Raw genomic sequence first — 52,941 nt, forward strand, 5'->3', positions numbered from 1 at the left:
CGTGATGTGGGCCTGCTGGCGCAACGGCGCCTGTTACGACCCCGTCATCCATCAAGCCAACAGCAAGATCAACACGCCCGCCGACACGCCTCTGGCGGCATAGAGGTTGACTCAGGAAACTCATGCGGCCTCCTTCGTACGGTCCGTACGGTCGTCGCGTCCGGTGAGGTGCAGGAACACCTCGTCCAGGGTCGGGCGGCGCAGGGCGACGTCCGCCGCCTCGATGCCGGACGCCTCCAGGGCCCGTACGACCCCGGAGAGCGCCGCCATGCGGTCGGTGACCGGGGCGCTGAGCAGACGGCGGTCGGGGTCGACGGAGACATCCGCGGCGGGCAGGGGCAACAGAGCGACCGCAGCGCCCAGTTGGCCCGCGTCGCGCAGGACGACGTCGATCCGGTCGCCGCCGGTGAGCGCCTTCAGTTCGCCCGGCGTGCCGTCGGCGACGACCCGGCCGCGGTCGACGACCGAGATACGGTCGGCGAGCTGGTCGGCCTCTTCCAGGTACTGGGTGGTGAGCAGGACCGTCGTACCGCCGTCGACCAGGGAGCGGACCGACGCCCACACCTCGGCGCGGCCGCGCGGGTCGAGGCCGGTGGTCGGCTCGTCGAGGAAGAGCACCTCCGGGTCGGCGATCAGGGAGGCGGCGAGGTCGAGCCGGCGGCGCATGCCTCCGCTGTAGGCGCGGACCGGTCTGCGGCCGGCGTCGGTGAGGTCGAAGCGCTCCAGGAGTTCGTCGGCGCGCACGCGCGCGTGGGGGGCGCCGAGGTGGTGGAGGCGGGCGAACATCTCCAGGTTCTGCCGGCCACCCAGCTCCTCGTCCAGGGCCGCGTGCTGGCCGAGCAGGCCGATGCGCCGGCGGACCGCGCGGGCCTCGGTCACCACGTCGTGTCCGGCCACCTCGATCCGGCCGCCGTCCGGCCGCAGCAGGGTGGACAGGATCCGGACCAGGGTCGTCTTGCCCGCCCCGTTGGGGCCGAGCACCCCGTGCACCGTGCCCTCGGCGACTTGGAGGTCGAGTCCGTCCAGCGCCTGTTTTCCGCCATGTCCGCGGTATGCCTTGCGTGCTCCTACGACGGTGATCGCCGTGCCGGCCACTGACCACTCTCCCTATTAATCAAACTTGACTACTTGGCCGACGATAACGCGGCCGCCTCGATTGGTCAAACTTGATTAGTGATCGTCCCCCGGATGCCGCTCCCCCGTCGCGTACGGGTTCTCCTGGCCCTCTGCGAGGACGCCCACGAAGGGCTCGCCCTCGCCGGCGAAGGTGTAGGCGCCGCGCTCGAGGCGTGCGACGAGCCCATGGGTCCACGCGGCGTCGGAGTCGGCCGTGTGGACCCACAGGTTCATGATCTCGCCGATGTGGCCCAGCTGTTCGGGGCCGTCCTCGGGGATGTAGTGCTCGGTGACGGCGGCCCGCCACTGCTCGATCCGCCGGATCCGCTCCTTGAGCAGGGCCACCGCCTCGTCCCGCGGCAGCTCGACGAGGAAGCCGATGGCCGCCGACTGGATGTCCATCTTCTGGTCGTAGGCGACCAGGGACTCCCGCAGCAGCCGGAGGAACTCCTCGGTCCCGCGGTCCGTGATCTCGTACTCGGTGCGCGGCGGGCCCCCGGCCGTGGACGGCGCGATCTCGTGCGCGTGCAGCAGCCCCTGCTTGGCCATCTGCTTCAGGGCGTGGTAGATCGAGCCGGGCTTGGCGTTGGACCACTCGTGCGCGCCCCAGTACTCCAGGTCGTTGCGTACCTGGTAGCCATGGGCCCGCCCGTGCTGGCGCACCGCGCCCAGCACGAGGAGACGGATCGCTGACATGCGGTCCAGCGTATGACCCGCGGGGTCAGCCCCAGGACGTGCCCTGCTCCTGGGCCACCAGCTCGAACGCCGTCTTCCCGTCCAGCGACTCGCGGATGATGTCGGCGTGGCCGGCGTGCCGTGCCGTCTCGCGGATCAGATGGAGCACCAGCCAGCGCATGGAGACGGCCTCGTCCGGCGGGAACCAGGGGTCGTTCGGCAGCGGGAAGGTGTCGTCCAGGCTGGGGACCGAGCGGACGAACCGCTCCGTCTCCGCGGCGACCTCCTCCCAGTACGCCAACTGCTGGTCGAGCGTCTCGCCCTCGGCGAGCGCGAAACACTCGTGCCAGTTCGACTCGTCCCGCTTGACCGCCGGCGGCTCGCCCTTGGCACGGGCGGTCCAGCCCTGCTCGACCTCGGCGACATGCTTGACCAGCCCGGCCAGGGTCAGCTCACTCGCGCTGGGCCTGCTGGTGGCCTGCTCGTCCGTCAGCCCCAGCACCGCGCGCCGGATGCCCCCTCGCTGCTCCGCGAGGAAGGAGAGCAGCGCCCCGCGCTCGTCGCCCTGCGCCTCGGCTCGCACATGACTGACCATGACCGGCCCCTTTCATCGGGTCCAACGGCTTTCCCTTGCCTGACACCGATGACGTTACGGACCCTTGCGGTCAGCTTCTGTCCTCAATGGCAGAACCGGGTCGGAATGCTCGATGTACTCGAACACGAGGCATTGCGGCCGCCACCCGGAGCGGGGCGAGTTCCGTCGCGCTCCCCGCGACGACCAGGAAGCCGCCGATGCTCGCGACCTCCACCCCGGCACAGGGGAACCGCGACCGGACGTTCTCGCCGGTCAGCTCACGCAGGGCGGGCAGGGCCCGGCCCATGTCGTCCACGTACAGGCGCGCCGGCGTCGCCGGCACCTTCATGTCCGTACTCCCGCACTCCCGCGGCCGGCGCTAGAACGGGAACTCGCTGCGCCCGTGCTGCACCGAGATCCACTTCAGGGTGGTGAAGGCGTCCAGGGTCGTCTCGCCGTTGAGCCGGCCGATGCCGGAGTGCTTCTCGCCGCCGAAGGGGACCAGCGGCTCGTCGTGGATGGTGCCGTCGTTCACATGGAACATGCCGGTGTCGACCCGCTTGGCGAACGCCACGCCCCGCTCGATGTCGGCGGTGTGGACGGCGCCGCTCAGGCCGTACGGGGTGTCGTTGACGATGCGGACCGCGTCCTCCTCGCCGTCGAACGGGACCAGCAGGGCGACGGGGCCGAAAATCTCCTTGTGCAGGAGGGAGGAGTCGGTCGGCACATCCGTCAGGACGGAGGGCTCCACCAGGTTGTCCGTCGTCGCGCCGCGCACCAGGACCGTGGCGCCCTCGGCGACGGCCTGCTCGATCGCGGCCGAGATGGCGTTCGCCTGGAGGGAGTTGATGACCGGCCCGATGACCGTCTGCGGGTCGCTCGGATCGCCCGTCTTCAGCGTCTTGACCTTGGCGACGAACTTCTCGGTGAACTCGTCCGCGACCGAGCGGTCCACCAGGACGCGGTTCGCCGCCATACAGACCTGGCCCTGGTCGACGTACCGGCTGAAGACGGCCGCGTCGACCGCGTAGTCGATGTCCGCATCGTCGAGGACCACCAGCGCGCTGTTGCCGCCCAGTTCCAGGACCGAGCGCTTGAGCTGCGAGGCGCAGACGGTGGCGATGTGCCGGCCGACCTTGTCGGAGCCGGTGAAGGAGATCAGCTTGGGGACCGGGTGCTCTATGAAGGCGTCGCCTATCTCCGCTATGTCGGTGAGCACCACGTTCAGCAGGCCGGACGGCAGCCCCGCGTCCTCGAAGAGCTTGGCGATCAGCGTGCCACCGCAGATCGGGGTGTCCTGGTGGGGCTTGAGGACGACGGCGTTGCCGAGCGCGAGGGCCGAGGCGACGGGCTTGATCGACAGCAGAAAGGGAAAGTTGAAGGGGCTGATGACGCCCACCACGCCGACCGGGACGCGGTAGAGGCGGTTCTCCTTGCCGTCGATCGGCGAGGGCAGGAATCTGCCCTCGCAGCGCAGCGCCAGCTGGGCCGCCTCGCGCAGGAACTCCTTGGCGAGATGCAGCTCGAACCCGGCCTTCATGTGTGTGCCACCGAGCTCGGCGATGATCATCTCGGTGATCTCCCGCTCCCGCTCCTCGACGAGGCGCAGGACCTTCTCGAAGAAGACACGGCGGCGGTAGGGGTTGGTCTCGGCCCATTCCTGCTGGGCTCGCGCGGCCGCCCGGTAGGCCTCGTCGACCTCGTCGATGGTGGCTATCGTGATCGAGGCCAGCTTCTCGCCGTCGTACGGGTTGAAGTCGATGATGTCCCAGGAGCCGGTACCCGGACGCCATTCACCGTCGATGTACTGCTGGGCCAGGTCGGTGAAGCAGGACGACATGTGATCCCTCGATCCCCTTACTGCCGAAGCAGTCGAGACGGACACCCGATCGACTTCACGATCCGATCGGTCTGATAAGACTGATCACATGTCATCGTACTTGTGTTTGCCGTGAGTTGAGCTGACACCTGAGCAAACGAACGCGTGAAGTCAAGAGGGCGTGGATCAGGACAACTGCAAGAGTCCCCGCAGCAGGTCCCGGCTCTCGTCCGGCCCCGGGCTGTCCTGCTGGAGCTCCTTGAGCGCCTGCTCGTACTGGGTCACGTCCTCGCGTTTGTCCAAATACAGCGCACTGGTGAGCTGTTCCAGGTACACCACATCGGACAGATCGGACTCCGGGAAACTGAGGATGGTGAACGCCCCGCTCTCACCGGAGTGCCCGCCGAAGCTGAACGGCATGATCTGAAGCCGCACGTTGGGCCGTTCGGAGAACTCGATCAGATGCTGGAGCTGGCCGCGCATCACCTCGCGGTCGCCGTACGGTCGGCGCAGGGCCGCCTCGTCGAGGACGATGTGGAAGTCCGGGGCGTTCTCGGAGACGAGGTACTTCTGCCGCTCCAGGCGCAGTGCCACGCGCCGCTCGACGTCCGCGACGCTCGCGCCCTTCATACCGCGCCGGACGACCGCGCGCGCGTACTCCTCGGTCTGCAGCAGGCCGTGCACGAACTGCACCTCGTACGCCCGGATCAAGGAGGCCGCGCCCTCCAGGCCCACATAGGTGGGGAACCAGCTCGGCAGCACGTCGGAGTAACTGTGCCACCAGCCCGCGACATTGGCCTCCCGGGCGAGGGAGAGCAGCGACTCGCGCTCCGCCTCGTCGGAGATGCCGTACAGCGTCAGCAGGTCTTCGACGTCCCGTGTCTTGAAGCTCACCCGGCCCAACTCCATCCGGCTGATCTTCGATTCGGAGGCGCGGATCGAGTAACCCGCCGCCTCGCGCGTGATCCCCCGCGCCTCACGCAGTCGCCTGAGTTGTGATCCGAGCAGCATGCGCCGCACCACCGATCCCGGCTCTCCCGCGCTCACGTTCGCCAGCCTCCCCAACCGTCTTCAGGGGCCGAAGTCTGCCACTAAAACACTTCGAGCAGTACTCGTCTGGTTACGGAAACGGAAAGAGGCCAAAGTTTCCGCACAGGATGAAGCAAGCAACAGGTGAGCCAAGTGCATGAGGTTGGCGGAAAAAATGGCCAACAAGCGGTACGGGAGTGCTCAATTCGGTCTCGTGCACGTGCATCTGCCCTTGCATCTGCTGTGCGCATCCGAAACCATGGTCCCGCGCCACCGCTGCATCGCAACGACCGCGAATTCCCGGGAGTGCCTCGCATGGGGACGAATGGATCGACCATGCTCGAGCCGTTACGGCAGGGCCTTCCGCCGCTGGATCCCGCGGCCGTGTCCAACGCTGCCTCCTGTGCACTGCCCGCCCGCTACGAAGCGGTGCGCGAAGCCCGGCTGTTCACGCGCAGAACACTCGACCAATGGGACGTGGGAGACCGCTTCGACGACATATGTCTGGTCGTCTCGGAGCTGGTCACCAACGCCCTGCGGCATGCGCTGCCGGCCGACGCCGCGTGCTGCGCGGAGCAGACCCCGGCCGTGCGGCTGCATCTGATGCGGTGGACCGAGCGACTGGTGTGCGCGGTGCGCGACCCCAGCCACGACACCCCGGTGGCCCGCCCCTCGGACGACTTCTCGGCCGAGTCCGGCCGCGGGCTGTTCCTGGTCGACTCCTTCAGCGACAGCTGGGGCTGGCATCCGCTCGCCGGCACGCTCAACGGCAAGGTCGTCTGGGCGCTGTTCCGGCTCCCGTCGGCCCAATGACGAAGCGCGGCGTCACCTGACGTCGCGCTTCTACGCGCGTTCCCGGGCATGATGCCGCGATTGCCCCGACACGTCCGTGGACCGAACGGCCGGTGTCAGCTCGCTATCAGATGGTCGAACTCGCCGTCCTTGACGCCGAGGAGCATCGCCTCGATCTCGGCGCGCGTATATACAAGGGCGGGGCCGTCCGGGAAGCGCGAGTTGCGCACGGCCACCTCCCCACCCGGCAGGCGGGCGAACTCCACGCAGGAACCCTGCGAGTTGCTGTGCCTGCTCTTCTGCCAGGCCACTCCGTCCAGCTGCGTGGCAGCCATGCCGTTGTACACGTCGTACCCCCCGTACACGCTGTCAACGTCGCGGTCCACAGGTCGCTCCCCGGTGGTGCACTGGCTGATGTGGCCATGGATGCTGTAGTCAACTGACCCGGATCATAACCCCCTTCACGTGCAGATGCATGGGCAGATGCACGTGCACGGGGGGTGGCCCTATGGTTACAGCTTTGACGTCCGCTTTACCGAAGCCGTTCCAGCGTCTGCCCCAGAGCCCGCAGGACATGCGAACGCCAGCCCCCGTCCATGATCTTCCGCGCCATCATCTGTGCCGGGTCGTCCGGATCGAATCCCTCATGTACTAGGAAGAGACGCGTACCGCGCCCTTCGTGTTCCAGCGTCCACGTGATGGTCCAGTCCGCGGGATTGGCTCGATCGGCATCGGCCCACCGGACGGACAGCATCCGCTCGCTGTCGTAGGCGAGAACCTGCACGTCGATGACGCCGGAGAAGCGGGTGTTGGGACGTGGGACCGAGGTGAGCCGGTATCTGTGTCCGACCTCGAGACGGAAATTCTCCGACCCGGGCATCTGCCACTGAACGAGCAGTTCCGGCTCCGTGAGAGCGCGCCAGACCTTCGCCGGCGGGTGCGGGAGGTACTGGTCGACGCGGATCGTGGTGAGGTCGTCCTCGGGCGGGGTGTCGCTCATGACCGGTCATCGTCGGGCATACGGTCGAGCAGTTCGCCGAGCCCGTTCAGTTGCCCGCGCCAGAACCGCTCGTACGGGTGGAGCCAGTCCTGCAGGTCGGCGAGCGGGGCCGCCTCCAGACGGTAGATGCGCTGCCGGCCGGAACGGTGCTCGGAGACGAGGCAGGCCTCCCGGAGCACCTTGAGGTGTTCCGAGAGGCTGGGGCGGCGCATGTCGAAGTGGTCGGCCAGGGCCTGGACGGGCTGGGGCCCCCGCTCGCGCAGCAGGCGCAGCACCTCGCGGCGGGTGGCGTTGGCCAGCGCCGCGAAGATCCGGTCCTCGACGGCCCCTGTCGTCGTCATGCCCCGTCCTTTCCTAGCGCCGAGCCTCCGTGAGCAGCATCAGACCGTTGCCGTCCGGGTCCTGGAAGGAGGCCATACGGCCCCAGGGGAACTCGTCCGGACCCTGCACGTCGACGCCCGCACCGGCGAGCCGGGCGCAGTCGGCGTCCACGTCGGTCGTCACCAACATGATCCCCCGGCTCGAACCGGGCTCGAAATCCCCCATCCCCGGCCCCGAGAGAGTGAACACGGTCTGCGCCCCGCGCGGCGCGACCTGCAGCCACCGGCCCTGCGGCACGTCCAGATCGGCGGTGACCTCAAACCCGAGCACGTCCCGGTAGAAGCGCAGGGCACGGTCCTGATCGGTGACGGGGAGAGTGACGAAGGAGGCGTGAGTGATGTTCATGGGCAGGACGATAGGTAGGAATTTCCCTACGAGTCAAGCGTAGGGAAATTCCTACCTATCCGGGGAGGTTCAGCGGCAGGCGTACGGTGGCAGCGCCATCTCCCGCGCGTTCGCCCTGTGCCGGGTGAATCCGGCACCACGCACACAGCGGATACCCGCCCGGCGCCCGGAAGCCCCACTGGCAAGTCCTGGTAGCTTGCTGCGGTCGTTCCGGCCAACCGGGCGTCCGACCGGCTACAGCTTGGGAGCTTCCAGTGACTTCGGCGACTACGAGGGTGCGGATCGCGGCCACGGCCGCGGGCATGATGGGTGCGCTCGCGCTGACCGCGTGCAGCGGTGGCGGCGGCTCCGACGACGATTCCTCCTCCACCCCGAGCGCGACCGCGGCCCCGACGTCCACGGCGGGCACCGGCGGCAAGACCTCCTCGTCCGGCAAGCTGCAGGGCAGTTGGCTCGCCACGACCGACGGCAAGGCCGTCGCCCTGGTCGTCACCGGCAAGCAGGCCGGGCTCTTCGCGACCGGCGGGACCGTGTGCACCGGCACCGCGGGCGAGGAGGCGGGCATGCAGATGATCCACCTGACCTGCACCGACGGCAGCAAGGACCGCGGCACCGGCATGGTCGACTCGCTGTCGAAGACCTCCATGCAGGTGACCTGGTCGGGCAAGGCCGGCAAGGAGACCTACACCAAGGCCGAGGGCGGAAAGCTGCCGTCCGGGCTGCCGACCGGCAACCTGGGCTCGTGAACGACGGCCGTACGGGTGGGGCGCGCAAGCGGTTCTCAGGTGCACGCGTGATGATGCTGGGGCACCGTCACGACCTCGACAGGGACCCACTCATGCGCGTCATTCCGCTCACCGTCACCGCCCTCGCCGCCGCCCTCCTGCTGACCGCCTGCGACGACGGAGGAAGCGGCAACAAGGGCAGGAGCAGCTCGGCCTGCCAGATCGGCACGGTCTCGGTGCAGATCGGCACCGCGAGCGTGGCCCCGGCGGCCGGTGACACGGGCGAGGTGCCGGTCAGCATCACCAACCAGAGCGCCCCGTGCACCCTGGACGGCTTCGCCGGCGTGGAGCTGAACGCGGCCAGCACTTCGGCCAAGGTCCCCGCGCTCCAGGGCGCCAAGGCGCAGAAGCTGAAGCTCGCCAAGGGCGACTCCGCTTCCTTCACGATCAGCTATGTGCGCGGCAAGGCGGGTGACGCGACGAGCCTGGAGGCCAAGAACGTGAAGATCACCCTGCCCGGCTCCGGCACCTCCCAGAACTTCCCCTGGTCGTACGGCCCCGTCGCCGGCAAGGGCGGCGCGGGCAACCCGAACGCCTCGGTGAGCGCCTTCCAGCAGGCCGGAGACTGAGTCCCGACGAACGGCGGACGACGGACGACGGACGGCCAAGAGTCAGTCCAGCCGCGGACGGGCCCTGACCTGGGCCCGGTCCGCCGCCTGCGCCCCTTCCGTCCAGCCGGCCTCGTCGCTCACACCGCGCAGCCGGGTCGTGGTGGTCTCCGGGAACATGCGCTCCATGCGGTCGGTGACGGCTGCCTCCCGGGTGGCCAGGACCGGCAGGAGGTCCTGGGTGACCTGGGTGTCGGCGGCGGCCGCGAGACGGTCGCCGACGCGATGGGCGTAGGCCGCGAGGAAGGACTGCCTGAAGGTCTTGGTCCGCTTGCGCCCACCCGCTCGCTGGGCGGCCTCCGCCTTCGTCATCGCGTGCGTGGCCTGGACGAGGAGCGAGGTGTAGAGGAGTTCGACGGCCTCCAGATCGGGTTCGAAGCCGACGACCGTGGAGAAGCCGAGGGGCTCGTTCCACACGGCATGGCAGTGATTGGCGGTGGCGACGGCGTGCAGCAGCACCGCCTTGGCCTGCTCGTACGGCGGCTCGACACCGATCCGGCAGGCGCCGGGCGCGTCCGCCGCGGGAGCGTCCGCCGCCAGCAGCGCCTCGTCGATGCTGTGCCGGGCCATCAGCTCCTGCGCCTTGGCGCTCAGCGCCTCCGCCTCCTCCGGGAACCCGGTCGCCTCGGCCTTGGCGAGCAGCGCACGGATGCGGGTGAGCACGCGGGAGGCCGGCCGGTGCTCACGGCGCGGCTCCTCCAGGGTTTCCAGGGCGGGCAGGCGCAGCAGCAGGCGGTACAGCTCCAGGACGAGGGTCGCGTGCGAGAAGCGGTCGGCCCCGCGCGCGGGGGCCTCCGGCAGGGCCTCGAGCTGGGCGGTCCAGCGCGGGCCGCGCGGGCGGTCGTGCGGGACCTGCGCTCTGATCAGCGCCGCCGCCAGGTGTACGTGCTCGTCGTCCAGCTCGCGCCGTACGAGCCGTACGACGTCGGCGGGCTGCCAGCCGCGCCGCCACGCGGTAGCGACGAACTCCTCGCCCCGCCGCGCGAGTTCGGTGTCGGCGGCGGGGTCGGCCGCGAGGAGGGACGCGCCGGTGTCGAGGCCGGAGCCGGTGTCGTCGTAGAGGGCGGCCCGCAAGGCCCGCTCGACGGTGCTGGTCGTGCTGCTGCTCACCCGTCGATCCTGCCATGCGCCACCGACAGCGGGCCGCCGTCATCCACAGCCTGTGGACAATGCCCGAACACTGTCAGGAGCGCGCCAGCTCCCGCAGGGCCCGGTCGAGGGCGTCCGCGGCCGCGCACGGGATGTCCGGGCGGACACCCGTACCCTCCCAGTTGGTGCCGGACACCGGGTTGATCGACCGGCCGACCGGAACGGTGGCCTCCAGGTGGGGGTGGACCGTCCAGCCCTCACGGGGGTGCGCCCCGCCCCCGGTCGCCTCCCCCACGATCACCGCGCGGCCCAACTGCTGCAGGTTGTAGGCGAGTTCCTCGGCGCCGGAGAAGGTGCGGCCGCTGGTGAGCACATACACCGGCTTGGTCCCGCCGAAGCGGGCACCCGGGACGTAGGGCAGGCTCCAGGACTGGTCGTAGCGCTCCCCCACGCGCGCGTACTGGGTGTTCAGATGGGTGCGCTCGTCGAGCAGGTAGCTGCAGACGAAGGCCACGGTCTCCGGGTCGCCGCCGCCGTTCCCCCTGAGGTCGAGGATCAGCGCGTCCGCACGCGCGACCAGGGTGAGCGCGGCCGACAGCGGTTCGGCGGACCAGGCGAGCGGGAAGAGCGCAGGGGCCAGTTCGAGGAGCGCGGCCCCGCCGGTCAGCAGCTCCACGCGCGGGACACCACCCAGCGACACGTCGAAATGGCGGCGCATGGCGGCCAGCGTTGCCTCGCCCTGCTCCTGGGGGACAGGCTCGGGGTGGTACTTGAGGCGCAGATGCAGATCGCCGTTGTCCGACTGGAGGTCCGTGGTGACCCGGGCGCCGAGTTCCTCGGCGCGGTCGACGTCGTACGCCCCCTCCTCCAGGCGGCGGCGCAGCAGCGCGGCCAGCCGGTCGGCGACCTCCGGGAAGACGTAGTGCTCGGTGACGAGCCGGGCGGTCTCCTCGACGACGGCGGCGACGTCGGTGACGGGGGCGGGGACCGGGGTGTGGGGCGTGTCGGGCCTGCCGGACGGGCTCGGTGTACTGGGCGTCAGGGTGGTCATGGCCGGGAGTACAGCATCGGACTTGCAAAAGCGTCAAGAGAATTGGACGCTTGACGTATGACCGAGCACGAGCCGGAGAACGGCACCGGCATCGAGGACGTACTGGAGATCTCCGCACCCGACCAGTTCGCCGCACTCGCCCACCCCTTGCGGCAGCGGCTGCTCTTCGCCCTGACCCATCGGTCCGCCACGATCAGCCAGTTGGCGGTGCGGCTGGGGGTGGCCAAGGGCAGCGTCGGGCACCACCTCAAGGTCCTGCGCGAGGCAGGGCTCGTGCGGATCGTGGAGACGCGGCGGGTGCGGGGCGGGACCGAGCAGTACTACCGGCGGGTCGGCCTGCGCCTGCGGGTCGCCGAGCCGCAGGCGGCGGGCACGGCGGCGCTGCTCGGCGCGGTCGCCCAGGAACTGGACCGCGCCCCCGGGGACCCGCTGCTCTCGCTCCGGCATCTGCGCCTCACGCCCGAGCGGGCACAACAGCTCCAGGAAACCCTCGCCGAACTGGTCGACACGGCCGAGGAGGACGGGGACGAGGAGACGGTGCACTCGGTACTGGTGGTGATGTACGAGCACACCAAGTCGCCGTAGGACCAGGGCGGACGGGACCGCACCCGACTGTCAACTTCAGGTTGACGACTCGAGAACGTCAACCTATGGTTGACGCATGACGACGAACTCTCCCGGAACGGCATCCGTACGGCTCGACGACCTCATCGAGGCCATCAAGAAGGTCCACGCCGAACCGCTCGACCAGCTCCAGGACGCTGTCATCGCCGCCGACCACCTGGGCGACGTGGCCGACCACCTGATCGGCCACTTCGTCGACCAGGCGCGGCGCTCGGGCGCGTCCTGGACGGACATCGGCAAGAGCATGGGCGTCACCCGGCAGGCGGCGCAGAAGCGCTTCGTACCGAAGGAGTCGGCCGACCTCGACCCGAGCCAGGGCTTCAGCCGCTACACCCCGCGCGCGCAGAACGTGGTCATGGCCGCCCACAACGAGGCCAAGGCCGCGCGCAACGCCGAGGTCCTGCCCGAGCACCTCGTCCTCGGCCTGCTCGCCGAGCCCGAAGGCCTTGCCGGCAAGGCACTCGCCGAGCAGGGCGTCTCCCTGGACGCGGTCCGCGAGGCGGCGTCCGCCGCGCTGCCGCCGGCGGCCGAGGAGGTGCCCGAGCTGGTCCCCTACAGCGCCGCGGCCAAGAAGCCGCTGGAGCTCACCTTCCGCGAGGCCCTGCGCCTCGGCCACAACTACATCGGCACCGAGCACCTCCTGCTGGCGCTGCTGGAGTACGAGAACGGCGAAGGCGTCCTCAGCGGCCTCGGCGTCAGCAAGCAGAAGACCGAGCAGTACGTCGCCAAGGTGCTCTCGCAGCTGGTGCAGACGCGGGAAACGGACCGATCGGAGGACTGAAACCGCAGGTCACGACGGATTGTCAGTGCCGCCTGCCACACTCGCGACCATGACCGACCGCTGGGCGCTCGCTCCGGCCGAGGACGGTGGCGTGGAGCTCGCCCCCCTCGGTCCGGACGGGCTGCCCGTCGGTCCGGTGCGGCGGGAGGACGATCTCGCCGAGGCGGTGCGGGGCCGACCGGAGGTGACGCGCTGGGTGTGGCGGTCGACCCCCGAGGTCTATCCGCGTCTGCTCGCCACGGGGGTGCGAGTGGAGCGGTGCTACGACATCGAGGACGCCGAGACACTCCTGCTGGGCCACGAAGGGCGCTCCGGCGAGCCACGCTCGGCCGCCGCCGCCCTGGCCCGGCTGCGCGGCGGCCCCGTACCGCCCGATCCACCGCTGCGCGCCGCCGAACCGGGCGCGCAGTCCCCGCTGTTCGAGCCGCAGGGCGCACGCCTGCCGCTCGACGACCTCCTCGCGGTCTACGCCGACCAGCAGCGGCGGCACGACCGGGCCGAGCACCCCGACCGGATGCGGCTGCTGACGGCCGCCGAGTCGGCGGGCATGCTCGTGGCCGCCGAGATGAACCGCGCGGGCCTGCCCTGGAGCGCGGACGTCCACCGCGAGCTGCTGCGCGAACTGCTCGGCGAGCGGTACGCGGGCGGCGGCGAGCCCCGTCGGCTGGCCGAGCTCGCGGACGAGGTGTCGGCCGCGTTCGGCCACCGGGTGCGGCCCGACCTGCCCGCCGATGTGATCAAGGCCTTCGCGCAGGCCGGGATCAAGGTGAAGTCGACGCGCCGCTGGGAGATCGAGTCCATCGACCACCCGGCCGTGAAGCCGCTGCTGGAGTACAAGAAGCTGTACCGGATCTGGGTGGCGCACGGCTGGTCCTGGCTGCAGGACTGGGTGCGGGACGGGCGGTTCCGGCCGGAGTTCCTCGCGGGCGGGACGGTGACCGGGCGCTGGGTGACCAATGGCGGGGGCGCGCTGCAGATCCCCAAGGTGATCCGGCGGGCCGTGGTCGCCGACCCGGGCTGGCGGCTGGTCGTGGCGGATGCCGACCAGATGGAGCCGCGCGTGCTGGCCGCGGTCTCCCGCGACCCCGGTCTGATGGAGGTGGCGGGGCGGGAGACCGACCTGTATCAGTCCGTCTCCGACCGGGCCTTCTCCGGCGACCGCGCCCAGGCCAAGCTCGCCGTGCTCGGCGCGGTCTACGGCCAGACCTCCGGCGACGGCCTGAAGAACCTCGCCGCGCTCAGACGCCGCTTCCCCAAGGCGGTGGCCTACGTCGACGAGGCGGCACGGGCCGGCGAGGAGGGGCGGCTCGTTCGGACCTGGCTGGGCCGGACCTGCCCGCCCGCGGCAGGGGCGGACGAGGACGCGGCGACGGAGGAGGCGGGCATCCCCGCCGGGGAGGCCGAGCCCGACGGGCAGCAGTGGGTGCCCGGCCGTGCCTCCACCAACGCGCGCGCCCGCGGCCGCTTCGCCCGCAACTTCGTCGTCCAGGGCAGCGCCGCCGACTGGGCCCTGCTGCTGCTCGCCGCGCTGCGCCGGACCTGCGCCGGCATGGCGGCCGAGCTGGTCTTCTTCCAGCACGACGAGGTCATCGTGCACTGCCCGAAGGAGGAGGCGGACACAGTGGCGGCGGCGATCCGCGAGGCGGCCGACCTGGCGGGGCGGCTGACCTTCGGGGAGACGCCGGTGCGCTTTCCGTTCACCACGGCGGTGGTGGAGTGCTATGCGGACGCCAAGTGATCCCGCCGCCCGCGGGAGGGGCGAGGAGATGACCGGCGGTCAGCAGGTTCCGCCGAGCAGCTCCCGCAGCTCCGCCACGACCGCCTTCCCGTCCGTCCCGTCCAGTGCGGCCAGCGAGGCACGCCACTGCTCGTTCGCCTCCTCGACGCGCCCCCGGCCGCGCAGCAGGAGCCCGTACTGGTGGCGGGCGAGACCGCCCATATAGCGGTCGGCGCGGTCGTCCGCCCGGCGCAGCAGTTCCGCGCACTCGTGCCAGGCGCGTTCGGCACGGCCCAGCCGCCGCAGTGCGCGGACCAGGCCGAGCCGGGTCTGGGACTCGCCGTGCCAGTCGCCGTGGCCGCCGAGGATGCGCAGGCTCTCCTCGAAGTGCACGGCGGCCGCGGCCGGTTCGCCGAGGGTGAGATGGGCGTAGCCCATGTTGCAGTGCGCCGAGTGCTGCACGATGACGGCACCGATCGCGTCCCCGATCGCCAGCGAGCGCTGGTGCTGCTCGATGGCGGCCCGGGGGTCGGTGTGCTCGTACAGGTTGCCCAGATGGCTGAGGGTGACCGCCTCGCCGTAGGGGTCCTTCAGCTGCCGTGAGTACTCCAGGCTCTGCCGCAGCGCGTCCTCGGACTCGGCGTACCGCCCGATCCCCTCCAGCAGCAGCCCCCGGTTGTTGAGGCAGCGGCGGATCCAGGACCTCGTGTCGAGCCGCCGCCAGATCTCCAGGGCCTGGTCGTTGAGGCAGAGGGCGTCGTTCTGCCGGCCGGTCAGGAAGTGCAGCCCCGCGAGATCGCCCAGCGCATACGCCTCGGCCGCCTCGTCCCCGAGCCTTCGGGCCGTAATGAGGGCGGCCCGGCCGAGCACCTCCATCTCGGCGACACGGCCGCGGCGCTGGACGTACGGGAAGACGAGGCGGATGAGGGTGGACAGGTGGGCGGCCGTGCGGTCGTCGGGCGCGCCGACTGCGGTGAGGTCGGCCGGCTGCGCGTCCGGGGCTACGTTCCGGGCCATGTCCGGGGATGTGTCCCGGGCCATGTCCGGGGATGTGTCCGCGTATCGCTCCACCAGCGCGACGATGTTCTCCAGCTCCACATCGCCCCAGGCGAAGGCCTGTTCGGCGGAGTCGAAGGGCGGTACGGCCGCCACGTCCGCCGCGTGCCCGGGCGACTGCGCGGCGGTCGGGCGACGGCGGTCCTCCTGGTCGAGGCCGGGTTCGACGATCGCGGTCAGGGCGCGCTCGGCGACGGCGGCGTACCAGCGCAGGGCCGCCACGGCGGCGTCGGTGCCGTCACGGGTGGCGGCGTCGGCCCCCGCCAGTTCGCGGGCGAAGTCGCGGACCAGGTCGTGCGGTGCGTAGCGGCCGTACGCCGTCTCCTCCAGGAGGGCCACGTCGAGCAGGCGGTCCAGGGCAGCCTCGGCCCGGCGCTCGTCGGTGCCGGTGAGGCGGGCGAGCAGGGGTGCGCCGTACGCCGGGAGATCGAGCGCGCCGAGGCGGCGCAGGGCGAGGGCCGCGTCCCGGTCGGCCTGGCGCTCGGAGGCGGCGAGCGCGTCGTGGGCGACGGCCAGGGAGCGACGGACGCTCAGGTCGTCGTACTCAAGGTGGTGCAAGCGACCTTCGGTGGCCGCCAGTTGGACGGCCAGGACGTCGGGGGTGAGCGCGCTGCGGGCGGCGAGCCGGGCGGCAACCACCCGCAGGGCCAGCGGCAGGCGGCCGGTGAGGCCGACGAGCGGATGCCCGGCGTGGAGCCCGTCGCGGCCGCTCACCGCGCGTAGCAGCGCGGCGCTGTCCTCGCCCGTCAGGGGCCCGAGCGGGAAGCGGCGGGCACCGTCGAGGGCGGTCAGGGGCGAGCGGCTGGTGACGATCACGGCGCAACCGGGGCCGGCCGGGAGCAGGGGACGTACCTGGGCGGCGTTCGCGGCGTCGTCCAGGACCATCAGGGTGCGGGTCGGCGCGAGGATGGAGCGGAGCAACGCGGCGGCTGCATCCGGGTGTTCGGGGATGCTCCGGGACTCCGCACCGAGGTCGCGGAGCAGCGCGGCAAGCGCCTGGGAGGGCGCGAGCGGGGACACTCCGGGAGTCGCGCCATGCAGGTTGACGTACAACTGACCATCGGGGAAACGATCCCTGAGCCGATGCGCCGCGTGCAGCGCCAGGGCGCTCTTGCCCACGCCGGCCATGCCGGTGATGACGGCGACGGTGGGGTTGTGCGGATCGACGAGCATGGCGCGCAGATCCTGCAGTTCAGGGGTGCGACCGGTGAAGTGTGCGGGCGGCGGCGGCAGTTGGGCGGGCGCCGGCTGTCTGTCGCCAGGCATCCGGCCTGCCGCCGGTTCCAGGTCCCCGACCTCGTCATCTGTCCGGCTCTGGTCGTCGGACGCGGACGGCCGGGGCCCCTGAGGGGCGTTCTCACCCTCGGCGGGCGCGGGTGACACCTCAGCGGGCGCGGGTGACACCTCGGCGGCACCGGCCTCGAGGGCCACGGCTCTCGGACGGCCGTCGTACGACGGCTCCGCCACGCCCCCTCCCCCGTCGACCGGCGCCGAGAACCCCCGGAGCACCTCGATATGGGCGGCACGGATCGTCGGGCCGGGCTCGATGCCGAGTTCCTCGACCAGCCGGGTGCGCAGATCGCGGTGGACGGCGAGGGCCTCGGCCTGGCGGCCGGTGCGGTGCAGGGCCAGCATCAGCTGGCGGTGGTACGCCTCGCGCAGCGGATGCTCGGCGACCAGGGCGGCCAACTCCGGTACCAGGCCGGACAGTCGCGTGCCGCCGACGGCGAGCTCGGCGTCGTACCTCCACTCGATCAGAAGCAGTCGCGCCTCCTCCAGACGCTGCGCGAAGGCGTATCCGCCGAGTTCGGAGGAGACGCCGCTCAGCGGCGTGCCTCGCCACAGCGCGAGCGCCGCCGCACAGGCCCGCAGCACCCCGGCCCAGTCCCGGCGGGCGTGCGCGGCCCGTGCCTCGGCCACCCGCGCATCGAAGACATGGACGTCCAACTCGCCCTCGTCGACCCGCAGCAGATAACCCGGCGCCACGGCCCGCAGCCGCTCGGGTTCGTCGAGGAGCCGACGCAGTCGGGTGACGTGGTTGTGCAGCGAGGCCTGCGCGGACGCCGGGGGCGCACCGCCCCACAGCGCGTCCTTGAGCGACTCGACCGAGACGACACGGCCGGCCTCCAGCAGCAGCGCGGCGAGCAGGGCACGCACCTTGGGACTGCCGATCGCCCGGACCGCGGGCCCGGAGCCGCTGCGGTCGCCGGTGTCGTGGGTGAGGGCGGTGTCGTACACGACCCGGTCGTTCCCGCCGCCGTCGGCGGGGCCGTCGGCGCCGCACTCACCGCTGTACGAAATCCCGTACAACGCTCGGTCATACAGAACGGGTGGTCCCAGCAGCCCGAACCGCAGCCCGCACCGCCGCATCACGCCGTTCCACTGCCTTCCCGCCCGGCCCCGTCGGCCGTGCTCCGCGGCGGGCATGCCCACCGTCCCTGGCGGATTTCCGCCCTGTCTGAGGCGGTTTCCCGCCACCCTCTCTCTGTCGGTCCGGGCCGGAATCCGCTACGGTTCCGGCTTACTCCCGTCGCTCTGCGTCGACTTCGCGCCAACCCCTTCGCGACCTGCGGGAGAACCGTTGGCCACATGTTAGCGATCCGTTGGTGCGCCCTGATGTGATCACTGCATCGGATCCGGCCCGCCGGCGCGCGCGTGAGACGCGTAACTCGGGGGAGTGTCGCCGTAGGCCTGATCCGGGGACACAAGAGGGCCCCGGTCGGCGGAGGTGAACGACCGGGGCCCTCGTCCCCACTTTCTCTTCCCCGCGTCAGACGACGGGCGGGCGCCCCAGCCGGGTCAGCCGCCACACCGTCCGCCAGCGCATGGGCCGCCGCTCACCGGCCGGTGCCCGCAGCCCTTCGACGAATCCGCCGAACCAGGCCCGCAGCCCGCCCACCGAGCGGGTGCGCAGCAGGGTGAGCAGCGTCCAGACCCCGAGGTGGACCGGGATCAGCGGCAGCGGCAGCCGGCGCCGGACCAGCCAGACGCGGTTGCGGGCGGTCACCCGGTAGTAGATGGCGTGCCGCGCGGGCGAGGTCTTCGGGTGCTGAAGGAGCAGCTCGGGGGCATAGAGGATCTTCCATCCGGCGTCAGCGGCCCGCCAGGCCAGGTCCGTCTCCTCGTGTGCGAAGAAGAACTCGGCGGGCCAGTCCCCGGTCTCCGCCAGCATCGCCATGCGCAGGGCGTGTCCGCCGCCGAGGAAGCCGGTGACATAACCGCCCCGCATCGGGTCGGAGTTGCCGATCCGGGGCACGTGCCGCTGCTGGGTCTCCCCGTGCTCGTCGGCGATGCGGAAGCCGACGATGCCCAGGCGCGGATCGGCGGCGTACAGATCCCGTACGCGGCGCAGCACATCGGCGTCGACCAGCAGCCCGTCGTCGTCCAGCTCGACGACGGCATCGACGTCGCCGAACTCCCGCAGCCGGGCCAGGGCGACATTGCGTCCGCCGGGACAGCCGAGGTTCTCCTCCACGTCGATGGTGGTGACCTCACCGGGAAGCGACAGCCGGCGGGCGAACTCGGGCAGCCGGCACCCGTTGCCGACGATCACGATCCGGGCCGGGGGCACGTCCTGCTTGGCCACGGACTCCAGCAGGGCATCGACTTCGGCGGGCCGGTTCCCCATGGTCACCACGGCGACGGCGATCCTCGGCTCCACCACATCCCTCACCCCATCCGGCCCTGGGCGGCGTCCGCGTCCTGACCGCGCGGCGCTCGCCGTTCACCAAGATGTTGCCTCAAGGGGGGTAGTTGTCCCGGAGCCGGTTTAGTTTGCGCCCTTTTTACGGCGGTTTTCCTTGCGCCGCACGAACTTCAGCCCCGACCAGTCGTCCCCGAGCGCGGCGACCTTCACATCCACGACGCCGAGCGGCAGGAAGATGTCGCGGAGATCGTTCTCGGTGATGTCGCTGAGATGTCCGGCGGCCTTGCGGGGCCAGGCGATCCAGAGCATGGCATCGTCGGCCAGATCTGCGACGAGCCCGTCCGCCTCGGCCCGCAGGGCCACCCGCTCCCGGTAGAAGGCCACGGTGACGTCCGCTCCGGCCGGACTCCCCTCGGCGACCTCGGCGTCGTCCGGCAGCCCCGGGATGTCCCACCGCGCCGGGGCATGACACAGCCGCACCTGCTGCGCCTGCTTGATGCCGATCTTCCGGGCGAGAGGTGTTCCCGAGTATCCGCCTCCGACTGCGGGGGATCCGCCCATGTGCCGCCTCCGGTATCTGCATGTGCCGTGACAATGATCTACGCACTCCGACGGCCCGCGACCGTACGCCGCCCCAGCCGAGCGCGGCCGAAGGACCATGCGCCCAGGCCCACCAGCAGTGCCGCCCCGACACCGTAGACCGGCAGCCACAGGGTGGTCGTGGATGCCAGGCAGTCGGCGATGGCGTCATGCCGGTGGATGTTCTGCGCGTAGGCCATGGCGGTGCCGTCGCGGCCCGCGAGGTTCGCCAATGAGGCCTCCGTGCGGGCGGTGACCCGGCCGCCCCGGCCCATGGACGCGACGGCGTCGGGGCCACTGGTCGACGAGGCACAGCGCCAGCTGCGCGAACTGCACGGCCCCGACGCCCGGATCCCCGAGCCGACGGCCGTCCATTTCCAGAACTGGGTGCAGGACCCGTACGGCGCGGCCTACCACTTCTGGCAGGTGGGGGTGAAGAGTTGGGAGGTCATGCCGCGGATGCGCCGCCCGCTCCGCGACGCCAACCTGTACGTCTGCGGAGATTCCTGGTCGACCGGGCAGGGATGGGTCTACGGCGCACTCACCCAGGCCGAGCTGGTACTTGAGGAACACTTCGGCCTGCCCCGCCCACCGTGGCTCCCGGCGAGCGTCTGTCTCGCGCCGTAGGGCTGATGCACCGGCTCCACCCGATCCACCCGATCCACCCGAACTCAGCAGATCGCCGCCTCCACGGAGGGGGTGGCGGTCGGTCATGCTGACCAGATCTCCTACGTCCACCGTTGATGGTGATCTTGCTGGTGATGGCACCTACCGCGCCAGAGGCACCCACCGGGCGCGCTCGACCAGCGGGGCGGTCCGTCTTTGCACACGTCATCGACGTGGGCTGCCGGAAGTCAGCGCGGGTGAAGCAAAAAACCCAGCTCAGATACTGTCTGAGCTGGGCTTCAATGGAGCCGCCTTCGGGATTCGAACCCGAGACCTACGCATTACGAGTGCGTTGCTCTGGCCATCTGAGCTAAGGCGGCACGCCGTCCGCACTATGGTGCGATCAGCAACGTCGGTAAGTCTACACAGTTTCCGGGGGTGCTCCGACCACGCCCCGGGAGCGGGGCTCCCGGGACCTGGCGGGGTGGCTACGAGCAGCGTTTTCCCTGTGTGGGAGGCGTTCCGTGGAGAAGGTAGGCGTTGATCGTGGAATCGATGCAGGTGCTGCCGCGGCCGTAGGCGGTGTGGCCATCACCCACGTAGGTGAGGAGTCGGCCGGAGGTGAGCTGACGGGCGAGGGACTGGGCCCAGCCGTACGGGGTCGCGGGGTCCCGGGTGGTGCCGACGACCACGATCGGCGCCGCGCCTCTGGCCTCGATGCGGTGCGGTGCGCCGCTGGGCCGCACCGGCCAGTAGGTGCAGTTCAGGGAGGCCCAGGCCAGGCCGTCACCGAAGACCGGGGACGCCTTCTCGAAGGCGGGGAGGGACTTCTTCACCTGGTCGGGGCCGGTGAAGGCTGCCGGGAGGTCCAGGCAGTTCACGGCGGCGTTGGCGGACATCAGGTTCGTGTAGTGGCCGTTGCCGCCGCGCTCGTAGTAGCTGTCGGAGAGGGACAGCAGTCCGGCGCCGTCGTTCTCGTTCATCGCCGCGTCGAGCGCGTCACGCAGCTGCGGCCAGGCCCCCTCGTCGTACATCGCCGCGATCACCCCCGTGGTGGCGAGCGCTTCGCCGAGCTTGCGTCCGTCGGGGTCGCCCGTGGGGACGGGGTGGGCGTCGAGCTTGCGGAAGAAGGCCTTGAGGTGGTCGCCGACCTGTGCGGGTGTCGTGCCCTTGCCGCCGAGCGGGCAGTCGGACTGCCGTACGCAGTCCTTCGCGAACGCCTGGAACGCGGTCTCGAAGCCCGCCGTCTGGTCGAGGTTCAGTTTGCGTGCGTTCAGGGAGGGGTCCATCGCGCCGTCGAGGACCAGGCGGCCCACCCGTTCCGGGAACAGCCCCGCGTATGTCGCCCCGAGGAACGTCCCGTACGACGCGCCCACGTAGTTCAGCTTCGGGTCCCCGAGCGCCGACCGCAGGATGTCCATGTCCCGGGCCGCCTCGACGGTGGAGACATGGCGGAGCAGACCGGCCGAGTGGGCCCCGCACCCCTCCGCGAACTTCTTGTACTCCCCGACCAGCGCGTTCGTCTCCTTCTGGTCGTCGGGGGTGACGTCCGTCTGCGTGTATGTGTCCATCTGGCGCCCGTCGAGACACTCGACGGGCTCGCTGCGGGCGACGCCGCGCGGGTCCATCGCCACCATGTCGTAGCGGGAGCGGACCTCCTCCGGGTAGCCCAGGCCGGCGTACTGCTGCAGGTACGCAATCGCCGAACCCCCTGGCCCGCCCGGATTGACCAGCAGCGAACCGAGCGGCTTGCCCTTGCCGGTGGCCTTCTTGCGGGCGACGGCGAGATCGATGTCACCCGCGCCGGGCTTGGCGTAGTCCGTCGGGGCCTTCAGCGTCGCGCACTCGAAGTCGGGAACGCCGCAGCTGTGCCAGGCGAGCTTCTGTCCGTAGTACGGCTCCAGCGCGGACGGCGTCGAGCGGGGCAGCGCGGCCAGTGCCGCCTCCGCCTGCGCCGGTGCCTCGCCGGTCGACGCGGGCGGGTTCCCGGAGGAACACGCGGAGACCAGCAGGGCGGCTGCCGCGAGGAAGGCGCCCGCGGCCCGGGCCGAAGCCCCACCATGAGTCCGGGGTCGAGTTCGGGGTCGGGGCCGGCGGGAGCTTCGCCTGGTGTGCATCATCTGAGCGTAACCCTGAGCGACGGTACAAGTGCTGTGCGTCCGCAATGCGGCTCGTACGGATGACGTCGTCAACCGCGGGTGATGAATTCAGCCCGCTCTCAGTGCCATTGTCATCGCCTCCACCGCCAGCAGGGGAGCCACGTTGCGGTCGAGGGCTTCGCGGCAGGCCGAGATCGCCTCGATGCGGCGCAGGGTCGACTCCGGGGAGCTGCCGCGGGCCAGCCGCTCCAGGGCCTCCTCGGCGTCCGCGTTGGCGATGGCCACCCGGGAGCCGATCTGGAGGGCGAGGACATCGCGGTAGAACGCCGTGAGGTCGGTCAGGGCGAGGTCCAGGCTGTCGCGCTGCGTGCGGGTTCTGCGGCGCTTCTGCATGTCCTCCAGGTCCTTCATCACGCCCGCCGTGCCGCGCGGCAGACGTCCGCCCTGAGCCGCGCCCAGCGCCGCCTTCAGCTCCTCGGTCTCCTTGCCGTCCATCTCCTCGGCGAGCTGCTTGGCGTCCTCCGCGGCCGCGTCGACCAGCTCCTGGGCGGCCCTGAGGCAGGAGCCGACCTCGTCGAGGCGCAGCGGCAGCTTCAGCACGGCGGCGCGGCGCTCGCGGGCGGCCGGGTCGGTGGCCAGGCGGCGGGCCCGGTCGACATGACCCTGCGTGGCGCGGGCCGCGGCGGCCGCCACGTCGGGCTCGATGCCCTCGCGCCGTACGAGCATGTCGGCGACGGCGCCGACCGAGGGCGTGCGCAGGTTGAGGTGGCGGCAGCGGGAGCGGATGGTGGGCAGCACGTCCTCCAGCGAGGGGGCGCACAGGAGCCAGACCGTGCGGGGGGCCGGCTCCTCCACAGCCTTGAGGACGGCGTTGGCGGACTTCTCGTTCAGCCGTTCCGCGTCCTCGACGAGGATGATCTGCCAGCGGCCGTTCGCCGGTGACGTGAACGACTTGCGGACTGTGTCCCGCATGTCCTTGACCAGGATCTCGGCGCCGACTGCGGCGACCGTGGTGACGTCCGCGTGGGTGCCGATCAGCGCCGTGTGACAGCCGTCGCAGAAGCCGCAGCCGGGGGCCCCGCCGAGGGCGCGGTCGGGACTCACGCACTGCAGGGCCGCGGCGAAGGCCCGCGCCGTCTGGTTCCGGCCGGCGCCGGGCGGGCCCGTGAACAGCCAGGCGTGCGTCATCTTCGACGCCTCCGGCGGCGGCGCGTCCGTGGCGGCCGCGGTGACGAGCGCGTCGGCGTCCCGAGCGGCCGCCTCGAGCAGCTCGCTCACCTTCTCCTGCCCGACGAGGTCGTCCCACACCGTCATGGGTCACGCCGCCCTTCCGTCGCAATTCGCGTTCCGGTGTCCATTGTGCGGGCGCCCACTGACACCCGGGGGCGGTGGTGGTGTTCCCGGTCGGCCGCTTCCCTGTCAGCCCCGGCGTCCCCGCCCGCGGCCCCGGCCGCCCTTGTCCTCGTCGGACCCGTCGTCCTCGTACGACCCCAGCAGCTCGTCAGCCAGCGTCGGCAGATCGTCGAGCGGCGTCTCCTCGGCCCAGTCGGACCGCGGCCGCCGTCGCGCGGCACCGTCCTCGTCGACCTGAGGGAGCGGCCGGGTACGGTCATCGGGGCCGGGGTCCGGCCGCTCGTCCCGGAAGAACCCCTGCGGCATCCGGTCCGCCGGACCACCGCCCCGCACGGGAGGCAGCACAGCGGTCTCGTCCGCCGCACCGGGAGCGACCGGAGGCAGCACAGCGGTCTCGTCCGCCGCGCCCGGAGCCACGGGAGGCAGCACGGCCGTCTCGTCCGCCGCCCCCGGAGGCGTGGGCGGCTGCGGCAGCTTCGCCGTCACCTCGGACTCGGACTCCCCGGACGGCTTGCGGGACCGGCGACCGCGGCCCTGCTCGCCCTTGGGCTCTTCCTCGTCCGCCCGAACCGGCCGCAGCACCGCCGTCTCGTCCGCCGCGCCCGGCTTCACCACGGGCGTCGGCACGGTCGCCGCCTCCTGCCCGGCGGCGGGAGCCGCCGGCCGGGGTGTCGCGGTGACCGTCGGCCGGGGTGCCGCGGGCTGCTGTGCGGCCACGTCGGCCGCGGCCGACGCAGCTGCCGCCTGGCGCCGGGCCTCCTCGGCGCGCAGCAGCGCCTCCTCGGCCTTGCGCTGCTTCTCCAGGCGCCGGGCCTCGGCCTCGGCGTGCAGCCTGGCCTCCTCCTCGGCCTGCTTGCGCCGCCGGTCCTCCTCGGCCCTGCGCCGGGCATCCTCGGCGACACGGGCCTCTTCCTCGGCCAGCAGCCGGGCCCGCTCCTCCTCGGCACGCCTACGTGCTTCCTCGGCCCGCAGCCGGGCCTCCTCCGCCTGCCGTTCGGCCTCGCGCCGCTGCGCCTCCTCCAGCTCGCGCCGCTTGCGCTCCTCCTCCTCGGCGCGCAGCTTGGCGAGCTGTTCCTGGCGCTCACGCTCCAGGCGCTCCTCCTCGGCCTTGCGCGCGGCCTCTTCCTCGGCCTTGCGGCGGGCCTCCTCCTCGGCGGCCTTGCGGGCCTCCTCGGCGGCCTTCACCTCGGCCTCGGACAGCGGCAGCACGGTGTCGAGCCGGTGCCGGATCACGGTCGTGACGGCCTCGGGCTCCTGGCCCGCGTCCACGACCAGATAGCGGCCGGGGTCGGCGGCGGCCAGCGTCAGGAAGCCGGCCCGCACGCGCGCGTGGAACTCGGCCGGCTCAGACTCCAGCCGGTCCGGCGCCTCGGTGAACCGCTCGCGGGCGGCCTCGGGCGCGACGTCCAGCAGGACGGTCAGATGGGGGACGAGTCCATTGGTCGCCCAGCGGTTGATCCGGGCGATCTCGGTCGGGGACAGGTCCCGGCCCGCCCCCTGGTAGGCCACCGACGAGTCGATGTACCGGTCGGAGATGACGACGGCCCCCCGCTCCAGCGCGGGCCGTACGACCGTGTCGACGTGTTCGGCGCGGTCCGCCGCGTACAGCAGTGCCTCCGCCCGGTGTGAGAGCCCCGCCGACGACACGTCCAGCAGGATCGAGCGCAGCCGCTTGCCCACCGGAGTCGCCCCCGGCTCGCGGGTGAGCACGACCTCGTGGCCCTTGGCCCGGATCCACTCCGCGAGGGCCTCGGCCTGGGTCGACTTCCCGGCGCCGTCGCCGCCCTCCAGGGCGATGAAGAATCCGTTCGCGGCCGGCGTCTGCGCCGGGTCGTCGCCGCCGAGCAGCGCGTCCCGCAGGTCGTGCCGCAGCGGCACGCCGGAGCGGTCGTCGACCTTGGCCAGCACCAGCGCGGCCACCGGCAGCAGCAGCGCGCCGACGAGCATCAGGGTGAAGGCGGCGCCGCCGTGGGCGAACACGAACTTGCCGTTCTCCAGCCGGTGCGGGCCGATGAGGGCCGCCACCAGGGGCGCGATCAGCGCGCCGAGCGCCACGAAGACCCGTACGACCGCGTGCAGGTGTTCGGTGGTGCGCGGCCTGCGGTAGTCCTCGGTCTCCTGGTCGAGCAGCGTGTGCCCGGTGTTGGCGGCCACGCCCGCGCCGACCCCGGCGAGCGCGACGATCAGCAGCACGCTGGTGACGTCCGGGACGAGCCCGGCGGCAAGGAGCGCCACGCCGGTGAAGGCGATCGCCAGCGACAGGAGCCGACGGCGGGAGAGCGACGGGAGCACGGCGGGGGCCGTACGGATGCCGACGACGACTCCGCCGGTCAGCGCGAGCACCAGCAGCCCGTACAGCACCGGGCCGCCGCCCAGGTCCTTGGCCTGTAGCACCGACACGGCGACGGCGGCTGAGGCCGCCCCGGCGACGGCGGCGCAGGCGAGGACGAGCAGCGGAACGGCCCCCGTGCGGCCGTTGTCCACGCCCGTGCCCGTCCGGGGGCGGCGCAGTCCCTCCAGCGGGGACCGCGGGCGCGGGGTGCGCGCGTCGGGCAGCTCCAGGTACGTCAGCACGGACAGGGACGCGGCGAACAGACCGGCCGCCACATACGAGCCGAGGGCCGCCTGGTGCTGGGCGAACCAGACGCTCACGGTACCGAGGAGGTTGTTGAGCAGCGCCGCGACGACGAGGGCGGCGGCCGCCAGGGGAACCGCCACGAAGCCCGTGCGCAGCGACAGGCGGCGCAGGGCGTCCATGTGGTCGGGCAGCGGCCGTACCGTCGCGCCCTCCGGGGGCGGGGCGGGCAGCAGGGCGGGGGCCGCGCTCTCCCGGCACACCGTCCAGAAGCGCTCGGCGACACCGGTCACGAAAGCGGTCACCAGCAGGACCGCCAGCGCGTTCGCCGGCGTCCAGTCGATCCACAGGGGCGCGATGATCAGCAGCACGGCGCGCAGACCGTCGGCGCCGACCATGGTCCAGCGGCGGTCGAGCGGGCCGTCCTGCGAGGTCAGAGAGGTGAGCGGGCCGAGGAGCACGGCGCCGAAGAGCAGCGTGGCCAGGATGCGCGCCCCGAAGACGGTCGCCACTGCGAACGCCACGCCTCGATAGCCGCCGCCGAACGAGCCCTCGGCGATCGCCGCCTGGAGGGCGAGCAGGACCAGCACCAGGAGCGCGAGGGCGTCGCCCACGCCGCTCACGAGCTGTGCGCTCCACAACCGCTTCAGTTGCGGCTGGCGCAGCAGTGCGCGGACCGCACGTTCGCGGGAGTCCGCCACCAGGGTGTCGTCGGGTGTTGTGGTGAGGGCCGTTGGCTGCTCGGCTCGCGTCATGCTTTCAGCCTATCGGCAGCGACCGACAGCCCGCCGCGCCCGTCCGAACGTGCGCACGCCCCGACACCAAAGTGATGCCGGGGCGTTCGTTTCGCGAACAGGATGTGAAGACCGGCGGTCTCAGTCCTCCGCCGACGCCTTGGAAGCAGCGGCCTTCGAGGCCGTCGTCGCCTTCTTGGCGGCGGTCTTCTTGGCCGTCGTCGTCTTCTTCGCAGCGGTCGTCTTCTTGGCGGCCGTCTTGGTGGCGGTCGCCTTCTTGGCCGGAGCCTTCTTCGCGGGCGCCTTCTTCGCCGTCTTCTTGGCGGGGCTCTTGGCCCTCTTCTCGGCGAGCAGTTCGAAGCCGCGCTCCGGGGTGATCGCCTCGACGCTGTCGCCCGAACGCAGGGTCGCGTTGGTCTCGCCGTCGGTGACGTACGGCCCGAAGCGACCGTCCTTCACCACGACCGGCTTTCCGCTGACCGGGTCCTCGCCGAGCTCCTTCAGCGGCGGCTTGGCGGCCGCACGGCCACGCTGCTTCGGCTGGGCGTAGATCGCCTGGGCCTCCTCCAGCGTGATCGTGAAGATCTGGTCCTCGGACTGCAGGGACCGCGAGTCCGTGCCCTTCTTCAGGTACGGGCCGTAGCGGCCGTTCTGCGCGGTGATCTCCACGCCGTCCGCGTCCGTGCCGACGGAACGCGGCAGCGACATCAGCCGGAGGGCGTCCTCCAGGGTCACCGTGTCCAGCGACATCGACTTGAACAGCGAGGCCGTACGCGGCTTGACGGCGTTCTTGCCGGTCTTCGGGGTGCCCTCGGGGAGCACCTCGGTGACGTACGGGCCGTAGCGGCCGTCCTTGGCGATGATCTGGTGGCCGCTCTGCGGGTCCGTGCCCAGCTCGAAGTCGCCGCTCGGCTTGGCGAGCAGTTCCTCGGCGAGCTCGACGGACAGCTCGTCCGGGGCGAGGTCGTCGGGGATGTCCGCGCGCTGGTGCCGCTCGGTGTCCTTCTCGCCGCGCTCGATGTAGGGGCCGTAGCGGCCGACCCGCAGCACGATGTCGTTGCCCACGGGGAACGACGACACCTCGCGCGCGTCGATCGCGCCCAGGTCGGTCACCAGCTCCTTGAGGCCGCCGAGGTGGTCACCGTCACCGTTGCCGGCCTCGGCGGCGCCGCCCGCACCGGTGCCCTCGCCGAAATAGAAGCGCTTCAGCCACGGCACGGCCTGGGCCTCGCCGCGGGCGATGCGGTCGAGGTCGTCCTCCATCTTGGCGGTGAAGTCGTAGTCGACGAGCCGCCCGAAGTGCTTCTCCAGGAGGTTGACCACGGCGAAGGACAGGAAGGACGGCACCAGGGCCGTGCCCTTCTTGAACACATAGCCGCGGTCGAGGATCGTGCCGATGATCGACGCGTACGTCGACGGGCGGCCGATCTCGCGCTCTTCGAGCTCCTTGACCAGGCTGGCCTCGGTGTAACGGGCAGGGGGCTTGGTGGCGTGCCCGTCGACCGTGATCTCCTCGGCCGAGAGCGCGTCGCCCTCGTTGACCTGGGGAAGCCGGCGCTCGCGGTCGTCGAGCTCGGCGTTCGGGTCGTCGGCGCCCTCGACGTAGGCCTTCAGGAAGCCGTGGAAGGTGATCGTCTTGCCGGACGCGCTGAACTCGACGTCCCGGCCGTCGGCGGCGGTGCCACCGATCTTGACGGTCACGCTGTTGCCGGTCGCGTCCTTCATCTGGGAGGCGACGGTCCGCTTCCAGATCAGCTCGTAGAGCTTGAACTGGTCGCCGGTCAGACCGGTCTCCGCCGGGGTGCGGAAACGATCACCCGAGGGACGGATCGCCTCGTGCGCCTCCTGGGCGTTCTTGACCTTCCCGGCGTACGTGCGCGGCTGCGCCGGCAGGTAGTCGGCGCCGTACAGCTGCGTGACCTGGGCGCGGGCGGCCGTGATCGCGGTGTCGCTCAGCGTCGTGGAGTCCGTACGCATGTACGTGATGTAGCCGTTCTCGTACAGCTTCTGCGCAATCTGCATCGTGGCCTTCGCGCCGAAGCCGAGCTTGCGGCTGGCCTCCTGCTGCAGCGTCGTCGTACGGAACGGGGCGTACGGCGAGCGGCGGTACGGCTTGGACTCGACGGACCGCACGGAGAACCGGGTGTTCTCCAGGGCGGCGGCGAGGGCGCGGGCGTTCGCCTCGTCGAGGTGGAGCGTGTTCGCGCTCTTGAGCTGACCGAGCGAGTCGAAGTCGCGGCCCTGGGCCACGCGCCTGCCGTCGACGGACTGAAGACGGGCGACCAGGGTCGACGGGTCGCTGGAGTCGCCCGCACGGCCGGTCCCGAAGGTGCCCGTCAGGTCCCAGTACTCGGCGGAACGGAAGGCGATGCGCTCGCGTTCCCGCTCCACCACGAGCCGGGTCGCGACCGACTGGACACGGCCGGCCGACAGGCGCGGCATGACCTTCTTCCACAGGACCGGCGAGACCTCGTAGCCGTAGAGGCGGTCGAGGATGCGGCGGGTCTCCTGGGCGTCGACCATGCGCTGGTTCAGGTCGCGCGGGTTGGCGACGGCCTCGCGGATCGCTTCCTTGGTGATCTCGTGGAAGACCATCCGCTTGACCGGGACCTTGGGCTTGAGGACCTCCAGGAGGTGCCAAGCGATGGCCTCGCCCTCGCGGTCCTCATCGGTGGCGAGGAAGAGCTCGTCGGAGTCCTTCAGCAGATCCTTGAGCTTCTTGACCTGGGCCTTCTTGTCGGCGTTGACGACATAGATCGGCTCGAAGTCGTGCTCGACGTCCACGCCGAGGCGGCGGACCTCGCCGGTGTACTTCTCCGGCACCTCCGCGGCGCCGTTGGGAAGGTCGCGGATGTGCCCGACGCTCGCTTCGACTACGTAGCCGGGGCCCAGGTAGCCCTTGATCGTCTTCGCCTTGGCAGGCGACTCGACGATGACGAGTCGGCGGCCGCCCTGTGCGGTCTCGCTGGTCGGGGACAACTTCGCTCTTCTCTCCGGTCGACGCTGGGGCCTCCCCGGGCCGGTGTCCCGGGGTCGTGTCGTGGTGACGCTGCGGAGTGTGACGGTACATCCCGCCCCCGTGTCAAACGGGAAAAGCCCACAACGGCCACTCGAACGGTAACCCGACTACCGGCATTCCTGCCGCCCGGAGTGTCAGGCCGCCTTTGCACCCCTGTCCGGAGCGTGACGCTCCAATTACGCGCACGAGAGCACGCGGGCCGCCGTCAGAGGCGGGTGAGGCAGTACGCGCCGAGGCCCAGGGCGACCACTCCGGCCAGGCCCGCGAGGGTGGCCGATGCGACCTGATTCACGCCGTGGGCGACCGGTTCACGGTGCCGGACCCGGGCTCCGGTCCACACCAGCAATGCGCCTCCGAACAGGGCGAACACCACTCCCGCGAAGATCGCCGGTCCGCTCTCCATGGCTCCCCTGCCCCTTTTCCGCCGTCCATGAGTGCCCAGGGGCCGGAGACTGGCACGCACGGGCGGCATGCGGGCGAACTCGAGGTGAACGGCGAGCCGACAGCTTTTCGAATGTATATTCGAATAATCCCGATACGAGACCGAGCACAGATATTTTTCCGGCCGTTTTCTTGTCGTCGGCGCGTCCCGGGTCTCGCCGCGCCCCGTCCGGGCCCGGTGCGACGCCGGTCACCCGACCGGTGTGCCGTACGGCACGGGCGGTGTGCGCGTGTCGCGCAGCCGGCGTGTGCGACGGACGTCCGTACGCCGGCTGACCCGCACCCGGGTCGGCCCGACGCCGTAGCCGCCCGCCCGGAGCCGGCCGCGGACCGCGGACTCAGCCGGCCGGTTCGAGGAAGCCCTGTTCCACCAGCAGCCGGATCTGCGCGGGCGTGCTGTCGCGCAGCACCACCGGGTCCTCGCCCATCAGCTGCGCGATGGCGTCGAGGATGCGGCCCGCGCTCAGCGTGCCGTCACAGACGCCCGCGAAGCCGGCACCGACCGTGTCCACCCTGGTGGCGCGGCGCATACCGCGGTTCTGCCGCAGCACCACATGCTCCGGGTCCTCGGCGCCGGGCAGCCCGACCTGCTCCTGGACGACCTCGGCGACGAGCCTGAAGTGGCCCTCGAGCAGAGCGGCGTCGTCATGCCCACGGAGATAGTCGAGGCGGGCGAAGTGCGCCCGGACCGTCTCGCCGAGCGGCTGTTCGATCGGGTGCGGCCATTCCTCCACGACGACCGAGGGTTCGGCGGCCGAGGTCTTGCGCAGCGTGATCCAGCCGAAGCCCACCGCCTTGACCTTGCGCGCCTCGAACTCGTCGAGCCAGGCGTCGTATCGCGCCTGGTACTCCGCCGGGTCACCGCGGTGGTCACCGGCGTCCCTCAGCCACAACTCGGCGTACTGCGTGACGTCCTGCACCTCGCGCTGCACGACCCAGGCGTCGCACCCGCGAGGCACCCACGACCTGATCCTGTCCTGCCAGTCCTCCCCTTCCACGTGCTGCCAGTTGGCGAGGAACTGCGCGAACCCGCCCTCGTTCAGGCGGGCGCTCGCACCTTGGACGAGCGAGCGGCACAGATCGTCCCCGGCCATCCCGCCGTCGCGATAGGTGAGACGGGCACCGGGGGAGATCACGAACGGCGGGTTCGACACGATCAGGTCGTACGTCTCGTCGTCCTTGAGCGGCTCGAAGAGCGAGCCCTCGCGCAGATCGGCCGCCGGGGCGCCGGACAGGGCGAGTGTCAGCGCGGTGATGTGCAGCGCGCGGGGGTTGAGGTCGGTCGCCGTCACGCGGGTGGCGTGCTGGGCGGCGTGCAGCGCCTGGATGCCGGAGCCGGTGCCGAGGTCGAGCGCGGCGGCGACGGGTGTGCGCACGGTGATGCCGGCCAGGGTCGTGGAGGCTCCACCGACGCCGAGGACCACGGCCGGGTCCGTCTGACGGCTCTGGCCGCCGATGCCGCCCGCGCCGCCGACCGCGCATCCGAGGTCCGACACGATGAACCAGTCCTCGCCGTCCGGCCCGCCATAGGGCCGGATGTCCACGGTGGCGGCGACCTCGTCGTCGCCGACGCGCGTCAGCCACCGGCCCTGAAGGCACTGCTCGACGGGCAGCACGTCCGCCACGCGCGCGTGCGGCACGGGCTGCTGGAGCAGGAACAGCCGTACGAGGGTCTCCAGCGGCGTGTCCCCGCGGGTGGCCCGGAGGGCAGGCACGGTCTCGCTGCGGGCCAGGGCCGCATACGCGGGGGCACCGAGCAGTTCGAGCAGCCCGTCGGCGGTGAAAGCGGCGCCGAGCAGGGCGGCCCGGAGCCGGGCGGCCACGTCGGGACGGTCGGAGGACGGCAGGGGGGACAGGGTGGCGTTACTCACGCCCCCCATTGTGTCCGCTCGGACCGACATCGCACGTACCCGAACCGGCCCGCGTCAGCCGCCCGCCCCGGTGCTCAGCCTGCCGACGCCGAGGCCGGCGAGGACGCCGACTTGCAGCTCTCCTGCTTGGCCATCGCCTTGCCGACGTCGCCCTCCTCGAGGTTCTTCAGCGCGTCGTTCCCGGTCGTGCTCAGCTTGTCGAGCTGGGTGGCGATGTCCTTGAGGCCGTCGGCGAACTTCGACTGGTCCTTGGTGTCGAGCTCGTCGACCTGCTTCTTCAAAGAGGCGTACGACGCGCCGATCTGGTTGAGCTCCTTGACCGCGTCCTGCTGCTTCTTCTTGCCGTTGTCCACATCCGGCGCCCCGGCCGAGTTCACGGCGGCGCCGATCGCCTTGTAGGCGTCGGACATGTCCTGGAAGGCCTTCGCGTCGGTCTTCTGGACGTCCGCGGGCGCGCTGTTGTCCGAGGTCTCCTTCTGGATCGCGGCGTTGGCGGCCGCGATCTTCTTGGCCTGCGGCTGGACCGCGTCGCAGACCTGCTTGGCCCAGGCATCCAGCTTGTCGTTGTTTTCGCTTCCGCCGCTGCTGCATCCCGTCAGCGCCGCCACGAGTACCGCGCCGCCGGACAGTGCGGCCGCGAGCTTCTTGTTCACCGGATCGGTCCCTTCCCTGGCTCTCGGCCCCCGGACCCTACACGCCGGATGGGTGACAGTCGCATGCCGAACAGCCACTAAGGACCATTTTGCTCCTATTTGCACCAAGCGAGAGAAGGCTCACCATGAGGGCGCGCGCACACACGAACGGGCGGGCGGCGCATCAATGCGCGCCGCCCGCCCGTCCGTTGAACGGATCGCCGTAAGACCGCCTACGAAACCACCGCAGGATCGGCCGACTTGCTCACCCGTTCGGCGTTGTCCTCGTCGCCCACGGCGATGCCGCGCCGCTTGGAGACGTACACGGCGCCGACGATCACGAGCAGCGCGAGGACCGCGATCGCGATCCGTACGCCCAGGTTCTTGTCGTTGCCGTACGAGAACTTGATGACCGCGGGCGCGATGAGCAGCGACACCAGGTTCATCACCTTCAGCAGCGGGTTGATCGCGGGACCGGCGGTGTCCTTGAAGGGGTCGCCGACCGTGTCACCGATCACCGTGGCCGCGTGGGCCTCGCTGCCCTTGCCGCCGTGGTGGCCGTCCTCGACCAGTTTCTTGGCGTTGTCCCAGGCACCACCGGAGTTGGCCAGGAACACCGCCATCAGTGTGCCCGCGCCGATCGCGCCCGCGAGATAGGAGCCGAGGGCGCCGACACCGAGTGTGAACCCGATGAAGATCGGTGCCATGACCGCGAGGAGGCCGGGCGTGGCCAGCTCCCTCAGGGCGTCCTTGGTGCAGATGTCGACGACCTTGCCGTACTCGGGCTTCTCCGTGAAGTCCATGATCCCGGGCTTCTCGCGGAACTGCCGTCGTACCTCGTACACCACGGAACCCGCCGACCGCGACACCGCGCTGATGGCCAGTCCGGAGAAGAGGAACACGACCGCCGCACCCGCGATCAGGCCGACCAGGTTGTTCGGCTGCGAGATGTCCAGCGACAGGCTCATCGGCGCGCCCGGGCCGGTCAGTTTCGCACCCACGTCCTGCACGCTGGTGGTGATCGCGTCACGGTACGACCCGAAGAGCGCCGATGCCGCGAGGACGGCGGTGGCGATGGCGATGCCCTTGGTGATGGCCTTGGTCGTGTTGCCGACCGCGTCCAGGTTGGTGAGCACCTGCGCGCCCGCGCCCTCGACGTCCCCGGACATCTCGGCGATGCCCTGGGCGTTGTCGGAAACCGGACCGAAGGTGTCCATGGCGACGATCACGCCCACCGTGGTGAGCAGACCGGTGCCGGCCAGCGCGACCGCGAACAGGGCCAGCATGATGGACGTACCGCCGAGCAGGAACGCCCCGTAGACGCTGAGGCCGATCAACAGGGCGGTGTAGACGGCCGATTCGAGACCGATCGAGATACCGGCCAGGACGACGGTGGCCGGACCGGTGAGCGAGGTCTTGCCGATGTCCATCACCGGACGGCGGTTGGTCTCGGTGAAGTAGCCGGTGAGTTGCTGGATCACGGCGGCGAGCAGGATGCCGATGGCCACCGCGACCACCGCGAGGATCCGCGGGTCGCCGTCCTTGCTCCTGATCGCGGCGTCGGTGACGCCGTCGAGGTCCGCGTACTTTCCGGGCAGATAGATGAAGACCGCCACCGCCACGAGCACGAGCGAGATCACCGCGGAGATGAAGAAGCCACGGTTGATCGCGGTCATGCCGCTGCGGTCGCTGCGGCGCGGGGCGACCGCGAAGATGCCGATCATCGCGGTGATCACGCCGATCGCGGGCACCAGCAGTGGGAAGGCGAGCCCGGAGTCGCCGAAGGCCACCTTGCCGAGGATGAGCGCCGCGACCAGGGTCACGGCGTACGACTCGAACAGGTCCGCCGCCATACCGGCACAGTCGCCGACGTTGTCGCCCACGTTGTCGGCGATGGTCGCGGCATTGCGCGGGTCGTCCTCCGGAATGCCCTGCTCGACCTTGCCGACCAGGTCGGCGCCGACGTCGGCGGCCTTGGTGAAGATGCCGCCGCCCACACGCATGAACATGGCGATCAGGGCGGCCCCGAGGCCGAAGCCCTCGAGCACCTTCGGCGCGTCGGCCGCGTACACCAGCACCACACAGGAGGCGCCCAGCAGGCCGAGACCCACTGTGAACATGCCGACTACGCCGCCCGTGCGGAAAGCGATCTTCATAGCTTTGTGCGAGACGGCGGTGAGATCCTTTTCCGGCTCGCCTTCCGCCGGGGTGGCCTCCCGGGCCGCCGCGGCGACGCGCACATTGCTGCGCACGGCGAGCCACATGCCGATATAGCCGGTGACCGCCGAGAACGCCGCGCCGATCAGGAAGAACACCGACCGTCCGGCGCGCTGATTCCAGTCGTCCGCGGGCAGCAGCATGAGCAGGAAGAACACCACGACGGCGAATACGCCGAGCGTGCGCAGTTGCCGGGCCAGATAGGCATTGGCGCCTTCCTGGACCGCCCCTGCGATCTGCTTCATGCTGTCGGTGCCCTCGCCGGCCGCGAGCACCTGGCGCACCAGGATTCCCGCGACGACCAGGGCCGCGACCGCGACGACCGCGATGATCGCCACGAGGACACGGTTGTCGTCGGTCAGGACTGCGGCTGCGAAGGTTGTGGGTTGGCCCAACTGATGAGGGGTAGAAAGCCCCGCCATTCGTCCTCCTTGACGCTTGGGCTGAGCTCAAGATGTGGACGGATTGTAGGTACCGGAACCTGATCAAAACAGAGCGCGGTAAACGGAATTAGCCTTCACATGCTCTTCAGCAAATGATCGACGTCACGCCATAGAACCCGAAAGTGGTAACGCCCCAAAGGCATTGACGCACGCATTGGCTCTTGATCAAATAATCAGGTGATTGATCGTGAATTTCTTCACGAATTCCGATGGCCACAGGAAAACAACACGAAGGGCCCTGCTGAGCAGGGCCCTTGTGAGTGAGCGGGGTTGCGCCGAACGGATGCGGCGGGGGTGGTTCAGGCGAGCGCGACCGCCGGCGGGGTGGTCGGCCAGGTCATGCGGATCAACCCGCCGCGCTCCCCGGCACTGACCTCCACGTCGTCGACGAGGCCGCTGATGACCGCGAGGCCCATCTCGTCCTCCTCGGTCTCCGCGTCGCCTCCCTCGGCGGCACCGCCGGGCGCCCGGTCACCTGGGGCCGAACGCGGCGCCTCGTCGCCGACCTCGATGGAGAACTGCTTCTCCTCCTCGATCAGCGCCACCTTCACCGGCGCCGCGATGCCGGCGCTCTGGTGCAGCCCGACGGCGCGGGAGCAGGCCTCGCCGACGGCGAGCCGCACTTCGTCCAGTACGGCCTCGTCCACTCCGGCCCTGCGCGCCACCGCTGCCGCCACCAGTCGAGCGGTCCTGACGTGCTCGGGCAGCGCGCTGAAGCGGAGTTCAACGGTGGCCATGCATCCCCCTCGCAACTTCGGGCGTGCGGTCGGGGGCCGGGCCGCCGAAAGCCCGGACCCCCTGATGAAACTTCTTCCGCCCCGGACACTGCGGCCCGGGGCCGGGCGCGCCGACGATTCGGGCCGATCGGCGGCCCGGGATCGGTCGGCAGCAGCCCGGGGTCAGTCGGTAGCCGCCACCGCTTCCTCGACCGAGGTGTGGATCGGGAACACCTTGGTGAGGCCGGTGATGCGGAAGATCTTGAGAATGCGCTCCTGGTTGCAGACCAGGCGCAGGGAGCCCTCATGGGCACGCACACGCTTCAGCCCGCCGACCAGCACGCCGAGACCGGTGGAGTCGAGGAAGTCCACGCCCTCCATGTCGACGACGAGGTGGAAATTCCCGTCGTTCACCAGCTCGACCAGCTGCTCGCGCAGCTTGGGCGCGGTATATACGTCGATTTCGCCACCGACCTCGACGACCGTACGATCGCCGACGGTACGGGTCGACAGGGACAGGTCCACGGATCCTCCAGCACCTTGCTATCGAGCGGTCGCCCCTCGGGACACCTCGGCTTGCGGCCCCCGGGACGTTCGCCAGCCGCGATGGCATTCAATCACTTACCGGCAGGCGTGCACGACGCCTTGGCCCCATTGTCCGTCACACCAGTGACACACTCGGTGCCGATGGCCAAGAATCACCGATCCGATCGATCCCCGACGGACACCGCGACCCGCCTTGCTCCGGGCACGGTCCTGGACCGGCTCGCCTCGGGACCGAGCCGGTCCTCGCGCATCACTCATACGGAGCACTTGCCCCCGCGCGCGGGTCGCCATGCCGTCTGGCCGGACCGGATTCGCCCGGAAGTGATCGCGGCGGTGCAGTCGGCCGGTATCGAGCACCCCTGGGCGCACCAGGCGCTGGCCGCCGAGCACGCCCTGGACGGCGACTCGGTGGTGGTCGCCACGGGCACGGCGTCGGGCAAGTCCCTGGCGTATCTCGTGCCCGTCCTGTCGACGCTCCTGGACGGCTCCGAGGCCCCGAACGGCCGCGGCGCCACCGCCCTGTACCTGGCTCCCACCAAGGCTCTCGCGGCCGATCAGTGCCGATCGGTGAAGGAACTTTCACATCCGCTGGGCACCGCTGTCCGGGCCGCCGTGTACGACGGCGACACGCCGGTGGAAGAACGCGAATGGGTCCGTCAGTACGCCAATTACGTCCTCACCAACCCCGACATGCTCCACCGCGGCATACTGCCCTCGCACCCGCGCTGGTCCTCCTTCCTGAAGGCGCTCAAGTACGTCGTGATCGACGAGTGCCACACCTATCGGGGCGTCTTCGGCTCGCACGTGGCACAAGTTCTGCGCCGACTACGCCGTCTGTGTACCCGCTACGGCGCGTCGCCCGTCTTCCTGCTCGCCTCCGCGACCGCCGCGGAGCCCTCCGTGGCGGCGCGCCGCCTCACCGGCCTTCCGGTGATCGAGGTCGCCGACGACGCCTCCCCACGCGGGGAACTGGTGTTCGCCCTGTGGGAGCCCCCGCTCACCGAACTCCACGGCGAGAAGGGCGCGCCGGTCCGCCGCACGGCCACCGCCGAGACGGCCGACCTGCTGACCGACCTCACCGTGCAGGGCGTGCGCTCGGTCGCCTTCGTACGCTCCCGACGCGGCGCCGAGCTGATCTCCGTCATCGCCCAGGAACGGCTGGCCGAGGTCGACCGCTCCCTGGCCCGGCGTGTCGCGGCCTACCGCGGCGGCTACCTCCCCGAGGAGCGCCGCGCCCTGGAACACGCCCTGCACTCCGGCGAGCTCCTCGGCCTGGCCGCGACAACGGCCCTGGAGCTCGGTGTGGACGTCTCCGGGCTCGACGCCGTACTGATCGCCGGGTACCCGGGCACTCGCGCCTCCCTGTGGCAGCAGGCGGGCCGCGCGGGCCGCTCCGGGCAGGGTGCCCTGGCGGTGCTGGTCGCCCGCGACGACCCGCTGGACACCTTCCTCGTCCACCATCCCGAGGCCCTGTTCGACCGACCGGTGGAATCCACGGTCCTCGACCCCGACAACCCGTACGTCCTGGCCCCGCACCTGTGCGCGGCCGCCGCGGAGCTTCCGCTGACCGAGGACGACCTGGAGCTGTTCGGTCCCGCCTGCGCGGACCTGCTGCCGCAGCTGGAGGCCGCGAAGCTGCTGCGCCGCCGCACGAGGGCCTGGCACTGGACGCGCCGGGAGCGGGCCGCCGACCTGACCGACATCCGCGGCGGGGGCGGCCGGCCGGTGCAGGTCGTCGAGGAGGGCACAGGACGCCTCCTGGGCACGGTGGACGCGGGCGCCGCGCACTCCACGGTCCACGAGGGCGCGGTGCACCTGCACCAGGGCCGTACGTACCTGGTGCGCTCCCTCGACCTGGAGGACTCGGTCGCCCTGGTCGAACAGGCGGACCCGTCCTATTCGACGGTCGCCCGCGACACGACGTCGATCTCCGTCCTGGAGACGGACGTCGAGGTCCCCTGGGGCGCGGGACGCCTGTGCTACGGCTCGGTCGAGGTCACCAACCAGGTCGTCTCCTTCCTGCGCCGGCGTGTCATCACGGGCGAGGTGCTGGGCGAGACCAAGCTCGACCTCCCGCCGCGCACCCTCCGCACCCGCGCCGTGTGGTGGACGGTCACCGAGGACCAGCTGGACGAGGCCCGGATCAACCCGGAGATCCTCGGCGGCTCCCTGCACGCCGCCGAGCACGCCTCCATCGGCATGCTGCCCCTCTTCGCCACCTGCGACCGCTGGGACATCGGCGGCGTGTCGGTGCCGCTGCATCCCGACACCCTCCTCCCGACGGTCTTCGTGTACGACGGCCACCCCGGCGGCGCGGGCTTCGCCGAGCGTGCCTTCCACACCGCCCGCGACTGGCTCACCGCCACCCGCCAGGCCATCGCCTCCTGCGAGTGCGACGCCGGCTGTCCGTCCTGCATCCAGTCCCCCAAGTGCGGCAACGGCAACGATCCGTTGCACAAGCGGGGGGCCGTGCGACTGCTCACGGTGCTGTTGCGGGGGGCGCCGGAGGAGAAGGCCGGGGAGGAGCCGGCGGCAGGGCCGCAGAAGGAGCGGGAGGAAGGGCCGCAGAAGGGGCCGGCCCCGCAGGTCCCGCCCGCGATCTGACCTCCGCCGTGAACGGCCCGCGCCCCGAGGAGGCCGTCACGTCCGACGTGTCGCCCACGACGGCGCAGCGCACCAGCCGCGTGCCCTGGGCCGTCGCCACCCGCTCGGCGCAGACGCAGGCCGCCGTGGTGCCCTCGGCCCAGTGGTCCGCCGCCGCGAGGGCCGCGAGATCGGCACCGCCCGCCGCTCGGTGCCGGGCCACCACGGCCTGCCCCAGGGCGAGCACCACGCCGAACACGACGCACAGAACGGCGATCGCACCGATGCTCCAGACGGTGGCGGACCCGCGGTCCGAGAAGCGGCGCGAGTGACGATCGGAGCAGCGGCGCGCGCAACGGCCCCGGAAGCAGCCCGCGGCCCGCTTCCAGAAGCTGCGGCTCATCGCCCGGCCTCCGCCTTGGAGCGCGCTCCCGCCGCTCCCGTCCCGCCGCCCGTCGACCCCGCGGTCACCGCGTCCTCCGCCGACGCCACGGCCTCCTCCCGCACTTCGAAGGGCAGGCCGGGCAGCAGCGGCGGTTCGGCCACGACCGTCACCCGGACCTGGTCCCCCTCGCGGGCCACCGTGACCTTCGCGCCGTGCGGTGCCGCCTCACGGGCGACCGCCACGACCGCGTCGGCCGGATCCTGGCGGGCGGCCGCCCGGGCGCCCGTGCGCGCCGCGTCCACGCACTGGATCTGCGCCGCCACCACGAGCAGCCCGCAGACCAGCGCCATCGTGAAGGCCACCAGCACGGGCAGCACCACGGCCGCCTCCGCGGTCACGAACCCCGCGTCCCGGCGCTCGACTCGGTCACATCCGGGCACTGAGGGCTCGTTTCACGATGGCCTGCAGCTCCGCCCTGACCTGTCCACTCGTCACGACCTCGTAGAGCAGCAGCGCGAACCCGACCGCCGCGACGATCCCCATCGCGTACTCGGACGTGACCATGCCCGCGTCCCGGCAGCGCCGCGCCTGCCACCACGCCCGGACCTTCCTGACCTTCTCGCTCATCTGAACTCCTTTGCATTGCAGCTTGTCTGACTTCGCCTGTGCGGCTATCGGCCCGGTCATCGACCACCCCCTCCCACCACTCCGCCCGCCAGCCCGATCACCACGGGCAGCACACCGACCGCGATGAAGGCGGGCAGAAAGCACAGCCCGACCGGCGCGGTGACCATGACGGCCGCCCGGCGGGCCCGTGCCGTCGCCGTGCGTGCCCAGTCCGCGCGGGCATCCGCGGCGAGCCGGGCGACGGGACCGGCCGCAGGGAGCCCCGACTCGTCGGCGCGCTCCAGGAGCCGCGCCAGGGCCCCGGCGCCGGGCAGCGAGGCCAACCGCCGCCAGGCGTCCGCCGGTTCCCCGCCGAGCCGTACCTCCGCGGCGCCCCTCGCCAGCCCTTGTCCGACGGGCCCAGCCAGGGCGTCTCCGACGGCCTGGGCGGCGATCACCGGACCGGCACCGGCCGCGATGCAGGCCGCCAGCAGGTCGGCGGCAAGCGGGAGTTGGCGCGCGGCGTGAGCGGCATCGAACTCCTCCGCCCGGCCGGCTTCCTCCTGCAGACGCCGCCAACGCCACAGCCCCACGGCTGCCCCCAGCCCCACCGCGACCCCGACGGGCCCACCGACCAGCACCCACCCGACGCCCACCACCCCGGCCACGGGCAGCCACCGCCGTACGACGCCCCGCACTTCGAAAGGAGTCCCGGTGTCCGGCGCCTCCGAGGCCACCAGCTCGGCCAGCCGTCGCCGCACCCGGCGCCCACGCCGCGCTGCCCCGAACCGCCGTGCCGGCCAGCCGAGGAGCAGCACCGCGACGACGGCCGTCCCCAGGCTGTGGACAAGCTGCGCGCTCATGCCGCCTCCGCTCCACGCACGATCCGCGCCGCCCACCACAGGCCGGCGGCTTCGAGCAGCCCGCCGAGCACCAGGCAGCCCAGGCCCGCCCCGGTGTGCAGCAGCACGTGCAGCGGGTCGGCGCCCATGGCCGTGCCGAGGAGCAGGCCCAGTACGGGCAGTGCCGCGAGCATCACCGCCGTCGCCCGGGCTCCCGCCAACTGGGCTCGCAAGTCGGCGCGTTGGTCCCGTTCGGCGCGCAGGGCCCCGTCGAGCCGGTCGAGGCCGGCCGCGAGCCCGGCGCCCTGGTCCACGGCCACCCGCCAGCACGCGGCGAGCCCCAGCAGCCCCTCGGCGCCCGGCTGGCGGGCCGCCGTGGCGAGGGCGCCCGGCACGTCCCCGCCGAACCGGGCCGCCGCGAGCACCGCCGCCTGCGCGTCCGCGAGCCCGCCGGAGTCCCGTGCGGCCCGCAGCAGCGCCTCCCCCGGCTGCCGCCCGGCACGCACCTCCCCGGCGAGCGTCGCGCACAGCGCGATCACCGCGTCCCCGCGCCGCTCCCGGGCCCGCCTCGCCTCTCCGGCCAGCCGCAGCCGCCGGAGCACCGGCACCCCGGCCGCCCCCGCGACGACCGGAATCACCGAGGCGCCCAGCAGCGCCAGCACCAGTCCCGCGGCCAGCGACCACCACTCGCCCCGCAACCGGCCGCGAAGCCGCCGCAGTTCACCCATGGCCTGCTCCCACGGGGGCGGTCCGGTCCCCACCATCCCGCCACCGGCGAGCAGCAGCCGCGCCCGCCGGGCTTCCCGGTGCCGCCCGCCCATCACCCAGACGGCCGCACCGGCGCACGCCACGGCAGCACTCATCGACATCTCGCCCATCGCTTCCACCACTTCCGTTGCTTCTCTCGCTGCCGATCCATCCGTCGACAGGGCCGTCGGCCTAGCTGCCGCCGTCGTCCCCCAGCAGCCCCCGCAGCCGCTCCCAGCCCCGCTCCCGCTCGAACGCCCGCGTGTCCCAGCGCAGCGCCGGCACCGTCCGCACCAGACCCGTGGGTTCCCGCTCCAGCACATGCACCTCGGCGATCCGCCGTCGGCCGGTCCGGTCCCGTACGAGGTGCAGCACCACCGACAGCGCGGCCGCCAACTGGCTGTGCAGGGCGGCCCGGTCGAGCCCGGCGGCCGTGCCGAGGGCCTCCAGGCGGGCCGGCACATCCGCGGCGGCGTTGGCGTGCACCGTGCCGCAGCCGCCTTCGTGGCCGGTGTTGAGCGCGGCCAGGAGATGGACGACCTCGGCTCCGCGCACCTCCCCCACGACCAGCCGGTCCGGTCGCATCCGCAGTGCCTGCCGCACCAGGTCCTCAAGGGTGACCAGGCCCGCGCCCTCCTGGTTGGCGGGTCTGGTCTCCAGCCGTACGACGTGCGGGTGATCCGGCCGCAGCTCCGCCGAGTCCTCGGCGAGTACGATGCGTTCGCCCGCTCCGACGAGCCCGAGCAGCGCGCTCAGCAGGGTCGTCTTGCCGCTGCCGGTGCCGCCGCTGATCAGGAAGGACAGCCGCGCCCGCAGCAGGGCGCCGAGGACGCGGTCCCCGCCGGGCGGCACCGTGCCCGCCGTCACCAGTTCGTCGAGCGTGAACGCCCGCGGCCGTACGACCCGCAGGGACAGGCAGGTGCAGCCGACGGCCACCGGGGGCAGCACCGCGTGCAGCCGGGTCCCGTCGGGCAGCCTGGCATCCGCCCAGGGGCGCGCGTCGTCCAGCCGGCGTCCGGCCACCGCGGCCAGGCGCTGCGCGAGGCGTCGTACCGCCGCCGCGTCGGGGAAGGTCACCGTGGTCAGCTCCAGGCCGCCGCCGCGGTCCACCCACACCCGGTCCGGGGCCGACACCAGGACGTCGGTGACCGACGGGTCGGCGAGCAACGGCTCCAGCGGCCCGCTGCCGACCAGTTCGGACCGCAATCGGGCAGCAGCGCCGAGGACTTCGGCGTCGCCGAGCACCCGTCCCTGTTCGCGCAGCGCCTGGGCCACGCGCGCGGGTGTCGGTTCGGCGCCGCTCTCGGCCAGCCACCGCCGCACGCCGTCGAGCAGTTCCGGGCCGTGCGGCGGGTCGAGGCCGGGTCCGGGAAGCGTCCTCATGTGACGCCACCCGCCTCCACCAGCGTCCGTTCCCAGAAGCTCCTGCAGAACCGCGCCAGCGGCCCACGGCCGGAGGCACCGGGCGGTTTCCCGGTCTCGTAGGGGCGCAGCAGTCCCGATTCGACGGGTACCTCTCCGGCCAGCGGCAGCCCGAGCAGTCTGGCCACCTCGCGGTCGTCCAGACCGGGTGCGTACGGTCCCCGTACCGCCACCCGCAGGTCGCGCAGGACCATGCCGACGGCGGACGCCACCCGTCCGGCCGCCACGACGGCGCGCAGCTCGGCGGGGACGACGAGGAGCGCGAGGTCGAGTTGGGCGAGGGCTTCGGCGACCCCGTCGTCCAGGCGCCTCGGCAGATCGACGACCACCGTGCCGCCACGCCGTCTGGCGGCCGCGAGGACCGCCCGCACCGCCGGGGGTGGGATGGCGACACAGTCGCCGCGGTCCCAGCTGAGCACCCTCAGGGAGTGGAGCCGCGGCAGTGACTCCTCCAGGGCGCCGCCGCCGACCCGGCCGCGCGAGGCGGCGAAGGCGGGCCAGCGCAGCCCCTCGGCCGTCTCACCGCCGAGGAGTACATCGAGTCCGCCGCCCAGCGGATCCGCGTCCACGAGCAGGGTGCGCAGTCCCTCGCGCGCCGAGGTGACGGCGAGCGCGCAGGCGAGCGTGGAAGCACCGGCCCCGCCGCTGCCCCCGATGACGCCCACGGTGAGCGCCGGGCGGCCGACGCCCTCGGCGACGTCGGCGATGCGGTCGACCAGCCACTGCTCGCCGTCGGGGAGCATCAGGACGTGGTCGGCGCCGATCTCGACGGCCCGCTTCCAGACCCCCGAGTCGTCCTGGTCGCGGCCGACCAGGACGACTCCTCGTCGGCGTGCGGCTCCGCGCACGCGGCGCGCCGCGTCGTCGCCGACCAGGACGAGCGGCGCCGCCTCCCAGGTGCCTCTGGGCTCCGGGACCCCGTGGTGGACCTCGGGTGTCGCGCCTGCCGCCGCGCACAGGCGCAGCAGATCGTCGAGGAGCCCGGCGTCCTCGGTGATGATCAGCGGCCGTCGCGGCCGCCCCGCGGTGTCGGGCGGCGGATCGTGGGTGACGGTTCCGGCCACGTGTGCTCCCCCTTCGCTGCATCTTCCGCGCAGCCCCCTGCGGCCACGCGATTCCCAAAGGTGTGAAGAACCGGCATCCGGCCTCCATATGAACGGCCGATACGAACCGTCCATACGCGCCCCGACAAACGGAACCGGCCATGAACTCGCCGCGAGCGTTGCGCGTTGGAATCACGGTGCAGCGATCCCGGAAATCGTGTGGATCTTGGTCAAAAACTGTGGACAACTCAGCGGTTGTGAATATCGCGGTCACCCATACCGGTGACCCCTGCACGGTTCCCTGTGCGACTTCCGCAGAGCAGCGCCATGACTACCCTCAGTGACGGATCATGTGGCAGGCTCGAGAGGCGGCCGAAGCCGCATTGCCGCGGTCTCGCGGTCGCCTGGAGAAGGGGAAAAACCCACCCGGACATGCGACGACCCCCGCCGGGGGGGAGAGCGGGGGTCGTCCCCACGGCCGACTCGGGGGGGGAGGAGTCGGGCCGGGTTAGCACGGTCGCGAACGATCCGTGACTTCCATGGTGTACCCGAGAGCCCTCTCAGGCAAACCCACGCGCCCCACCTTACGCCGAATGGTGGGCCCCTATGCTCTGGGTCGTGGAAAACCACTCCTTGCCCCGCACAGCAGCCTTCTTTGACCTGGACAAGACGGTCATTGCGAAGTCGAGCACGCTCACGTTCAGCAAGTCGTTCTACCAAGGCGGACTGATCAACCGCCGGGCCGCCTTGCGTACCGCCTATGCCCAGTTCGTCTTCCTGGTCGGTGGCATGGACCACGATCAGATGGAGCGCACCCGCGAGTACCTGTCCGCGCTGTGCCGCGGCTGGAACGTCCAGCAAGTGAAGGAAATCGTCGCCGAGACCCTGCACGACCTGATCGACCCGATCATCTACGACGAGGCCGCCTCCCTCATCGAGGAGCACCACAAGGCCGGCCGCGACGTCGTGATCGTGTCCACGTCGGGCGCCGAGGTGGTCGAGCCGATCGGCGACCTGCTCGGCGCCGACCGGGTGGTGGCCACCCGCATGGTCGTCGGCGACGACGGCTGCTTCACCGGAGAAGTGGAGTACTACGCCTACGGCCCGACCAAGGCCGAGGCGGTCCAGGAGCTCGCCGAGTCCGAGGGCTACGACCTCGAGCGCTGCTACGCCTACAGCGACTCGGCGACCGACCTGCCGATGCTCAAGACGGTCGGGTATCCGCATGCGGTGAACCCGGACCGGGCCCTGCGCCGTGAGGCGCTCTCGCGCGGGTGGCCGATTCTGGACTTCCACCGCCCCGTCCGGCTCAAGCAGCGGCTCCCCGTGCTCTCCGTACCGCCGCGGCCGGCCCTGGTCGCGGCGGCCGCCATAGGTGCCGCGGCCGCCACCGCGGGCCTCGTCTGGTACGCCAGCCGACGCCGGAGCTCGGTCGCCTGACCTGGGCTTTCACCGACGCTCCGCATTGGTTTCGGCGTATCGGCGTCCGTTTAACGCATGTTTGATCCCAAAAGTAAAGAACTGCAGCCAGGGGTTCCGCTTGCTCCGAGCTTGCAGTACAAAGGATTTAACGGCCCGCGAGACCAAAGGACATCCGAAAGGATCACCTTTAAAACGCATTTGGCCCACGGACCGACGCATGAACATCGGGCACCCACGCGACGTCGACCCGTCGATTACGGGCCAGCCACACCAGGTGACGGGCAAAGTACCCGACCTGATGGGCGACATATCGAGGACGCTTGGTAACTCGGTGCGCATGCCAGCGGCGGTACGAAAAATCGTACCGCCGCAACCCTTTTCCGGACCTTGCTCAGGCGGCGCCGCGCTGCAGTGCCTCACACACCGCCGTGGACTCGCGCGCACCCAGTTCGACCGCCCGGCCGCAGTGCGCGATCCAGGCAGTCATGCCCTCCGGAGTACCGGAGACATAGCCGTCGAGCGCCGCCAGATACGCCGCGCGGCCCAGTTCCGCGTGCCCGACCTCGGCCGGGCAGACCGACTTCGGGTCCAGACCGCTGCCGATGAGGACGATCCGCTCGGCGGTACGCGCCACCAGGCCGTTGTGGGAGGCGAAGGGGCGCAGCGCGAGCAGCTCGCCGTGCACGACGGCCGCCGTCACCAGCGCGGCCGTCGAACTCCCCGCGATGATCAGCTGTGAGAGCCCCTCCAGCCGCCCGGACACCTCGTCCGCGTCCGGCAGCGCGAGCTCGACCAGGGGCTCGTCGACCGGCTCGCCGTTGCTGCGGGGCCGGCCGACCTCGTCGCCGCTGTCCGCGGCGGCCACCATGTGCAGCCGGGCCAGCACCCGCAGGGGCGACTGCCGCCAGATGGACAGCAGCTGGCCCGCCTCGGCGGTCAGTCGCAGGGCCGCGCCCAGGACACGCGCCTCGTCGTCGCCACTGAAGTCGGTGCGCCGCCGAACCTCCTCCAGGGCCCAGTCGGCACCGGACAGCGCCGCGGAGCCCCGGGCGCCGCGCAGGGCCGCCTCGGAGGTGATCTCGTTGCTGCGGCGTCGCATGATCCGGTGCCCGTAGACCCGGTCCACGGCCTTGCGCACGGACTCCACGGACTCGGCCACACCGGGCAGCGAGCCCAGGGCGGCAAGGGGGTCCCCCCTGTCCGAGCTCTTTCGGGAGCTTGGGGGAGGCTCGGCGGTCGCGCCTGTCGTACTCATGAGTACGACACTACGCACCCCGTGGTCCCACCCCACGAAGGAGTGGTCTTCTTCACTCGGCCTGCCACACAGAGCAATCGGACGACTACCCTTTGTGAACATGAAAATTGCTTTCGTCGGGAAGGGCGGCAGCGGCAAGACCACGCTCTCCTCCCTCTTCATCCGCCACCTGACGGCCGCCGGCGCGCCCGTCGTCGCCATCGACGCCGACATCAACCAGCACCTGGGCCCCGCGCTCGGTCTCGACGACGCGCAGACGGCCGCACTGCCCGCGATGGGCCAGCGACTGACGCTGATCAAGGAGTACCTGCGCGGTTCCAACCCGCGCATCGCCTCCACCGCGACGATGATCAAGACGACCCCGCCCGGCGAGGGCTCGCGACTGGTCCGGGTCCGGGAGCCCAATGCGGTGTACGACGCCTGCGCGCGGCCGGTGGAACTCGACGGCGGCGCCGTCCGTTTGATGGTCACCGGCTCCTTCACCGACGCCGACCTGGGCGTCGCCTGCTACCACTCCAAGACGGGAGCGGTGGAGCTGTTCCTGAATCACCTGGTCGACGGCCCCGACGAGTACGTCGTCGTCGACATGACGGCGGGCTCGGACTCCTTCGCCTCCGGCATGTTCACCCGCTTCGACATCACGTTCCTCGTGGCCGAGCCGACCCGGAAGGGAGTCTCCGTCTATCGCCAGTACAAGGAGTACGCCCAGGACTTCGGTGTGGTCCTGAAGGTCGTCGGCAACAAGGTGCAGGGGCAGGACGACGTCGACTTCCTGCGCGCGGAGGTCGGGGACGACCTGCTCGTGACAGTGGGGCACTCCGACTGGGTGCGCGCCATGGAGAAGGGCCGGCCGCCGCGGTTCGAGTTCCTGGAGGACGCCAACAGCCGTGCCCTGCGCACCCTTCGGGTCGCCGCCGACGCGACCTACGACCTGCGGGACTGGGAGCGGTACACACGCCAGATGGTGCACTTCCATCTGAAGAACGCCCAGTCGTGGGGCAATGAGCGCACCGGGGCCGACCTGGCGGCCCAGATCGACCCCGGGTTCGTGCTCAGCGAGGGTGTGGCCGCTCCCGTCTGACGGCTACCGCCCGATCGCCGGTGCCCCCGGCGCCCCCTTCGGGGCCGGGGCGGAGCGGTTCGACAGCAAGGACGCCCAGCCCTGCTTGGGGGCCTCGCCGACCTCCAGGGTGCGCAGCTTCGACAGGATCTGCGGATCCTGGGCGTCCAGCCAGTCGGCGAGCTGCCGGAAGGAGACACAGCGCACCTCGGGCTTGTTGCAGACCTCCTCGACGACCTCGTCGACGGCACGCATATAGGTGCCGCCGTTCCAGTGCTCGAAGTGGTTGCCGATGACCAGGGGTGCGCGGTTGCCGTCGTAGGCCCGGTAGAAGCCCTTCAGCAGACCGTCGCGCATCTGGTCGCCCCAGTAGTCGTACTTGTCGGGGTCACCCTGGGTCGAGGTGCCGGACTGGTTGATCATGAAGTTGTAGTCCATGGTCAACTGCTCGTAGGTGTGCCCGGGGAAGGGCACGAGCTGCATCGACAGATCCCACAGCCCATATCTCTTCTTCGGCCAGACCTGGTTGTTGACACCGCTGGTGTCGTAGCGGAAGCCCAGCTCGCTCGCCGCCTTCATGAAGTTCTTCTGGCCTTCCAGGCACGGAGTGCGGGCGCCGATGAGCTCCTTGTCGTAGTCGAAGGGCAGCGGCGGCGCCTTGGTCTGGCCCGAGTTGGTCTTCCAGTTCTTCACGAACTGCTTGGCCTGGGAGATCTCGTCCTTCCACTCGTCCACCGACCACTGGCCGACGCCGCCGTCATTGCCGCAGAAGTGGCCGTTGAAGTGGGTGCCGATCTCGTTGCCCTCCAGCCAGGCGAGGCGTAGCTGCCGGACTGTGTCGGTGATGCCCTTCTCGTCGTTGAACCCGATGTCGGAGCGGCCCGGCGAGTGCTGCGGGGGCCGGTAGAGGTCGCGCTTCTCCTCCGGCAGCAGATACACACCGCTGAGGAAGTACGTCATGGTCGCGTGGTTGGCCTTGGCGACCTTGCGAAAATGGGAGAACAGCCTCTGGCTGTCCTCGCCCGCTCCGTCCCAGGAGAACACCACGAACTGCGGTGGCTTCTCACCGGGCTTGAGCCGCTCGGGTCTGGGCAGGTGCGGCTGCGCCCCGGTGTACGCGGTGGAGCCGTCGCCGATCAGGCGGACCATGCTCTGGGGCGCGGCCGCGCCCTGCTGAGGTCCGGATGCCCCTTCCTTGGAGCCGTCGGCGTCGCTCGCGCAACCGGCGAGCGACGCCGCACAGGCCGCGGCGACCATGGCGCCCGCGGCGATCCTCTGGTTGGCGGCCATGTTCCGCCCACCTTCTTCCTTCTCTCAGGCCAACGCCGACAAGGGCGTTGTCTGGTGATCTGCCGGGATGTGCCGACAGCGCCGCCAAGGTCCCACGGGACCGAGAAGGAATTAGTACGACAAGCCGATGAAATGCTCGGTTCATTCCAGAGGGTGAAACTATGAACCATTTGCACCGAAAGTCCATGCATGACCTTTACTCTGCATTACGATCTGTTTACCGAGCGTTGATTCATCCCGCCGCTGCACGCCGTGACCCCTGGCCGCGACCCACCCCCGCCAACTCGACGGGGCCACCCCTTTCGCGACCGCGCCGCCCCGGAGGAGACGGGAAACATGTCAGTCTGCGCATCCACCCGGCCCAAGGCCCTCGGCCTCGCCCGATCGGCCGGCATCCGCACCGCCGCCCCGACCGGAACCAAACACCCTCACCAACCGCACAGCCCGCCACCGGCCCCGCCCCGCCGCTTCCACCTCGCTGGCGCGGATCTGTCGGCATCGATCGCGGTCTTCCTGATCGCCCTGCCCCTGTCACTGGGCATCGCCCTCGCCACCGGCGCCCCGCTCCAGGCGGGACTCGTCGCCGCCGCCGTCGGCGGACTCGTCGCCGGACGGCTGGGCGGCTGCCCGCTCCAGGTGAGCGGCCCCGCTGCCGGACTCACCGTCGTCACCGCCGACCTGATCCACCGTTACGGATGGCGGACGACGTGCGGCATCACCGTCCTCGCCGGTCTCGCCCAACTCGGCCTAGGCTGCCTGCGCGTGGCCCGCGGCGCCCTCGCCGTCAGCCCCGCCGTCGTGCACGGCATGCTCGCCGGCATCGGCGTCACCATCGCCGTCGCTCAGCTGCACATCGTCCTGGGCGGCACTCCGCAGAGCTCCGTCCTCGACAACATCCTCGCGCTGCCCGCCCAGTTGGCGGCCCTGCAGCCCGCCGCCGTGTCGATGAGTGCGCTGACCCTGACCCTGCTGCTGGTCTGGCCGCGGCTGCCCGGCCGTCCCGGCCGTCTGCTGCGCAAGATCCCGGCCGCCCTCGTCGCGGTCGCCGGCGCCACCGCGACGGCCTCGGTCGCCGGGCTCACCCTGCCCAAGGTCGACCTGCCGTCCTGGCGCAGCCACGCACTGGCGGCACTGCCCGAGGGGCCGGTGCTCGGCATCGCCGCCGCCGTGTTCACCACCACGTTGGTGTGCAGCGTGCAGTCGCTGCTCGGCGCGGTCGCCGTGGACAAGCTGGTCGCCCGCCGCCCCGGGCTGCGGGCCCACGTCGGACGTTCCGACCTGGACCGGGAGCTGCTCGGGCAGGGCGCCGCCAACATCGTCTCCGGAGCACTGGGCGGACTGCCGGTCGCGGGGGTGGCCGTGCGGAGTTCGGCGAATGTGCAATCCGGTGCCGTGAGCCGGAACTCCACGATGCTGCACGGCGTTTTCGTTGTGGTCGCCGCGCTGCTGATGGTCCCGGTCCTCGACCTCATCCCGCTCGCCTCGCTCGCCGCCTTGGTGATGGCCGTCGGCATCCAGATGGTGTCCCTGCACCACATCCGCACGGTGACCCGCCACCGCGAAGTGCCGGTGTACGCCGTCACCACACTCGGCGTGGTCTTCCTGGGCGTCCTGGAGGGCGTGACGCTCGGTGTCGCCGTGGCCGTCGCCGTCGCCCTGAACCGCCTCGCCCGCACCCGCATCACGCACGAAGAGAAGGAAGGGGTCCATCACGTACATGTACGAGGACAGCTGACGTTCCTCGCGGTGCCAAGGCTCAGCCGGGCCCTGCATCTCGTACCCCATGGCGCCCACGCCGTCGTGGAGTTGGACGGTTCGTTCATGGACCACGCGGCGTACGAGTCACTGCAGGACTGGCAGAACGCACACACCGCGCAGGGTGGCACGGCCGAGCTGACCGGCCGCCGCACCGGGCTCCGGACCACCGAGCCGACAGGGTCCGCCGGATGTCGCTGCCGGCCCTGGACGCCCTGGCGTAACCACCAGTGCGACATGCCGTCCGGCGGTGGGCCGGGCGGCGGCGCGGGCGGACGGCTGGAGGCCGGCGGGACCGACCGGCCGGAGGGAGCGGCCCGAGCCGGCGTCGGCACCGACGCCGAGGCCACCGACGGCGACGGCTCCGGCTCCACGTCGGCTTCCGGATCCGCCCCCACCTCGGGCTCCGGATCCGCTTCCGACACGGCCTCCGACACCGGCCCCGACTCCACGTCCAGCGCGCATGAACTGGCCCGCGGTATCAGCGCGTTCCAGCGAAACACCGCCCCGCTGGTGCGCAGCGAGCTGGCGCGGTTGGCCCGGGAGGGGCAGCGGCCCTCCCAGCTCTTCCTCACCTGCGCCGACTCCCGGCTCGTGACGTCGATGATCACCTCCAGTGGTCCCGGCGACCTTTTCGTCGTCCGCAATGTCGGCAACCTGGTGCCACTGCCGGGCGAGGAGAGCGGTGACGACTCCGTGGGGGCCGCGATCGAGTACGCGGTGGAGGTGCTGAACGTGCGCTCCATCACGGTGTGCGGGCACTCCGGGTGCGGGGCCATGCAGGCGCTGCTCAATTCCGAGCCCGGGGGCGCGGAGACTCCCCTCAAGCGGTGGCTGCGGCACGGTCTGCCGAGCCTGGAGCGGATGGCGGACGACAGCCGGCCCTGGGCACGGCTGGCCGGCCGGGCGGCGGCCGACGTGGTGGAACAGCTCTGCCTGACCAACGTGATCCAGCAGTTGGAGCATCTGCGCGCGCACAACTCGGTGGCGCGGGCGCTGGCGGACGGTGCGCTGGAGCTGCACGGGATGTACTTCCACGTGGGCGAGGCGCAGGCCTATCTGCTGGGCGCCGCGGTCGGCGACGAGGCGGTGTTCGAGCACGTGGCGGGGGCGGAGGAGCTGCCCAGCCCGGCGTGACCGGACCGCGGTGACCGGGCCTGGATGCGGCCACGGGTGTGCGGGCGCATCAGCGGCGGCCGCACACCCCGTGGAGCCTCAACCCGGGGGGAGTCCCACACCCCGGGGGCCGCGCACCCCGGGGGCTCCCCCCTGCAAGGCGCCATCTGGGTGCCTCTGCAACCCGCCAGGAGTCGTCAAAGCCAAGGTCAAGAGGCTGAACCCAGCCTTGGTCGGCATCCGTGTACAGGGGTAGTGGACCATTCAGACAGGTCTAAACCAATTTCAGGCCGACCCTTGTCATCGGGCCCCCGGGTCTGATGAGCTGTGGCCTGGGACACAACGGACACCCTTGGAAAGGGAGATGTCGTGAGCAACGAAAGCCTGGCCAACCTGCTCAAGGAGGAGCGCAGGTTTGCGCCGCCCGCCGAGCTGGCCGCGCACGCCAATGTGACGGCGGAGGCGTATGAACAGGCCAAGGCTGACAGGCTCGGCT

General features: G+C 71.3%; 44 protein-coding genes, 1 tRNA gene and 1 pseudogene. 11 read left to right on the forward strand and 35 right to left on the reverse strand.

Annotated elements, in window-relative coordinates:
• Positions 1-120 precede the first annotated feature (120 nt).
• From Q8A52_RS46595 to Q8A52_RS46615, 5 genes are all read right to left on the reverse strand, one after another.
• Positions 121-1,095, reverse strand: coding sequence for an ATP-binding cassette domain-containing protein (locus Q8A52_RS46595; RefSeq protein WP_316764357.1), 975 nt, complete (start codon positions 1,093-1,095; stop codon positions 121-123).
• A 75-nt stretch (positions 1,096-1,170) separates the two neighbouring features.
• The gene (locus Q8A52_RS46600; RefSeq protein ID WP_316764360.1) at positions 1,171-1,812 is read right to left on the reverse strand and encodes a PadR family transcriptional regulator; all 642 of its coding nucleotides are present in this window, start codon (positions 1,810-1,812) and stop codon (positions 1,171-1,173) included.
• Positions 1,813-1,837: 25 nt separating this feature from the next.
• Entirely contained in the window at positions 1,838-2,386 is a 549-nt protein-coding gene (locus Q8A52_RS46605) for a DinB family protein (protein WP_316764362.1), read from the reverse strand.
• Positions 2,387-2,744: 358 nt separating this feature from the next.
• Positions 2,745-4,205, reverse strand: coding sequence for an aldehyde dehydrogenase family protein (locus Q8A52_RS46610; protein WP_316764364.1), 1,461 nt, complete (start codon positions 4,203-4,205; stop codon positions 2,745-2,747).
• A 165-nt stretch (positions 4,206-4,370) separates the two neighbouring features.
• Positions 4,371-5,195, reverse strand: coding sequence for a helix-turn-helix domain-containing protein (locus tag Q8A52_RS46615; RefSeq protein ID WP_316764366.1), 825 nt, complete (start codon positions 5,193-5,195; stop codon positions 4,371-4,373).
• Between the two features lie 333 nt (positions 5,196-5,528).
• Here Q8A52_RS46615 and Q8A52_RS46620 point away from each other — a divergent pair, with 333 nt between their 5' ends.
• Positions 5,529-6,026 (forward strand): ATP-binding protein, encoded by a 498-nt coding sequence (locus Q8A52_RS46620; RefSeq protein WP_408649382.1) that lies wholly within the window; start codon positions 5,529-5,531, stop codon positions 6,024-6,026.
• A gap of 95 nt (positions 6,027-6,121) precedes the next feature.
• Here Q8A52_RS46620 and Q8A52_RS46625 read toward each other — a convergent pair whose 3' ends face one another.
• From Q8A52_RS46625 to Q8A52_RS46640, 4 genes are all read right to left on the reverse strand, one after another.
• Positions 6,122-6,391 (reverse strand): DUF397 domain-containing protein, encoded by a 270-nt coding sequence (locus Q8A52_RS46625; protein ID WP_129307691.1) that lies wholly within the window; start codon positions 6,389-6,391, stop codon positions 6,122-6,124.
• A gap of 146 nt (positions 6,392-6,537) precedes the next feature.
• Positions 6,538-7,005 (reverse strand): SRPBCC family protein, encoded by a 468-nt coding sequence (locus tag Q8A52_RS46630; protein WP_316764369.1) that lies wholly within the window; start codon positions 7,003-7,005, stop codon positions 6,538-6,540.
• On the reverse strand, positions 7,002-7,346 hold the full coding sequence (locus tag Q8A52_RS46635) for an ArsR/SmtB family transcription factor (RefSeq protein ID WP_316764372.1): 345 nt from the start codon (positions 7,344-7,346) through the stop codon (positions 7,002-7,004). The genes Q8A52_RS46630 and Q8A52_RS46635 overlap by 4 nt, the downstream gene beginning before the upstream one ends.
• Before the next feature lie 13 nt (positions 7,347-7,359).
• Complete coding sequence (locus Q8A52_RS46640) at positions 7,360-7,731, reverse strand: VOC family protein (protein ID WP_316764374.1); 372 nt, start codon at positions 7,729-7,731, stop codon at positions 7,360-7,362.
• 302 nt (positions 7,732-8,033) lie between these two features.
• On the opposite strand from Q8A52_RS46640, the gene Q8A52_RS46645 reads away from it, so the two are divergent.
• Together Q8A52_RS46645 and Q8A52_RS46650 are read left to right on the forward strand one after the other, a co-directional pair.
• Positions 8,034-8,477: a hypothetical protein gene (locus Q8A52_RS46645; protein WP_316764453.1), complete on the forward strand. Its 444-nt coding sequence runs from the start codon at positions 8,034-8,036 to the stop codon at positions 8,475-8,477.
• A 92-nt stretch (positions 8,478-8,569) separates the two neighbouring features.
• Positions 8,570-9,085 carry a DUF4232 domain-containing protein gene (locus Q8A52_RS46650; protein ID WP_316764377.1) on the forward strand — a complete coding sequence of 172 codons (516 nt, stop codon included), beginning with the start codon at positions 8,570-8,572 and terminating at the stop codon, positions 9,083-9,085.
• A gap of 42 nt (positions 9,086-9,127) precedes the next feature.
• Here Q8A52_RS46650 and Q8A52_RS46655 read toward each other — a convergent pair whose 3' ends face one another.
• Positions 9,128-10,234, reverse strand: coding sequence for a DUF2786 domain-containing protein (locus Q8A52_RS46655; protein WP_316764379.1), 1,107 nt, complete (start codon positions 10,232-10,234; stop codon positions 9,128-9,130).
• Between the two features lie 73 nt (positions 10,235-10,307).
• On the reverse strand, positions 10,308-11,264 hold the full coding sequence (locus Q8A52_RS46660) for a S41 family peptidase (protein WP_316764382.1): 957 nt from the start codon (positions 11,262-11,264) through the stop codon (positions 10,308-10,310).
• 57 nt (positions 11,265-11,321) lie between these two features.
• Between Q8A52_RS46660 and Q8A52_RS46665 the strand changes: the two genes are divergently transcribed.
• From Q8A52_RS46665 to Q8A52_RS46675, 3 genes are all read left to right on the forward strand, one after another.
• Positions 11,322-11,849, forward strand: coding sequence for an ArsR/SmtB family transcription factor (locus Q8A52_RS46665; RefSeq protein WP_316764384.1), 528 nt, complete (start codon positions 11,322-11,324; stop codon positions 11,847-11,849).
• A gap of 76 nt (positions 11,850-11,925) precedes the next feature.
• Complete coding sequence (locus Q8A52_RS46670) at positions 11,926-12,669, forward strand: Clp protease N-terminal domain-containing protein (protein ID WP_316764387.1); 744 nt, start codon at positions 11,926-11,928, stop codon at positions 12,667-12,669.
• Between the two features lie 49 nt (positions 12,670-12,718).
• On the forward strand, positions 12,719-14,407 hold the full coding sequence (locus Q8A52_RS46675) for a bifunctional 3'-5' exonuclease/DNA polymerase (RefSeq protein ID WP_316764391.1): 1,689 nt from the start codon (positions 12,719-12,721) through the stop codon (positions 14,405-14,407).
• 39 nt (positions 14,408-14,446) lie between these two features.
• On the opposite strand, the gene Q8A52_RS46680 is transcribed toward Q8A52_RS46675, so the two are convergent.
• From Q8A52_RS46680 to Q8A52_RS46695, 4 genes are all read right to left on the reverse strand, one after another.
• On the reverse strand, positions 14,447-17,812 hold the full coding sequence (locus tag Q8A52_RS46680; protein WP_316764455.1) for an AfsR/SARP family transcriptional regulator: 3,366 nt from the start codon (positions 17,810-17,812) through the stop codon (positions 14,447-14,449).
• 400 nt (positions 17,813-18,212) lie between these two features.
• Positions 18,213-19,106, reverse strand: coding sequence for a glycosyltransferase family 2 protein (locus Q8A52_RS46685; RefSeq protein ID WP_316764393.1), 894 nt, complete (start codon positions 19,104-19,106; stop codon positions 18,213-18,215).
• A gap of 105 nt (positions 19,107-19,211) precedes the next feature.
• Entirely contained in the window at positions 19,212-19,649 is a 438-nt protein-coding gene (locus Q8A52_RS46690) for a DUF3052 domain-containing protein (protein WP_316764394.1), read from the reverse strand.
• Between the two features lie 38 nt (positions 19,650-19,687).
• Positions 19,688-19,900 carry a hypothetical protein gene (locus tag Q8A52_RS46695; protein ID WP_316764396.1) on the reverse strand — a complete coding sequence of 71 codons (213 nt, stop codon included), beginning with the start codon at positions 19,898-19,900 and terminating at the stop codon, positions 19,688-19,690.
• Positions 19,901-19,910: 10 nt separating this feature from the next.
• Here Q8A52_RS46695 and Q8A52_RS46700 point away from each other — a divergent pair, with 10 nt between their 5' ends.
• Positions 19,911-20,294, forward strand: a complete 384-nt coding sequence (locus Q8A52_RS46700; RefSeq protein ID WP_316764397.1) for an FAD-dependent oxidoreductase — start codon at positions 19,911-19,913, stop codon at positions 20,292-20,294.
• A 282-nt stretch (positions 20,295-20,576) separates the two neighbouring features.
• Here the strand turns inward: Q8A52_RS46700 and Q8A52_RS46705 are convergent.
• The 11 genes from Q8A52_RS46705 to bldG form a co-directional block, all read right to left on the reverse strand.
• Positions 20,577-20,653, reverse strand: a tRNA-Thr gene (locus tag Q8A52_RS46705).
• Between the two features lie 108 nt (positions 20,654-20,761).
• The gene (locus Q8A52_RS46710; protein WP_316764399.1) at positions 20,762-22,390 is read right to left on the reverse strand and encodes an alpha/beta hydrolase; all 1,629 of its coding nucleotides are present in this window, start codon (positions 22,388-22,390) and stop codon (positions 20,762-20,764) included.
• Positions 22,391-22,480: 90 nt separating this feature from the next.
• A complete protein-coding gene (locus tag Q8A52_RS46715) occupies positions 22,481-23,686 on the reverse strand; it encodes a DNA polymerase III subunit delta' (protein ID WP_316764401.1) in 1,206 nt (401 codons plus the stop codon).
• A 105-nt stretch (positions 23,687-23,791) separates the two neighbouring features.
• Positions 23,792-27,055, reverse strand: a complete 3,264-nt coding sequence (gene tmk / locus Q8A52_RS46720; protein ID WP_316764404.1) for a dTMP kinase — start codon at positions 27,053-27,055, stop codon at positions 23,792-23,794.
• Positions 27,056-27,175: 120 nt separating this feature from the next.
• Positions 27,176-30,013, reverse strand: coding sequence for a type I DNA topoisomerase (topA, locus tag Q8A52_RS46725; protein ID WP_316764407.1), 2,838 nt, complete (start codon positions 30,011-30,013; stop codon positions 27,176-27,178).
• Positions 30,014-30,258: 245 nt separating this feature from the next.
• The gene (locus Q8A52_RS46730; RefSeq protein WP_316764408.1) at positions 30,259-30,456 is read right to left on the reverse strand and encodes a hypothetical protein; all 198 of its coding nucleotides are present in this window, start codon (positions 30,454-30,456) and stop codon (positions 30,259-30,261) included.
• Positions 30,457-30,832: 376 nt separating this feature from the next.
• Positions 30,833-32,374 (reverse strand): DUF7059 domain-containing protein, encoded by a 1,542-nt coding sequence (locus Q8A52_RS46735; RefSeq protein ID WP_408649383.1) that lies wholly within the window; start codon positions 32,372-32,374, stop codon positions 30,833-30,835.
• A 65-nt stretch (positions 32,375-32,439) separates the two neighbouring features.
• Positions 32,440-33,018, reverse strand: a complete 579-nt coding sequence (locus Q8A52_RS46740) for a small secreted protein (protein WP_316764412.1) — start codon at positions 33,016-33,018, stop codon at positions 32,440-32,442.
• A 212-nt stretch (positions 33,019-33,230) separates the two neighbouring features.
• Positions 33,231-35,636, reverse strand: coding sequence for a sodium-translocating pyrophosphatase (locus Q8A52_RS46745; protein ID WP_316764414.1), 2,406 nt, complete (start codon positions 35,634-35,636; stop codon positions 33,231-33,233).
• A gap of 320 nt (positions 35,637-35,956) precedes the next feature.
• Complete coding sequence (locus Q8A52_RS46750; protein ID WP_316764417.1) at positions 35,957-36,394, reverse strand: ATP-binding protein; 438 nt, start codon at positions 36,392-36,394, stop codon at positions 35,957-35,959.
• A gap of 162 nt (positions 36,395-36,556) precedes the next feature.
• Positions 36,557-36,898: an anti-sigma factor antagonist BldG gene (gene bldG / locus Q8A52_RS46755; RefSeq protein WP_010986038.1), complete on the reverse strand. Its 342-nt coding sequence runs from the start codon at positions 36,896-36,898 to the stop codon at positions 36,557-36,559.
• Between the two features lie 81 nt (positions 36,899-36,979).
• Here bldG and Q8A52_RS46760 point away from each other — a divergent pair, with 81 nt between their 5' ends.
• A complete protein-coding gene (locus tag Q8A52_RS46760; protein ID WP_316764420.1) occupies positions 36,980-39,523 on the forward strand; it encodes a DEAD/DEAH box helicase in 2,544 nt (847 codons plus the stop codon).
• Positions 39,524-39,563: 40 nt separating this feature from the next.
• Here Q8A52_RS46760 and Q8A52_RS46765 read toward each other — a convergent pair.
• The 7 genes and pseudogenes from Q8A52_RS46765 to ssd all read right to left on the reverse strand — a co-directional run.
• Positions 39,564-39,905: pseudogene (locus Q8A52_RS46765) on the reverse strand (Rv3654c family TadE-like protein); the annotation flags it as partial.
• Positions 39,902-40,285 (reverse strand): TadE family type IV pilus minor pilin, encoded by a 384-nt coding sequence (locus tag Q8A52_RS46770; RefSeq protein ID WP_408649384.1) that lies wholly within the window; start codon positions 40,283-40,285, stop codon positions 39,902-39,904. The pseudogene Q8A52_RS46765 and the gene Q8A52_RS46770, both read right to left, overlap by 4 nt.
• Positions 40,286-40,313: 28 nt before the next feature.
• Entirely contained in the window at positions 40,314-40,514 is a 201-nt protein-coding gene (locus Q8A52_RS46775; RefSeq protein WP_316764427.1) for a DUF4244 domain-containing protein, read from the reverse strand.
• Between the two features lie 56 nt (positions 40,515-40,570).
• On the reverse strand, positions 40,571-41,356 hold the full coding sequence (locus Q8A52_RS46780) for a type II secretion system F family protein (RefSeq protein ID WP_316764430.1): 786 nt from the start codon (positions 41,354-41,356) through the stop codon (positions 40,571-40,573).
• Complete coding sequence (locus Q8A52_RS46785; protein ID WP_316764458.1) at positions 41,353-42,213, reverse strand: type II secretion system F family protein; 861 nt, start codon at positions 42,211-42,213, stop codon at positions 41,353-41,355. The genes Q8A52_RS46780 and Q8A52_RS46785 overlap by 4 nt, the downstream gene beginning before the upstream one ends.
• A gap of 61 nt (positions 42,214-42,274) precedes the next feature.
• Positions 42,275-43,465, reverse strand: coding sequence for a TadA family conjugal transfer-associated ATPase (locus Q8A52_RS46790; RefSeq protein ID WP_316764432.1), 1,191 nt, complete (start codon positions 43,463-43,465; stop codon positions 42,275-42,277).
• Positions 43,462-44,568 (reverse strand): septum site-determining protein Ssd, encoded by a 1,107-nt coding sequence (gene ssd, locus Q8A52_RS46795; RefSeq protein WP_316764435.1) that lies wholly within the window; start codon positions 44,566-44,568, stop codon positions 43,462-43,464. The genes Q8A52_RS46790 and ssd overlap by 4 nt, the downstream gene beginning before the upstream one ends.
• 585 nt (positions 44,569-45,153) lie before the next feature.
• Here ssd and Q8A52_RS46800 point away from each other — a divergent pair.
• Positions 45,154-45,987: an HAD family hydrolase gene (locus Q8A52_RS46800; protein ID WP_316764437.1), complete on the forward strand. Its 834-nt coding sequence runs from the start codon at positions 45,154-45,156 to the stop codon at positions 45,985-45,987.
• A 373-nt stretch (positions 45,988-46,360) separates the two neighbouring features.
• On the opposite strand, the gene Q8A52_RS46805 is transcribed toward Q8A52_RS46800, so the two are convergent.
• Positions 46,361-47,224 (reverse strand): Fic family protein, encoded by an 864-nt coding sequence (locus tag Q8A52_RS46805; protein ID WP_316764440.1) that lies wholly within the window; start codon positions 47,222-47,224, stop codon positions 46,361-46,363.
• Positions 47,225-47,324: 100 nt separating this feature from the next.
• On the opposite strand from Q8A52_RS46805, the gene Q8A52_RS46810 reads away from it, so the two are divergent.
• On the forward strand, positions 47,325-48,305 hold the full coding sequence (locus Q8A52_RS46810; protein WP_316764443.1) for an ATP-binding protein: 981 nt from the start codon (positions 47,325-47,327) through the stop codon (positions 48,303-48,305).
• Positions 48,306-48,308: 3 nt separating this feature from the next.
• On the opposite strand, the gene Q8A52_RS46815 is transcribed toward Q8A52_RS46810, so the two are convergent.
• Positions 48,309-49,574, reverse strand: a complete 1,266-nt coding sequence (locus Q8A52_RS46815; protein WP_316764445.1) for a polysaccharide deacetylase family protein — start codon at positions 49,572-49,574, stop codon at positions 48,309-48,311.
• 336 nt (positions 49,575-49,910) lie between these two features.
• Here Q8A52_RS46815 and Q8A52_RS46820 point away from each other — a divergent pair, with 336 nt between their 5' ends.
• Positions 49,911-52,466 carry a bifunctional SulP family inorganic anion transporter/carbonic anhydrase gene (locus Q8A52_RS46820; RefSeq protein ID WP_316764447.1) on the forward strand — a complete coding sequence of 852 codons (2,556 nt, stop codon included), beginning with the start codon at positions 49,911-49,913 and terminating at the stop codon, positions 52,464-52,466.
• Positions 52,467-52,941 lie beyond the last annotated feature (475 nt).

The organism is Streptomyces herbicida (assembly GCF_032656585.1).
Classification (GTDB): Bacteria; Actinomycetota; Actinomycetes; order Streptomycetales; family Streptomycetaceae; genus Streptomyces; species Streptomyces herbicida.

What these genes read in the sequence shown, in the direction of transcription:
- Q8A52_RS46600 (WP_316764360.1), bottom strand. Translation starts at nt 1,812, where the DNA reads ATGTCAGCGATCCGTCTCCTCGTGCTGGGCGCGGTGCGCCAGCACGGG.
- Q8A52_RS46605 (WP_316764362.1), bottom strand. Translation starts at nt 2,386, where the DNA reads ATGGTCAGTCATGTGCGAGCCGAGGCGCAGGGCGACGAGCGCGGGGCG.
- Q8A52_RS46610 (WP_316764364.1), bottom strand. Translation starts at nt 4,205, where the DNA reads ATGTCGTCCTGCTTCACCGACCTGGCCCAGCAGTACATCGACGGTGAA.
- Q8A52_RS46615 (WP_316764366.1), bottom strand. Translation starts at nt 5,195, where the DNA reads ATGCTGCTCGGATCACAACTCAGGCGACTGCGTGAGGCGCGGGGGATC.
- Q8A52_RS46620 (WP_408649382.1), top strand. Translation starts at nt 5,529, where the DNA reads ATGGGGACGAATGGATCGACCATGCTCGAGCCGTTACGGCAGGGCCTT.
- Q8A52_RS46630 (WP_316764369.1), bottom strand. Translation starts at nt 7,005, where the DNA reads ATGAGCGACACCCCGCCCGAGGACGACCTCACCACGATCCGCGTCGAC.
- Q8A52_RS46635 (WP_316764372.1), bottom strand. Translation starts at nt 7,346, where the DNA reads ATGACGACGACAGGGGCCGTCGAGGACCGGATCTTCGCGGCGCTGGCC.
- Q8A52_RS46640 (WP_316764374.1), bottom strand. Translation starts at nt 7,731, where the DNA reads ATGAACATCACTCACGCCTCCTTCGTCACTCTCCCCGTCACCGATCAG.
- Q8A52_RS46645 (WP_316764453.1), top strand. Translation starts at nt 8,034, where the DNA reads ATGATGGGTGCGCTCGCGCTGACCGCGTGCAGCGGTGGCGGCGGCTCC.
- Q8A52_RS46650 (WP_316764377.1), top strand. Translation starts at nt 8,570, where the DNA reads ATGCGCGTCATTCCGCTCACCGTCACCGCCCTCGCCGCCGCCCTCCTG.
- Q8A52_RS46660 (WP_316764382.1), bottom strand. Translation starts at nt 11,264, where the DNA reads ATGACCACCCTGACGCCCAGTACACCGAGCCCGTCCGGCAGGCCCGAC.
- Q8A52_RS46665 (WP_316764384.1), top strand. Translation starts at nt 11,322, where the DNA reads ATGACCGAGCACGAGCCGGAGAACGGCACCGGCATCGAGGACGTACTG.
- Q8A52_RS46670 (WP_316764387.1), top strand. Translation starts at nt 11,926, where the DNA reads ATGACGACGAACTCTCCCGGAACGGCATCCGTACGGCTCGACGACCTC.
- Q8A52_RS46675 (WP_316764391.1), top strand. Translation starts at nt 12,719, where the DNA reads ATGACCGACCGCTGGGCGCTCGCTCCGGCCGAGGACGGTGGCGTGGAG.
- Q8A52_RS46680 (WP_316764455.1), bottom strand. Translation starts at nt 17,812, where the DNA reads ATGCGGCGGTGCGGGCTGCGGTTCGGGCTGCTGGGACCACCCGTTCTG.
- Q8A52_RS46690 (WP_316764394.1), bottom strand. Translation starts at nt 19,649, where the DNA reads ATGGGCGGATCCCCCGCAGTCGGAGGCGGATACTCGGGAACACCTCTC.
- Q8A52_RS46710 (WP_316764399.1), bottom strand. Translation starts at nt 22,390, where the DNA reads ATGCACACCAGGCGAAGCTCCCGCCGGCCCCGACCCCGAACTCGACCC.
- Q8A52_RS46715 (WP_316764401.1), bottom strand. Translation starts at nt 23,686, where the DNA reads ATGACGGTGTGGGACGACCTCGTCGGGCAGGAGAAGGTGAGCGAGCTG.
- tmk (WP_316764404.1), bottom strand. Translation starts at nt 27,055, where the DNA reads ATGACGCGAGCCGAGCAGCCAACGGCCCTCACCACAACACCCGACGAC.
- Q8A52_RS46730 (WP_316764408.1), bottom strand. Translation starts at nt 30,456, where the DNA reads ATGGAGAGCGGACCGGCGATCTTCGCGGGAGTGGTGTTCGCCCTGTTC.
- Q8A52_RS46735 (WP_408649383.1), bottom strand. Translation starts at nt 32,374, where the DNA reads ATGGGGGGCGTGAGTAACGCCACCCTGTCCCCCCTGCCGTCCTCCGAC.
- Q8A52_RS46745 (WP_316764414.1), bottom strand. Translation starts at nt 35,636, where the DNA reads ATGGCGGGGCTTTCTACCCCTCATCAGTTGGGCCAACCCACAACCTTC.
- Q8A52_RS46750 (WP_316764417.1), bottom strand. Translation starts at nt 36,394, where the DNA reads ATGGCCACCGTTGAACTCCGCTTCAGCGCGCTGCCCGAGCACGTCAGG.
- Q8A52_RS46760 (WP_316764420.1), top strand. Translation starts at nt 36,980, where the DNA reads ATGGCATTCAATCACTTACCGGCAGGCGTGCACGACGCCTTGGCCCCA.
- Q8A52_RS46775 (WP_316764427.1), bottom strand. Translation starts at nt 40,514, where the DNA reads ATGAGCGAGAAGGTCAGGAAGGTCCGGGCGTGGTGGCAGGCGCGGCGC.
- Q8A52_RS46780 (WP_316764430.1), bottom strand. Translation starts at nt 41,356, where the DNA reads ATGAGCGCGCAGCTTGTCCACAGCCTGGGGACGGCCGTCGTCGCGGTG.
- Q8A52_RS46785 (WP_316764458.1), bottom strand. Translation starts at nt 42,213, where the DNA reads ATGGGCGAGATGTCGATGAGTGCTGCCGTGGCGTGCGCCGGTGCGGCC.
- Q8A52_RS46790 (WP_316764432.1), bottom strand. Translation starts at nt 43,465, where the DNA reads ATGAGGACGCTTCCCGGACCCGGCCTCGACCCGCCGCACGGCCCGGAA.
- Q8A52_RS46800 (WP_316764437.1), top strand. Translation starts at nt 45,154, where the DNA reads ATGCTCTGGGTCGTGGAAAACCACTCCTTGCCCCGCACAGCAGCCTTC.
- Q8A52_RS46805 (WP_316764440.1), bottom strand. Translation starts at nt 47,224, where the DNA reads ATGAGTACGACAGGCGCGACCGCCGAGCCTCCCCCAAGCTCCCGAAAG.
- Q8A52_RS46810 (WP_316764443.1), top strand. Translation starts at nt 47,325, where the DNA reads ATGAAAATTGCTTTCGTCGGGAAGGGCGGCAGCGGCAAGACCACGCTC.
- Q8A52_RS46815 (WP_316764445.1), bottom strand. Translation starts at nt 49,574, where the DNA reads ATGGCCGCCAACCAGAGGATCGCCGCGGGCGCCATGGTCGCCGCGGCC.
- Q8A52_RS46820 (WP_316764447.1), top strand. Translation starts at nt 49,911, where the DNA reads ATGTCAGTCTGCGCATCCACCCGGCCCAAGGCCCTCGGCCTCGCCCGA.